The sequence below is a fragment of the Trichocoleus sp. FACHB-40 genome (assembly GCF_014695915.1).
In the GTDB taxonomy this organism is placed as follows: Bacteria; Cyanobacteriota; Cyanobacteriia; order Cyanobacteriales; family FACHB-T130; genus Funiculus; species Funiculus sociatus.
The window spans coordinates 115,343-170,669 of record NZ_JACJPF010000046.1 but is presented as its reverse complement, the minus strand read 5'-3'; the positions used below and the strand labels follow the sequence as shown (position 1 = coordinate 170,669).

The following is a 55,327-nucleotide window of genomic DNA, read 5'->3' as shown; positions in this document are numbered from 1 at the left end:
GTGGATCTCCACATCATCGACCTCTGGCATTACAGCCACGGTTGCGGTTGAGGTGTGAACTCGTCCGCCCGCCTCCGTCAGAGGTACGCGCTGCACCCGATGCACACCAGCTTCATACTTCAGCTGGCTGTAAACATCGTCGCCCTTGATTTCCAGAATTGCCTCTTTAAAGCCGCCCATCTCCGCTAGTGACTCACTGAGCAAGCTGACTTTCCAGTTTTGGGTTTCAGCATAGCGCGAGTACATCCGCACCAAGTCGCCAGCCCAAATACTCGCCTCATCTCCGCCAGTACCAGCGCGAATTTCCAGCATGATGTTTTTGTCATCATTGGGATCGCTGGGCAAAAGCAAAATTTTGAGGCGTGTTTCCAGTTGCTCTAGTTTTTGCTCTAATTCCTTTACTTCCAGGGCTGCCATTTCCTGGAACTCTGGATCGCTGGCAGATTCCTTGAGTACCTGTCTTGCGCCCGCCAAATCTTGCCCTGTCGTCTTCCACGTTTCGTAGGTGTTGACAGTTTCCTCCAAGGACGAACGAGCCTTCGCGACTCGTTGATACTCGTTTGGGTTGTTGGCAATATCTGGATCTGCCAGTCGGCGGGTCAACTCATTAAAGGTTTGCTCAACGGATTTTAGCTTCTCCAGCAGATATGTTTCAGCCATTGGTCTGCGATCGCTCCATAAAAACAGCTTTGTTGCTTAACATCAATAACTTCGACCCCATACGCGGGTCGTGCTACCGAGCATAGCAACCCCGCTATTTTTTATTGTTGGAGCCAGCATCACCAGCTTGAGATTGATCTCCTTCCAGCATCCCGTATTTCCGCAGGAAGCGTTCAACCCGTCCTTCCGTGTCAATAATTTTCTGCGTACCAGTGTAAAACGGGTGGTTCCCAGACCAAACATCAACGTGAAGTTCTGGCTTAGTGGAACCAACGGTCATCACTAATTCCCCGTTGCAGTACACTTTAGCTTCCGGATACCACTCCGGATGAATTCCTTGTTTTGCCATAATTACTCGTCTGCTCCTCGACAATTTTCATTGCCTATGTTTATTGTAGCTTTCAAATCTGGGCAGTTACCCCAAGCCTTTTTAGGCAAAGGACAAGACGCTTCGGGCAACCCAAAAGCCTCTCGCCTTTATTCTTATCGCTTCGAGTATTGCGGAGCTTTACGAGCTTTGTGCAAGCCGTATTTTTTCCGCTCTTTGGCGCGGGGATCGCGGGTTAAGTAGCCTTCGCTTTTCAAAGGCTGACGGTTGTCTGGATCGAGTTGACACAAAGCTCTTGCCACTCCCAACCGAATTGAGTCTGATTGACCAGTTAAGCCACCACCGTGAGCTTTCACCAGAATGTCATACTCATTTTCCAGTCCCAGAGTTTCCAGTGGGGCTTTGGCTGCTGAGAGGTAAGCTGAATTGTAGTTGAAGTAGTTGTCGCCAGGGCGGTCATTAACAATCATCTGACCGCTACCAGGTACCAGGCGAACTCTCGCCACGGAAGATTTGCGGCGACCCGTTCCCCAGTACATAACGCGACCACTTTGTTCTGTTGCTTGCATTAATTTTCTCCTGGGATTGTATTAATCTTGACTTCCTGGGGTTTTTGTGATTCGTGGGGATGTGATGGCCCCGGATAAACTTTGAGCTTGGTAAATAATTGTCTTCCCAGAGAATTTTTGGGGAGCATTCCGCGCACGGCAGTTTCGATGATCCGCTCTGGCATGCGATCTTGCAGCTTAGCGAAGGTTTCAGTCTTCATCCCGCCTGGACGCCCGGAATGTCTCCGGTATAGCTTCTGGGTGCGTTTTTTACCAGTAACAACGACTTTCTCGGCATTGACGACAACCACGAAGTCGCCTGTGTCCATGTGAGGAGTGAAAATTGGTTTGTTTTTTCCACGTAGGATCATGGCAATTTCACTCGCCAAACGCCCCAGCCGTTGATCTGCGGCATCGACGACGTACCAATTGCGCTCGATAGAGTCTAGAGAAGGGAGAGGAGTTTTGTTCATAATTTTGTCCGTTGGTAGGACAGGCACGACGCCTGTCGTCAGTTGTCTGTCTTATAGAGAAGATGATTACCGCAAGTCTTCGTTCGTTGCCCGTCTTGTAGAGACGGAGATTGTCCTTGTCTTGGCAGTGGAAAAACAACGGACGAAGGACCAAAGGCGAATTTGGGCTGGGTGTCAAACCAAATTTCGGGGGGAAAGGGGATATCTGGGTAGCCTACTCGCAACAGGCAAAGACCTTTTGCCGGGGCAGAATATTTTACTTCATGCCGCCGCTCATTTACCCACAAATCGGTAAAGTTTTCTGGCGATCGCTCACCCCTTCCCACTTGCACCAGTAAGCCCACCAGCAGCCGCACCATGCCATACAGAAATCCATTTGCCTGAATCTCAATATAAATAAATGAGCCTTCTCGGTGGCATTGAGCCTCCTGCACGTCCACCCAAGAATGCGATCGCGCCGAATGCGCTCTCATGAAAGCAGCCAGATGGTGGTTCCCTATCAAAGGGTTCAAAGCTGCCTGGATGAGAGATTCGTCTAGTGGTGCATAATAATAATGCCAACTGAAGGGCTGCACAAACAAGTTTGGCTTGCGATCTGTATAAATCGTGTAGCGATATCTGCGCCAACTGGCAGAAAATCGGGAGTGCCAATTATCATCGACCGCAGCGGAGGCTCGAATCAGAATATCCTTGGGCAGTTGGCTATTGAGAACACCCGCCCACTTATCCGGGGGGATCGAACCAACTGCCTCAAAGTGTGCCACTTGCGCTGCCGCATGAACACCGCTATCTGTGCGCCCTGCACCGTACAAGGTAACTTTTCGCCCCTGCACCCTGGACAAAACTGTTTCAATTTCTTCCTGCACAGTGCGCCCATTCACTTGCCGCTGCCAGCCATGAAAATGAGTACCCAAGTATTGGATTACCAGGGCGACTCGCTGTTTGTCCGTTGTTTCTTGTCCTTTGTGCATGGCTGATTGCCAATTGCTAATTGCCACCTCTTGTGATTAGCTATTAGCCATTAGCACCTTCTTCAGACCAACTCGATAATTGCCATTTCGGCATTATCACCCCGACGCCGCACGGTATGCAGGATACGGGTGTAGCCGCCGTTACGCTCTCCATAGCGGCTAGCAGCTTGCTCAAACAGGGCATGAACCAGCTGTTTGTCGTAGATATAGCCCATAGCTTGCCTGCGGGCTGACAGAGAGCCATCTTTTGCCAAGGTAATCATTTTGTCTACTTCCGAGCGAACCGCCTTAGCTCGCGTTTGGGTGGTAGTGATTCTACCCTGGCGAATTAGTTCGGTTGCCAGCGATCGCAATAGCGCTCGGCGCTGGTCAGCAGGCTTACCTAATTTTGGAACACGACGTCTGTGACGCATAACAATTTTGGATTTTGGTTTGAAAGTTTATAAGAAATTGAAAAAAGTTAGGAGGCGAGGAGTTCTTAACTCTTAACTCCTAACTCTTTCACTTCAAGTAGGTTTTGCCGCCTTTTCGTGCGGCAGCGTGATCCCAAGTCGCCGCTGCAAAGCTTCGATGACTTCTTCTGCCGACTTTTGACCAAAGTTTTTAATCTCCAGCAGATCCTCCTGGCTGTAATCCAGCAAGTCAGCTACAGAGTTAATCTGCGCCCTCTTGAGACAGTTGTAGGCTCGTACCGAGAGCTGCAATTCTTCTATTGGGATCTGGCTGGTAGGATCTTCATTATCAGGATAATCAACCGTCATCGGATCGAGGGTGATATCTTTCAGGGGGTTGAATAGATCCACCAGGATACTTGCGGCTTGAGACAGTGCTTCTTGGGGAGTCAGACTGCCATTAGTCCAAATTTCCAAGATCAGCCGATCTCTTTCCAGAGAACCGTCAATGCGGGCATCTTCAACGCTGTAGTTGACTTTATGCACTGGCATAAACACGGCATCAATTTGGAGGAAGTCCAGAGCAGCAGCTTCGTCGCGTCCTCGATCAACTGCTCGATATCCTTTCCCTCTTTCGATGCGAAACTCCATTTCCAGCCTAGCGTCGTCCGCCAGAGTAGCAATATACTGGTTAGGATCAACTGCATCAACTTCAGTTGGTAAATCAAATCGTCCGGCTGTCACCGTCGCTGGACCTGTGACAGCTAATCGAGCAATTTGGGGATGAGAAGAGTGACTTTTGAGTACAATGTCCTTCATATTCAGGAGAATTTCTAGGACATCTTCCCGCACCCCCTCAATTGTGGCAAACTCATGATTAACCCCGGCAATCCGGACAGCTGTCACAGCCGTACCTTCCAAGTTAGACAATAGAACCCGCCTCAGCGCATTGCCTACGGTGGTGCCTTGACCGCGCTCTAGAGGCTCCAAGACAAATTTGCTATATTGGCTACGATTGTTCTCAGTTTTGGACTCTACACACTCGATTTGAAACTGCGCCACGGAGTGACCTCCCTTCTTCATAAAACCCCTGGAAAGCACGTAAAAGTGCTTTTCCAGCATTGCCCCTGCTGCTCCAAGGCACAACAGCAGTTAGCTGTTAGCCAATATCCGCTAATTGCTAGTTGCTTTTAAAGCAATCCTAGACTCGACGCCGCTTGGGCGGACGACAGCCATTATGAGGAATTGGCGTCACATCTCGAATGAGCGTTATTTCCAGTCCTGCCCCTTGCAGCGCCCGAATCGCGGTTTCTCGACCAGCTCCGGGACCACTAACCATTACTTCAATCTGACGCATCCCCTGATCGGTCGCTCGGCGAGCGGCACTTTCAGCGGCGGTCTGAGCGGCAAAAGGTGTTCCCTTTTTGGCTCCCTTGAAGCCACTGGAGCCTGCTGAAGCCCAGGAAAGTACGTCCCCGTTGGTATCGGAAATTGTGACGATGGTGTTGTTAAAGGTGGACTGGATGAAGGCTACGCCATTGGGTACGTTGCGTTTTTGCTTTTTTGCACCAGTTTTCTTGGTTGGTTGTCGCGCCATGAGGGTCTAGTTGACAGTAGTTATAATGGTTTTGCTGAATTGGTAGGTCAATTAGCTAATGAGGGTAGCTGCATTTTAAAAAGCAGCTAACAGGCTCTTAATGGCTATTTCGGCCCTGGTGCTTTTCTCTTACCCGCGACCGTAAGCCTTCTACCGCGACGGGTTCTGGCATTGGTACGAGTTCTTTGCCCTCTAACTGGCAGACCCATACGATGACGCCGCCCCCGATAGGAGCCGATATCAATCAGCCGCTTGATGCTCATAGACTCAAAGCGTCTGAGATCCCCTTCAACTTGATAGTTGCTTTCTACTGCTTCGCGCAGGGAAGCAACGTCGGCGTCACTCAAGTCTTTAACTCTTGTGTCTGGATTAACCTTCGTTGCTACCAATATCTCTTTGGAGCGCGAGAGTCCAATTCCGTATATGTAAGTAAGACCAATTTCAACTCGTTTGTCACGAGGAAGGTCTACCCCAGCAATCCGTGCCACGCTTGTTGTCTCCCTAGTCTTGCTTTTGTGCTATAGATTTGTTCTGGTGTAGTTAGGTTAAGTTAACCTTGGCGTTGTTTGTGTTTTGGGTTGGAGCAGATCACCATAACCCGGCCGCGCCGACGAATGACGCGGCATTTTTCGCAAATCTTTCGGACTGATGCTCGAACTTTCATGCCTATTTTGGCTACATTGCAAGCTCTATATTATAACACTTTTTAGGTGCATTTGTAAGTTAATTTGCCAGGGCAAATTTTTAATAAGACAAGCTTATTTAAGAGTGAACGGTTTTTAGTTACCGCTACTTTTTGTTACGCAGTCGGTAGGTAATTCTGCCTTTAGTCAGGTCGTAGGGGGTTAGTTCCACTTTGACGCGATCGCCCGGCAGAATCTTGATGTAATTTCGGCGGATTTTGCCGGAGATATGAGCTAATACATTAAATCCATTATCCAAATCAACGCGAAACATAGCATTAGGCAACGATTCTGTCACCGTGCCTTCCATTTCAATTAAGTCTTGTTTAGCCAAGTTGTCTTTTCCTCAATTTTTCTGTTTTTAGACGCGCATCATAGGGCTGATTGTCGGTCAAGGCTTTCTTAACATATTTTATCAAAAAATCAAGCCATCGGGTTGAGGTCAGTACCTGCTGCTAGTCTGGCAACAGACTGACCCCAAAAAAGATTAATGATGCACCACCTGTTTGAGTGCGTTAGTGACTTCATCAAGCGAGCGATCGCCATCAACTGAAACCAACTTCGAGCGATCATTATAGAAATCAATCAACGGTGCCGTCAGGGAGCGATATACTTCCAAACGGTTGCGAATGACATCTTCCTTATCATCACTCCGCCCTTCCTTGCGCCCTCGTTCCAACATCCTTGCGACCAACACTTCATCTGGGACTTCCAGGTTAAGCGCGTACTTGATACCCTGGTTCAATTCCTGTAGCAGTGCATCCAGAAAAGTCGCCTGGGAGACGTTACGAGGAAAACCATCCAAAATCCAACCAGGTTTGGCATCAGATTCAAGAAGGCGATCGCGGATCATATCCAAAATCAGCTCATCAGGAACCAACTCACCACGATCCATGTACCCCTTGGCCTTTAGACCGAGTGGAGTTCCAACCGCCTTGGCATTTCGTAAAATGTCACCCGTGGAAATGTGCGGAATTTCCAGCTCCTGAGCCAGAATTTGTGCTTGAGTTCCTTTCCCTGCCCCTGGCGGCCCCAAAAAAATCAATCGCGTCACTACTGCTTCACCATTCCTTCATACCGCTGGGAGATGACATAAGTTTGAATTTGCTTAGCTGTATCAATTGCTACACCCACCAAAATCAGCAAAGAGGTAGCTCCCAGCCCCTGAAAGGTAGTAATCCCAGTAACACTTTCCACAGCTGTTGGGACGACTGCCACCAAGCCCAAAAAGATAGCGCCTAAGAATGTCAATCGATTCAACACCCGCTCAACATACTCGCTAGTGGCACGACCCGGACGAATACCAGGAATACTGGCACCCATCTTTTTCAGGTTCTGTGACATATCTACCGGGTTCACAATCAGAGAAGCGTAGAAATAGCTGAAAAACAGAATCAAGATGAGATAAACCGTCACATAAACCCACGGCATCTGACCACTTGGGTTGAGAGCATTAGCAACCTGGGTCAAAATTAGATGGAGTTGAGACAACAACTGGTTGTTGCCACTGTTTTGAGTAATCTGAGCTAGAAAACTAGGGAAAATCAAAACCGAAGACGCAAAGATGATCGGCATAACGCCGCCCTGATTGAGTCGCAACGGCAGGTAATTAGTTCTTTCCCGATAAAGTCTTCTGCCCACCTGACGGCGTGCCGAAATAATCGGTATTCGCCTGGTTCCCTCCTGAACAAACACAATCCCCAGGATCATCACCAGGAACACTACGAGCAGAATAATTACAGGACCCACATTGCGATTATCAAGCTGGGCGTAATTAATAGTTTGCCCAAGGGAACGAGGTAGAACCGCCACGATATTGATAAAAATCAACAGTGAAGCACCGTTGCCAATTCCCCGTTCAGTAATCAGTTCCGACACCCACATGACAAACATTGAACCGGCTGTCAGCGCCAGTGCTGTCTCGGCCATGAACAGAGGTCCGCGAACGTCCGTCGCATAACGCTCAAGCCACCCGGCAATGAAGGTACTTTGAAGCAAAGCTCCTCCCAGCGCTACATAACGAGTAACCTGAGAGATTTTTCGCCGCCCTGCTTCCCCCTCATCCTTCTGCAATTTCTCCAAAGCTGGGATAGCAGCTGTGAGCAATTGGATAATGATGGAGGCATTAATATAGGGCAAAATCCCTAAAGCAAAAATCCCCAAGGCAGAAATACCGCCCCCTGAGAAGATGTCCAAAAATCCAATTAAGGGGCTATTTTGAATATCTCTACCAAACGCGACTCGGTCAATCCCTGGTACGGGCAGAAAGATGCCAACGCGAACTAAAATTAGCAGACCGATGGTAACTAGCAGCCGGCCCCTAAGACCAGCTGCCTGAGCCATCTGCAAAAAAGTTTCCTGAGCAGTTGGAGTTTTATCTCGACTAACAACCATGAAGCGATACCTCTACGTCATCGAGCAGGCGCTGGCACACACAATGCTTAACCCTATCGGGCAGCGACAACTTCGCAGCTGCCGCCAGCTGCTTCAATTTTGCTGCGAGCCGAGCCTGTAAAAGCAGCTGCTTTTACATTCAGAGCCACGTTCAGATCCCCGTCTCCGAGAATTTTTAGAGGCCCGTCATTGGAGGTGACAATACCACGATCTATTAATGAGGTTAGGTTCACCTCTGTATCAGCAGGGAGTGATGCCAGCTTACTTACGTTGATCGTAGTGTACTGTTTACGATTTACGACCGTAAAGTGCTTTAACTTTGGTAGGCGGCGGTAAAGGGGCATTTGTCCACCTTCAAATCCGGGTCGCGTACCGCGACCGGATCTTGATTTTTGTCCGCGCATACCAAAGCCACCGCTAGCGCCTTGACCAGCTGCAATACCGCGACCTATGCGACGGCGGCGCTTCTTTGAGCCTTTTTTAGGAACTGCGTCTTCTAATCTCATGTCTTTTGTCCTTTGTCAGTTGTCAGTTATCAGTTGCCAGTTGTCAGTAGGCGTTTGAAGGTTTGAACGTTTAAACGAGAAACCTACCCAACGTTCCAACTTTCCAACTCTTGCCTGACCGCTGACCATTAAGCGTAGAGGTTTTCAATGGGGATACCACGTTCTTCAGCCACATCGGAAAATGTCCGCAAGGTGGAGAGAGCGTTGATGGCGGCTCTGGCGTTGTTCAAGGGATTGTTAGAACCCAGCTGTTTTGCTAGGATGTTGCGAACCCCAGCTAATTCCAGCACCGTGCGAACGGCACCCCCGGCAATTACCCCTGTTCCAGGTGCTGCTGGTCGCATCATCACTTTGGCACCACCACCATCGCCGTTGATAGGATGAGGAATGGAATTTGATTTAGTCAAGGGGATGTCAATCAAATGCTTTTTGCCGTCGGCGACACCTTTACGAACAGCTCCAATTACGTCGCTAGCTTTGCCGACACCAACCCCAACTTGCCCACGCTCATTGCCAATAACGACAATGGCTCGGAAGCTGAGTTTTTTACCGCCTTTGACAACCTTGCTGACGCGACGGATTTGGATCACCCGTTCTTGAAATGTAGTTTCTTTTTCCCGACGTGCAGAATTTTTACGACGTTCTTTTGCCATTACTTTATCTTGAACCATTACAGTGAAAGTAAAAACTAAAAAGGCAAAAGCAAGAAAACTAGGAAAAATATAAAATTTCTTTTACCTTTTGCCTTTTGTCCTTTAAAAATCCAACCCAGCTTCGCGGGCCGCATCTGCGAGAGCTTTGATGCGACCGTGGTAAAGGTTGCCGCCGCGGTCAAAGACAACTTTTGTGATACCAACTTCGAGCGATCGCTCGGCAATTAGCTTACCCACTTCTACGGAGGCTGCTACATTCGCTCCTCCTTCTAGGCGCGATTTCAGCTCTGGCTCTAGGGTAGAGGCAGCAGCTAGGGTACGCTGTTGGGCATCGTCAATCACCTGAGCATAAATGTGCTGATTGGAGCGAAAGACGGCTAAACGAGGACGATTGCCTGTACCGTTCACCTTGCGACGTACCCGCCGATGCCGACGGTGAATTGATTCTTTCCGAGTTAGCTTCATTTTTACTTCTTACCTGCCTTTCCAGCTTTACGTCTCACCACTTCACCGGCGTAGCGGATACCTTTACCCTTGTATACTTCTGGTGGGCGGACAGCGCGAATTTTGGCTGCAATGTTCCCCACGATTTCTTTATCAATACCGCTCACAATGACATTGGTGTTGTTTTCCACCGCCATCTGAACGCCTTCTGGGGGATCAATTTGCACCGGGTGACTGTAACCCACGTTCAAAATTAAATTGCGACCTTGAACTGAGGCGCGATAACCGACACCCTGGATTTCTAAACGTCGCTGGAACCCTTGAGAAACCCCATCAACCATGTTGGCAACCAAAGTCCGCGACAAGCCGTGGCGCTGGCGAGCTGCACGAGATTCATCCCGTCGCTTCACTACAATCGTTTCGCCTTCCTGCTCGATGATCACCTGCTCTGGCAGAACCCTGGAAAGTTCACCTTTAGGGCCTTTAACTGCCACATGTTGACCGTCAATGGCAACTTGAACTTTAGCGGGAATATTAATGGGGCGCTTGCCAATACGAGACATAACTAATTACTCCTTTTTTTTGTCAGTTGTCCCTGGGCGTTTGAACGTTTGAACGTTTGAAAGTTGTTAGAACAAAAGTCCCTTTCTAACGTTTTAATTTGACAACGTTCCAGTGACCAATGACTACCAGATGTAGCACAGCACTTCCCCGCCTACCCCCTGACGCCGCGCATCCCGGTCAGTCATAATGCCACTGGAGGTAGAAATGATCGCAATTCCAATACCGCCCAGCACACGGGGTAAGTCTTTACGGTTGGAATATACCCTAAGTCCTGGTTTGCTGACCCGCTTCAATGTGTTGATAATCGGTTGGCGATTCTTGCCTTTGTATTTTAAGGAAACCAGCAGGTGTCGCTCGATGCCCTCGCCAACTTCTTCAAAATCAGCAATGAAGCCTTCAGCTTTCAGGACTTGAGCAATGCTCTTCGTCATTTTCGTTGCTGGTATTTCTGTTGTTTGATGCCGCGCCATATTCGCATTCCGAATGCGAGTCAGCATATCTGCTATTGTGTCGTTTGCCGCCATTTTTCCCTCCTTATTATGACTGCCTCAGTTATCCCGGAAGGGCATTCCCATTTCTTTGAGTAAGGCGCGGCCCTCTTCGTCGGTATTTGCTGTGGTGATGATTGAAATGTCCATGCCACGAATTTGATCGATGCTGTCGTATTCTATTTCTGGAAATATCAGCTGCTCTCTAATGCCTAAGCTGTAATTTCCTCGACCATCAAAGCTCTTGGGACTGATACCGCGAAAGTCCCGAATGCGTGGCAATGACAGGTTGATTAATCGATCAAGAAAGGCATACATCCGATCTCCTCGTAGTGTTACCATTACGCCCACTGGCATACCTTGACGAAGTTTAAAACCTGCGATCGCTTTTTTCGCCCGTGTCACCACAGGCTTTTGACCCGCGATCTTGGCAATTTCGTTAAGGGAAGATTCCAGGGCTTTAGCGTTAGTAGATGCCTCTCCTAAACCTCGATTAATCGAGACCTTTACAATTTTGGGTACCTGATGGACATTCGTGTAATTAAACCGATCTGTCAGTTTAGGAACAATTGTCTCTTGGTACAGCGTTTTCAGTTTTTGTGCCATTGGTTTTTTCCTTCATGCCCTGGGCTTGGTCAGGGAAAATAGTAGTTAACAATTAGCCGACTGGCAATTAGCTTGCACACCTAATTGCTATTAGTCAATGATTTCTCCAGTCTTTTTGAGCATCCGCACTTTACGACCTTCTTCATTAAAGGTGTAACAAATGCGGCTGGCAATTTTTTGGCTGGTCGAATAAAGCATAACGTTAGAGCTGTGAATCGGGGCTTCTATCGTAACGATTTGACCGGATTCACCTTCTTGCTGAGGTTTGACGTGCTTGGTTTTGATGTTAACTCCTTTAACAATTACCCGGCTTTCTTCGGGAATCGCCTTTAATATTTCACCAACCTTGCCTTTATCTCGACCAGCGATTACTTGCACTGTATCGCCTTTTTTTACGTGCATTTTATAGCGCACTTTCGGCTGGGAGCCGTTTCTTTTAAACTGTTTTGTTGCCATTAGAGTACCTCTGGAGCCAGGGAAACAATTTTGGTGAAATTTTTGTCGCGCAGTTCCCGTGCGACTGGACCGAAAACGCGAGTTCCCCTGGGGTTGCCATCTGCGTTGATGATCACGGCGGCGTTATCGTCAAAGCGAATACTCATACCGCTGTCCCGGCGCATATTCTTCTTGGTGCGGACAATTACGGCTCGTACAACGTCGGACTTTTTGACTGCCATGTTGGGGATAGCGTCTTTGACAACGGCGATGATCACATCGCCAACGCCGCCATAGCGCCGACTGCTGGCACCTAAGACGCGGATGCACATCAATTTGCGAGCGCCGCTGTTATCTGCGACATTTAGGTAGCTTTGAGGTTGAATCATAGTTTTGAGTTTTGAGTTTTGCTCCAGCGGGACACTTCCGTTGATCCGGAGTTTTGAATAATAGTTTTGAGTTTTAAGTTTTGAGTTTTGAAGCCGGAAGAATTTATAAAATTCTAGACTTGGAATTTTTAACTCAAAACTCAGCTCTCAAAACTCATAACTTTCTTATTAAGCCTCGCGATTGAGAATTTCAGCGACTGTCCAGCGTTTAGTGCGACTCAAGGGGCGCGTTTCTGTAATTCGGACGCGATCGCCCACTTTGCACTCATTCTCCTCATCGTGAGCCTTGTACCGCTTCGTGTTTACCACAATTTTTCCGTATTTCGGATGTGGCGAACGGTTTTCCACGGCGACCACTACGGTCTTTTGCATTTTGTCGCTGACGACCACGCCAACTCGTTCTTTAACTGCCATTGGGGTCTACTCTACTCCTGGGATTGTGCATCTGGCTGCGGTTCTGGGGCTGGCTGGTTATCCGTTGCCGCCCGTTGCCGCTCACCTTCCACGGTCAGCAGCTGACCTAACCGATGCTTCATATGCTTGAACTGATGTGGCTTTTCCAGGCGTCGGGTTGCCTGTTGCATCCGCAAATCAAACAGCTGCTGTTTGACAGCTAAAATCTCATCAGCCAGTTCCTGGTCATTTAAATTTCTGGCTTCTTCTATCTTGGGCAGAGGCATAATTTACACCTGTTCCCCTTCACGTGTAATGAACTTTGTCTTAATCGGCAATTTGTTGGAGGCCAGACGCATTGCCTCGCGGGCAGTTGCTTCCGGTACCCCGGCAATCTCAAACAAGATCCGCCCTGGCTTGACTACAGCTACCCAAAACTCCGGTGAACCTTTACCAGAACCCATCCGGGTTTCGGCTGGACGCATGGTTACTGGTTTGTCTGGGAAGATACGAATCCAGATTTTGCCACCCCGGCGGATATAGCGGTTCATGGCTCGACGGCTGGCTTCAATTTGGCGGGATGTAATCCAGGCTGGTTCTGTGGACTGGAGGCCAAAGTCACCAAAGTTTAGGTCACTGCCTCTGGTTGCCAACCCGTTCATCCGCCCGCGCTGCTGTTTGCGAAATTTAGTTCTTCTGGGACTTAACATGATTTGTCCTTTGCTAACTGCTAATTGCTAATTTCTTCTTACTAATAGCGGATAGCTATTAGCAATTAGCTATTACTCATTTGAGCGGTCTTCAAATTGCTGGCGGCGGCGCTGTTGGCGACGCCGGGGTTGAGCATTATTAGGAGCAGGCGCTTCTTCCTGACCTGGAATAACCTCACCTTTGAAGATCCAAACTTTAACGCCAAGAATCCCGTAAATGGTTTTGGCGGTGCGGTAAGCGTAGTCGATGTCTGCCCGGAGGGTATGTAGTGGTACTCTACCTTCCCGCGTCCACTCGGTTCGAGCAATTTCTGCCCCGTTTAACCGTCCGCTTACTTGCACTTTAATCCCCTGGACTTCAGCGCGTTGAGCGCGTTGAATTGCCTGACGCACAACGCGCCGGAAGGAAACTCGTCGCTCCAGCTGCTGGGCGATGTACTCGGCAATCAGCCCAGCATCGGCATCCACCCGCGCCACTTCAATAACGTTGATCCGGATTTGCCGATTACTGCCGCCTAGAGCTTCAAGAAGCTTAGACCGTAATTCTTCAATGCCTTGACCACCTCGACCTACCACAACACCCGGTCTAGCTGTGTGGATTTCCAAATCGATTTGGTCGGCTTTGCGCTCGATCCTCACTTGAGAGATGCCAGCGTTAGCGAGTTTTTTCTCTACTACCTGCCGAATGGTGTGGTCTTCTTGCAGGAGTTCTGGGTAGCGCTTAGCATCCGCAAACCAACGGGAGCGATGTTCTTGGGTGATACCCAGTCGAAAACCAATTGGATGAATTTTCTGTCCCACGAATGCTTCCTCTAAATCAGTGCTGAGTGATGAGTGCTGAGGAATGAGTAACAGTTTTACTCATTCCTCATAACTCAGTTCTGTTATTTTTCTTCTGTGTCTGGTGCAACGGCTACTGTGATGTGACACGTTGGCTTGCGAATCTGATAGGCGCGTCCTTGAGCGCGGGGCCGGAAGCGCTTCAAGGTTGGCCCTTGGTCAGCATATGCCTTAGAGATTACTAATTTCGCTGGGTCTAACCCGGCGTTATGCTCGGCATTGGCTGCTGCTGAGCGCAGTACATCGCGGACTGGATCGCAAGCCCGATAGGGCATAAATTCCAGTACAATCAGCGCTTCACGATATGACCGCCCCCGAATTTGGTCGAGAACTCGCCGCACTTTGTGGGGGGACATCCGGATGTAGCGGGCGATCGCTTTGACTTCTTCTGTAGTATCAACTGCCATAGATTTCTCCGTTTTAATAATTCTGAATCTTGTCTAATTCAAAATTCAAAATTATCTCTTTGCCTTGGAATCTTTCGAGTGTCCCCGGAAAGTACGAGTAGGAGCAAATTCGCCTAACTTATGTCCTACCATTTGCTCGCTGACGTAGACCGGAACGTGCTGACGACCATTGTGAACCGCGATGGTGTGACCCAGCATTTGCGGCAAAATTGTTGAGGCGCGAGACCAAGTTTTGATCACCTGCTTTTCGCCTCTGGCGTTCAAAGTTTCAACTTTTTTCAGCAGATGATCCGCAACAAAAGGACCTTTTTTAAGAGAACGACCCATACTTCACATAACCCCAAATTATTTTTGATTTTTGATTTCTGATTTTGGATTTTGGATTTATTGCCAATCTAAATTCCAAAATCTAAAATCTAAAATTCTAAGATTCCCGACCGCCACGACCCCGCTTAGAAGCTTTACGACGACGACGAACAATCAATTTACTGCTTTGCTTCTTAGGCTTACGAGTCTTATAGCCCAATGTTGGTTTACCCCAAGGGGTCACAGGTCCGCTTCTACCAATCGGTGCGCGTCCCTCACCACCACCGTGTGGGTGGTCAACTGGGTTCATGACGCTTCCTCTCACCTTCGGACGGCGGCCCTTCCAGCGATTGCGACCTGCTTTACCTGCACTCAGGTTTCTATGCTCAACGTTGCCAACCTGTCCAATCGTGGCATAGCACTCGCGGCGCACCATCCGGACTTCTCCGGAGGGCAACTTGATGGATACATAGCCACCTTCTTTTGCTACTACCTGAGCAGTGGCACCAGCAGCACGAACAATTTGACCACCTTTACCTGCTGTCAGTTCTACATTGTGAACGCTAGTTCCCAATGGAATATTGCTTAACGGCAAAGCGTTGCCAATCTCGATGGGGGAGTTGGAACCTGCGGTGATAAATGTGCCAACCTCTAACCCTACTGGGTGGAGAATATAGCGCTTTTCTCCATCCTGGTAATAAAGCAGGGCAATGCGAGCATTACGATTAGGATCGTACTCAATCGCTGCTACTTTTGCGGGAATATCTCGCTTATCGCGGCGAAAATCTATCACCCGATAGAGGCGTTTGTGGCCGCCACCCCGACGGCGACTGGTAATTACCCCGCGATTGTTGCGACCTTTGTCGCGGTGGTTAAAGTGGGTTAGTGATTTTTCCGGCTCACTCTTGGTAATTTCGGCAAAATCCGAAATTGTAGTTTCGCGAGTGCTGGGGGTGTAGGGCCGATAGGAACGGGTACCCATAATTTAAACTCTTAGTTGAACTGCTAAATGTTGAGTGTTATTTTGGATTTTGATTATTTAAAATCCAAAATTTAAACTTCTGGGAACAGGGTAATTGAGTCACCGCTTACTAAGGTTACGATCGCTCGTTTGTATTGAGGCTTAAACCCGGCAAATTTGCCGACGCGACGCTTGCGGCGTGGTAGGCGAAGGGTGTTAACGCTCAAAACCTTTACTTTAAACAGGTCTTCAATTGCTGCTTTAATTTCGGGTTTGGTCGCTTTGGGAATTACTTCAAAGACGTACTTGTTCTGCTCCATGTGCAGAGTCGCCTTTTCTGTGACTATGGGGCGATAAACCAGATCCGCCAGGTCGCGGCGATTAAATTCACTCACTGTAAACCTCCTGAATTTTGGCGAGGGCAGATGGCGTTGTTACGATTTTGTCAGCGTTAAGCAGGTCAAAAATATTCAATTGGTTAGCAAAAATTAGCTTCAAATTGACGATATTTCGGGCTGACAAATAAACGTTTTCTTGGCGCTCTGGCAAAATGAGGAGGATTTTTGATTGTGGATCGACTCCCCAACGAGCGATCGCTTCAACCAATTCCTTTGTTTTTGGTTTGGGCAGCTTGTCGCCAAATTCCTCAACTACAACCATGTCCTCGGCGCGGTCAGCGATCGCTGTTCTCAACGCCAAACGCCGCTCCTTGCGGTTCATCTTCAGGTCATAGTCTCTTGGCTTGGGTCCGAAGATCACACCACCACCACGCCATAAGGGTGAACGAATCGAACCCGCACGAGCGCGACCTGTTCCCTTTTGTCTCCAGGGTTTACGTCCGCCTCCCCTAACTTCAGCGCGGGTTTTGGCGCTAGCGGTGCCTTGACGAGCATTTGCCTGCTGCCGGACTAATGCCCGATGCACAATATGTGCAGCGTTCTCTTCTTTGGCAACCTTTAATTCTAGTGTCGCCTGCCCGACTTCTTCCCCATCCCAATTGTGTACTACACAGTTAACCATATGCTTAGTCCGAGAGTCCTTTGTCAGTTGTCCGAGAGTCTTTTGTCAGTTGTCCTTGAAGAATGACTAATGACTAATGACTAATGACTACTTTCGACCTACCTTTTTGGCAGGCAAAATATTGACGAGCGCACCTGGTTTACCGGGAACCGCTCCCTTGATCAGCAGCAAGTTACGTTCCGCGTCTACCCGCACTACTGTCAGTTTGCGAATTGTGACGCGATCGCCACCTAAACGACCTGCCATCCGCTTCCCTGGATACACACGCCCTGGTGTGGTTCCAGGACCCGTCGAACCGGGCTGCCGGTGGTTTTTGGAACCGTGAGACATGGGCCCCCGCTTGAAATTGTGACGCTTCTGATATCCGGCAAAGCCCTTACCGATACTTGTACCGATTACATCCACAATTTGACCAGCAGTAAATAAATCTGGCTTTAACTGCTGACCCAGCTCAAACTCACCTACGTTATCTAGGCGATACTCCCGCAGTTTCCTTAAAGGAGCAGCGCTCGATTTTGCTAAGTGTCCCAATAGGGGTTTGTTCAACGCCTTTGGTTTCACTTCTTGATAACCAAGCTGGACGGCAGCGTAGCCATCTGTGTCCTTGGTTTTAATTTGCGTTACAGTACATGGCCCAGCCTGGATGACTGTTACAGGAATTGCTTTTCCTGTTTCGTCAAATACTTGGGTCATGCCGAGTTTGGTTCCGAGGATACCAATAGGCACGGCTTTTTGGTTTCTCCCTTTTACACACTACAAAGAGGCGGTGTTGCGATCACTCGCCCCACCGACAAGCTCTTACAAACGTTTTCATTCGTTGCGATCAGACCAGCCAGAGATAGCACTGCCTCGCATTGAATCGAAGCAAGCTTTTAAGAAAGCTTTTGTAAGCTTTCCCCTCAGATGGTGTGAACCTATTCGACCGTCGGATATGCGACAGAAGGGCATTGCCTATATTCGCGGGGACTTAAGCAGCTTTATCTACTCAGTATCCCGAGAAGGCGAATGTGGTTTTCCGGTGCTTTGAAGATTTCCGTCAAGAAGCCTTCTTTTATACCATCGCTTGGAACGAAATCGCTGGGAACAATGAACTTTCTATTCTTATGACTGCACAGCCTTTTAGCTGAAAGCCTAATGTCCCTTTACCCGATCTCAACCTCAGCGGCAATAACCGCCTGAATTTTGACCACAATTGTTTACTATAAACCCTTTCTTAAGAATTGTCTACTAACCGCTAATTTTTTTTTGTCTTGTCCCAGTTGATAGGCTCCTCACCACCCAACTATAATAAATCCGCAGCACTCATTAACAAAACTTAAAGCACGGTAGAAGATAAATATATGGCACTTATCACCATCGGCAATCAATTTGTCAAAGGACTGGAAAAGGAGGGGGCTTTGGGGATGTACGTACCCTTAGAAGGAGGCTTTGAGGGACGTTACCAGCGGCGGTTGCGTGCAGCTGGCTATACCACGTTACGCATTAGTGCAAAAGGACTTGGCGACTTAGCTGCGTATTTAACAGGCGTTCACGGTGTGCGTCCGGCACATTTGGGCAAAAAAGACATTCGTACTTATTTCATACCGCCTGTGGTGAATTACCAATTGGAACATCTACCCCCCAAGTCGAAGGGTTTAGTGTTGTGGATTATCGAAGGAAATATCCTCTCGCGTGAGGAAGTGGAATATTTAACCGCTTTGCCAAGCATGGAACCGCGAGTAAAAATTGCGGTGGAGATGGGGGGCGATCGCGCATTCCGTTGGACACCTCTGAAGAATGCGATCGCTGCTGCTTAAGCAACCGATTTTTCTAGCGATCGCCCACAGTCCCGCGATAACTGCTCATTTCCTACAATCGTCAGGCATTTTTACTTAGCCCCGCAGCAACAACTCGGTTGCGGGGCTAACTTATCTCTATCAAAAATAACCTGAATCGCCCCAATTATAGCTACTACAACCCATTAAACCATTTAGTTTTGATACCTTTAAAGAACCAAACTAATAAGGCAAACTTTTATGGTGGAAAACCGCGACTATACCTTAATCATTGACAAAAGCGGCAGTATGTCACTAATAGACCAGCCAGGAAGTAAAAGTCGCTGGGTGGTCATGCAGGAATCTACCCTAGCCATAGCGAGTAAATGTGAAGAATTCGATCCGGATGGCATTACCATTTATCTATTTGCTAGTAGATTCAAACGCTACGACAATGTAACCGCCAGTAAAGTAATGCAAATTTTTCGGGAAAATGAACCATCTGGTCGTACCGATCTGGCGGGAGTTCTCCAAGATGCAACCAATAGCTACTTTCAGCGCAAAGCAACCGGACAAACTAAGCCAAATGGTGAAACTATTTTAGTAGTTACGGATGGGGAACCGGATGACCGAAAAGCGGTGATGAAAGTAATTATTGAAGCTTCTCGTCGTATGGATAGAGATGAAGAACTGGCAATTTCGTTTATTCAAGTTGGCGCAGACGCACAAGCCAGTAAATTTCTCAAAGTGCTGGATGATGAACTGCAAAGTGCTGGTGCCAAGTTTGATATTTGTGACACAGTAACCATTGATGACATGGAGGACATGACCCTGACTGAAGTGTTAATAAATGCCATTATTGACTAACACATAGTTTAATTTTGGGTTTGAAATTTGGATTTTAGATGAGTGAGCGTGTATCTAAGATTTAAAGTTTCAAATCTAAAATTTATTGGAGGTATCAAAATCATGGAATCGATAGATGACATACTTGCGTCAGTTAAGGCTGAGTATGAAGTAAAAGACAACCCAAAATTGCTTCACAACCCGCAACAGCTGAAAGAAAAGCTAGTGAACCCGCACGCGATCGCGCCGTCTGTAGAGGTAGTCGAGAATTTGCCCCTGCAACCTGGGAAAAATAACTTGTCTTCCTCCCATGAAGATAGGGTACTAGCTCAAGTTAAGGCTGAATTTGAAGAACAAGAAAAAGCCGAATATCTCAAAAAACAGCAACAACTAGCAGAGAAAAAGATTAAGCAGGAACAAATTAAGCAGCAGCAAAGAGAGGCACTAGCAAACCAAGCGAAGGAGTGGCTGAAAAATTTAAACGCACTTTCAGAAGAAGGTCTTTGGTTTGAAGAATTTGCCTATGCTTACCCATCCAAACTAGATGCGGCGATTGATTACCTTCAAGCCTTGCGGAAAACGCAACCGTAAAGAGTCTAGAAGTAAGTAAAACTTTTTATTTTTTTAATCTCAATCTACTTAATAGTCTCAGCCAGTGGGCTAGGCTAGATCAGTAGACCCTGACGATCGCAGGAGATTATCTCTTTGTGGAAGGAGTATCTGTGGCACAAGACCGAGACTATACATTAATCATCGACAAAAGCGGCAGTATGTCTACCCCAGAACCACCGAGTGGGAGAAGTCGCTGGGAGACGGCGCAGGAATCTACCCTGGCGTTAGCGAGAAAATGCGAACAGTTTGATCCGGATGGAATTACTCTTTACCTGTTTTCAGGTAGGTTTAAGCGTTTCGATGATGTAACCGCTAGCAAGGTTGCACAGATATTCCAAGAAAACGATCCATCCGGCACCACCAATCTTGCTGATGTGTTAAAGCACGCTGCTGACAACTATTTTCAGCGGAAGGCTGCTGGTGCGACGAAGGCGAATGGCGAGACAATTTTGGTAATCACAGATGGGGAACCGGATGACCGGAAAGCGGTGATGCGGGTGATTATTGAAGCTACTCGCCACATGGAAAGAGATGAAGAATTAGCCATTTCTTTCATTCAGATTGGAGCCGATCAAACGGCTACTCGGTTTCTCAAGGCTTTGGATGATGAACTGCAAAGTGCGGGAGCAAAGTTTGATATTTGTGACACCGTAACTTTGGATGATATGGAGGGCATGACTTTAACTGAAGTCCTGCTTAATGCCATAAATGACTAATTCGATTTTGAATTTTGGATTGGTAATTTAGTTTGATTTTGTAGTTAAGGTGGGCAATGCCCACCCTACTAATTTTTTGTGGGAAAGGAGGGTATGTATGAGTGCAGAAAATCGGGATTACACGTTAATTATTGACAAAAGCGGCAGTATGTCTACGCCAGACCAAGCAGGAGGCAGAAGTCGCTGGGAAATGGCGCAGGAGTCTACTTTGGCGTTGGCGAGAAAATGCGAACAGTTTGATCCAGATGGGATTACTGTTTACTTGTTTTCTAGCCGATTTAAACGTTACGACAATGTGACTTCTAGTAAAGTCGCACAAATTTTTCAAGAAAATGACCCAGCTGGCACTACTGACTTGGCAAGTGTGCTGAAGGATGCGACTAACCGCTATTTTGAGAGCAAGGCTGCTGGTGAGGCTAAGGCTGGTGGAGAAACGATTTTGGTAGTGACAGATGGGGAACCCGATGACCGGAAAGGGGTAATGCGGGCGATTATTGAGGCATCGCGCCAAATGGAGAGGGATGAAGAACTAGCAATTTCTATGATTCAAGTGGGTTCGGATGCAACGGCTACGCGGTTTCTCAAAGCCTTGGATGATGAATTGCAAGGTGCGGGGGCGAAGTTTGATATCTGCGATGCGATAACTATTGATGACATGGCGGACATGACTCTGGCGGAAGTGCTGCTAAACGCGATCGCTGACTAACTGAGTAGGAACTAATTTTATGACACTTGGTGTCTTGACTCACCGCGACTACACCTTAATGCTTGACAAAAGCGGCAGTATGTCATCTCTCGATCAACCCGGCGGCAAAAGTCGCTGGGAAATGGCGCAGGAGTCTACTTTAGGGTTGGCAAGTAAATGCGAACAGTTTGACCCCGATGGCATCACAGTTTATCTATTTTCCGACCGATTTCAACGGTACGACAACGTAACTTCAACTAAAGTCGCCGAAATCTTCCAAGAAAATAGTCCTAGTGGTGGAACTAACTTGGTTGCTGCCTTGCAGCACGCAATCAACAACTACTTTCAGCGTAAAGCTGCGGGTCAGGCAAAACCAGAAGGCGAAACCATTTTAGTGGTGTCCGACGGAGAACCGGATAATCGGATGGCGGTAGTGGAAGTGATAATTAACGCCACTCACAAAATACAGGGGGATGAGGAACTAGCGATTTCCTTCATTCAGGTGGGTTCAGACAGGGGCGCAACACGATTTTACAAAGGTTTGGATGAACAATTACAAGGAATCGGGGCGAAGTTTGACATCTGCCATACCTTAACCCTGGATGAGATGGACAACATGACGCTAACTGAAGTGCTGCTAAAGGCAATTACCGACTAAAGGCAAGTGCCATTTTTTTACGTTGTACGTGGCAGGGGGGGGTAGTAAAACCGCCCCTATTTTTTAATATTGACACCTCCCCATTTATTCAGGAAGGCTTTAGCATATAAGGGTGACTGATTATTTCTATCCCTTACGCTCCCTAAGAGAGGGTCACTGGTTTAAGCTCATTTGCGGAGCTAGTTTCCAAGACCTCCCTGCCGTTCGGAATCTGACATTGGCTTATACTTTAGCTGGGGCTGACTGTATCGACGTTGCCGCTGACCCGGCGGTAATTGCTGCGGCACAAGAAGGTCTGAAGGCCGCTGCTGACCTAGCTAGTGCGGCGCGTGTGCGAGGCTACTGTGCAGAGAACTTACCGTGGTTGATGGTCAGTTTGAATGATGGGGAAGATCCTCACTTTCGGAAGGCGGAATTTAACTCAACCGAGTGTCCGACAGAATGCCCGCGACCTTGTGAAAGTATTTGTCCAGCTGATGCGATCGCTTTGTCTGGAGTTATAGACCAACGTTGCTATGGCTGCGGACGGTGTATTCCCGTATGCCCAAGTAAAATAATTTATACTCGTTCTTATGTAACAGCACCGGAAGCGATCGCTTCGTCAGTCTTGCCAAGCGGGGTTGATGCCTTAGAAATTCATACACAAATCGGTAGAGTAGATGATTTTAAACGGTTATGGAGAGCGATCGCGCCTTGGTTGAATAAGCTCAAGCTCATAGCAATTAGTTGCCCAGATGGGGATGGTATAATTGATTACCTCTGGACTCTTTACGGCCTGATAGCTCCCCTGCCCATTCCTCTCATCTGGCAAACCGATGGGCGACCGATGAGTGGCGATATCGGTGATGGCACAACTAGAGCTGCTGTGAAGTTAGGGCAAAAAGTTCTATCTGCGGGATTACCAGGATATGTGCAGTTAGCAGGAGGCACGAACAGCTACACTGTTGCCAAACTCAGGGCAATGGGACTGCTCAACAACCGTCAGGAGCCAAAAGAAATTGTGGATTTAGCTGAAAGCTTGGTAGAGGCAAGTTTATCAGACATAGCCGTGGAAAGCCAAATATCACAGAAAAACCAGGCACCACAAACTCGAAAATCTCTCCATCATTCCTCAGTCCTGAATCCTGAGTCCTCCTATATTGCAGGTATTGCATACGGTAGCTACGCCCGCGTTTTGTTGTCACCCGTTCTAGACGAATTGGAAAAAATGAATATGAAAGACGTATCGGGGAAGGCATCGGCATCAAGTCAGACATTTATGCCGAGACGACTGGAAGAAAATCCAGATTTACTTTGGCACGCAGTTAGTCTCGCTGAATCACTGGTTTCTCAAGTTAAGAGTCATTAGTCATTAGTTTGTTGCTAAAGACTAAGGGCTAACAACTGTTATTTCTATCGCCAGTTGTGGATAAAAAAGTCACTTTAGGAAGAATGCAGATTACAGACGATCTCCAGAAATTATTGGACGTATTACCAAGTGAGATTCGGCAACCTTTAGAACTGCATCCTGACAAGGATAGGTTAGTTGAGGTTGTCATGGATTTGGGGCGATTACCGGAAGCTCGGTTTGCTACCCAGGCAGAGTACCTTTCCCAAACGCCAGTTTCCAGGGAACAGCTGAATTATTGTATAGAACGGGTGGGACATTTTGGCGGTGATAACCGGGCAGGACTAGAACGTACCCTGCATCGAATTAGCGCCATCCGCAACCGTACTGGCGAAATAATCGGTCTTACCTTGAGGGTGGGTCGAGCCGTCTTTGGCACCATTGGCATGATTCGCGACTTAGTAGAAACAGGTCAGTCAATTCTGATGCTCGGTCGTCCAGGTGTCGGCAAAACCACCGCACTGCGGGAAATTGCCAGAGTTTTAGCCGATGAGTTACAAAAACGAGTTGTAATCATCGACACCTCTAACGAAATCGCTGGGGATGGTGACGTTCCCCATCCAGCCATTGGTCGCGCCCGTCGGATGCAAGTCGCCCGTCCAGAACTCCAGCACCAAGTGATGATTGAGGCAGTGGAAAACCATATGCCAGAAGTGATCGTCATTGATGAAATTGGTACGGAACTCGAAGCAATGGCTGCTCGTACTATCGCTGAGCGGGGCGTTCAGTTGGTGGGTACGGCACACGGGAACCGGATTGAAAATCTGATCAAAAACCCCACCCTATCCGATTTAGTTGGGGGCATTCAGGCGGTAACGCTGGGAGATGAAGAAGCTAGGCGGCGGGGCAGCCAGAAGACTGTTTTGGAGCGCAAAGCGCCGCCGACCTTTGAAATTGCCGTGGAAATGCTGGAAAGGCAGCGCTGGGTAGTACACGACCAGGTAGCGGATATGGTTGATAACTTGTTGCGGGGGCGACAGCCAAATCCACAAGTTAGGACAATCACTGACGCTGGGGAAGTGACAATTACCCGCGAGTTACCCCAAGCACCAACACCAATGCGATCGCCTAGTACCGGAGGCGGATATGCTGCTTCCTTGGATAGTCCGGGACGACCGACTGGCTGGCGCACTTCTGGGCAGATGATGCCATTACCCAGTCAACCTAGATCGCTGCGGGGTCAGGATTTGCGGGTAACGAGTACGGCACTAAACTCGCCGCGTACTCTACCTTTTGGAAGCTCATCTGGGATACGGGACGTTACCAACGCAGGGGATCTTTCAGAACTAGCGCCAAGATCGCTGAGCAATGACTTTGAGCAGATGCTGGATCAATCTTGGCATCAGTCAGAATTGCTCTCAGATGGTTCCTTTGCCGGGCCGAATGGGGAAGATTTGCCGTTGCAGGTTTATCCTTATGGCATCAGCAGCCAACAACTAGACCAAGTGATTCGGGTACTGAATTTGCCTGTGGTGTTGACGAAGGATATGGATAGTGCGGATGCAGTTTTGGCATTGCGATCGCATGTAAAAAACCATTCCAAATTACGGCATATTGCCAAAGCTCGTCATGTTCCCATCCATGCAATTAAGGCAAACACTGTATCTCAGATTACCCGCGCCTTGCGGCGTCTGCTAGATATGGATGACCCCAGCAACCCCGACGTTGCCGAACTCAGTTTATTTACTACCACGGGTAACGAGGACGAGATTGAGGCTCTGGAAGAAGCCAGACTTGCAGTTGAGCAAATTGTCATCCCAAAGGGACAGCCAGTGGAACTTTTACCGCGTTCTGCCAAAGTGCGGAAAATGCAACACGAACTGGTGGAACACTACCGCCTCAAATCTGACAGTTTTGGGGAAGAACCTAACCGGAGGCTGCGGATTTACCCAGCATAGGGAAGGCTTTCATGCGGTTCTCTAAGAAAAAGGCAAAAGAGAAAGACTTTTGCCTTTTTCTTTTGTTGGTTAGTTCTGCGCGACTAAAAATCCCACAAATGCCTTGAGAGTGTTGGGTAACGTTTCCTTCAAGCCCAACGCCCCAAGAGCGCTCAAAACAAGCAGCACAACCGTTGCTCTTCAACCTATTCAGCTTTCACGAGGGACATTTTTTGAAAAATTTTGAAAAAGTTGTTGACAATTCCCTGGTAGGAACTGCTAATATATATGAGGTGAAATCAATGGGGTGTCGCCAAGTGGTAAGGCATCTGGTTTTGGTCCAGACATTCCGAGGTTCGAATCCTTGCACCCCAGTTAAAGCTAAAAAATAAGATAGAGACGCGATTAGTCGCGTCTCTATCTGTTTTGCGGGGGCAATGTGTGCCAAAATCTTACGGTTGATTTTGGCTAGGGGAATAATGTCTGCGATCGCTCCAACTATTCTGGCTTTAGACTTCGACGGTGTGCTTTGCGACGGGTTGCTTGAGTATTTTCAGACAGCTTGGCGCACCTACTGTCAAATCTGGACACCTGAGAATGCAACGCCTCCAGAGAATTTGGCGGAAAATTTTTACCTGCGGCGACCTGTGATAGAGGTCGGCTGGGAAATGCCAGTGGCGATCCGGGCGCTAATCTTGGGCATACCAGAAGAGAAGATGTTGCAGGACTGGTCAACCGTTGCCAGAACAATCCTGGCAGAAGATAATTTAGATGCTGCTGACATCGCCATGAAGCTTGATAATATCCGGGATGAGTGGATTGCTTCAAATTTAGAATCTTGGCTGGCTTTGCATCGCTTCTATCCTGGTGTGGTGGAGAAATTAAACTCGCTTCAAGGCACTCCCGTCCAAATTTACATTGTGACCACCAAAGAAGGGCGCTTTGTTCGCCAACTGTTGCAACAACAAGGCATCGATCTACCAGAGCAGTTTATTCTTGGTAAAGAAAATCGCCGTCCCAAGTACGAAATTCTACGGGAACTAATTAGCGATCGCACGATTAGCCTTTGGTTTGTGGAAGACCGCTTAAAAACTTTGCAAGTCGTACAACAGCAACCAGACCTTAATGATATCGGGCTGTATTTAGCAGACTGGGGTTATAATACGCCGCAACAGCGAGAGGCTGTGCGCCACCACGAACGAATTAAACTATTATCCCTTTCACAGTTTGCACAAGATTTCTCCGCTTGGTCTTAACAGAGAACCGAGAGACGCGATATATCGCGTCTCCATATCGTATTGGGGACATAAAGAAAAGTATTTTTAATATTTTAGAAAATAAAAACACTGTAGTGGTAGATATATGTATCTAATATCACCCGAATGGGTGAGCTAAGTGGGCGAAGTGCGATCGCTGCTCGAAATACTTAAATATGGATACATTCGATACAAACACACAGAGTATGGCTACCATCAACGGAACTAACGGTAATGACCCCGCCTTAAACGGAACTAATGGCGATGACATCATAAACGGACTAGCAGGTAATGACTTTCTCTTTGGCGGGTTGGGTGATGACATCCTCAATGGTGGAACAGGTAGCGATCGCATGGAGGGTGGCGCGGGTAGCGATACCTACATTGTTGACAACGTAGGCGACGTAATTGATGAAAAAGGCCCTAATGATAGTGATAGCTTCGACACAGTAGAATCGAGCATTACTTGGGTACTAGGTAACAACTTAGAGAAGCTGGTTCTTACTGGTAATAGTGCAATTAATGGTACAGGTAACGATCTAAGCAACCAAATATACGGAAATTCTGCCAGCAACTCTCTATTTGGTGGCTTTGGCGATGACCTTCTCGATGGGGGTGCGGGTGCCGATCGCATGGAAGGTGGCGCGGGTAGCGATACCTATATTGTTGACAACATAGGCGACCAGATTATCGAGCAGTTTAGCAATCCTTCTAATCAATATGATTCAGACATAGTTGAATCGAGCATTACTTGGACACTGGGTGCGGGCCTGGAAAGGCTATATCTTACAGGGAATGCGGCGATAAATGGCACAGGTAATGGTCTCGCCAACGGACTTGGCGGCAACAATGCCAACAACACGCTAATTGGTGGCGCTGGGGATGACAGACTTGGGGGAGGCGGCGGCAGCGATATCCTTGATGGTGGTGCTGACAACGACACCTATTACATCACCGATAACAACGACACAATTATCGAAGCTGCCGACGGTGGCATAGACACGGTTGAAAGTTCCGTCAGTTATACGCTGGGTGCCAATATAGAAACACTTTATCTGATAGAGAATGCGGCGATAAATGGCACGGGTAACGCTCTCAATAATGGCATGTACGGCAATCAAGCCAGCAACACTTTGAATGGTGGTGATGGGGATGACTGGTTTGAGGGACTAGGCGGTAACGATATCCTCATCGGTGGAAATGGTAATGATACTTATATGATCAACAAGGACGATGGCGATGCCAACGACACCGTGATAGAAGCCGTAAATGGTGGTACGGACTTGGTTTTTTCTAGTGCCTCTTGGACGCTAGGTGCCAACGTGGAAAACCTTCGTCTCTATGCCTTGAGTAGTGCCGATTTCATGTATGGCATAGGTAACGAACTGGACAACAGAATAGAGGGAAGTTACAGCCATGACACTCTTAAAGGAAAAGCGGGTAATGACATCCTGACAAGTGGTGATGGAAACGACACCTTGGTTGGCGGTGGTGGCAGCGACGTACTTACAGGTGGTACTGGGGCCGATAAATTTTACTTCTATGGCAAGTCAAGCGCTGTAGATCGGATTACGGATTTTTCAGTAGTAGACGACACGATTGGCATTGCTACTCGTTCTGGCTCAATGTTTGCCAACGCGGGGTTAACAGTTGGTGCGGCAATTACAGCTTCGCAGTTCCGCATCGGTGCTAGTGCAGGTGATGGAGGCGATCGCTTTATCTATAACAGCACAACTGGCGGTTTGTTCTTTGACAAAGACGGTATCGGTGGAACTGCACAAGTGCAATTTGCCACCCTCACTACTGGACTGGCTATGACCAACGCAGATATCGTTGTTTTCGCCTAAGCAAAATCACTCAACCTAAGCAACTAGAGGTTACAAGAATATGGCGCTAATCAACGGTACGAATGGTAATGACCCCAACTTACTCGGAACTAACGGCTATGACACTATAAACGGACTAGCTGGCAATGATAGTTTATTCGGTTTAGATGGCAACGACATTCTCGATGGGGGTGCGGGTGCCGATCGCATGGAGGGTGGCGCAGGTAGCGATCTGTATATCGTCGATAACGTCAACGATGTCATTGTCGAGGTAGTAAATGGTGGCTTTGACTACTTTGACAAGGTTGAATCAAGCGTCACTTGGACACTGGGTGCCAATTTAGAGCAACTCACTCTCACAGGTAATGGTGCGATTAATGGCACAGGAAACGCTCTAAACAACTCCATCTACGGCAATGATAGCAACAACATTTTATCAGGTGGTGATGGTAATGACTTTCTATATGGTGCAGGCGGCAGCGATACCCTCTACGGAGGCTATGGTGCTGATACATACTTTGTTGATAATCCGGGCGATCGCATTGTTGAGATTAACGATCCTAATCACTATACTTACGACATAGTTTACTCTTCCGCCTCTTGGACGTTAGGTGACAACCTAGAGGAGCTGATACTTTCAGGTTTTGACAGGATTGATGGCACGGCTAATGCTCTTAACAACACCATCACTGGAAGCGATCTCGTCAACGTTCTATCTGGAGGCGCTGGCGATGACATCCTTAGAGGGGGCGAAGGCGACGATCTCCTCAAGGGTGAAGTTGGTAACGACACTTACTACATCCCCCGCGAGAACGGTAGCCATCAATTCGATACCATCATTGAGGACGCAAATGCTGGTACAGACATCGTTTACTCTTCCGGCACTTATACGCTGGGGGCAAACCTAGAAAACCTGACTATGTTAGGCGATTTAGTTACTGCTCTCGATGGTAGGGGTAACGAACTCAACAACATTATTACCGGGGCGAACTATAACACTAATACCCTGAGAGGCAAAGCTGGGCATGACACCTTAATGGGCGGTCGTGTAAACGACACCTTGGTGGGTGGAGCTGGAAGGGACGTACTTACAGGCGGTAGTGGTGCCGATAAGTTTTACTTTCATGGCAAGTCACGCGCTGTGGACCGGATTACGGATTTTTCAGTAGTAGACGACACGATTGGCATTGCTACTCGTTCTGGCTCAATGTTTGCCAACGCGGGGTTAACAGTTGGCGCGGCAATTACAGCTTCGCAGTTCCGCATCGGTGCTAGCGCTGGTGATGCAGGCGATCGCTTTATCTATAACAGCACAACTGGCGGTTTGTTCTTTGACAAAGATGGTATCGGTGGAACTGCACAAGTGCAATTCGCAACTGTGTCTACTGGACTGGCGATGACCAACGCTGATATCGTCGTCGCATAAACACTATAAATTTCCCTAACAAGGTACAAGAATATGGCAATAATCAACGGAACTAATGGCAACGACCCCTCCTTAAACGGAACTAATGGCAATGATGAGATTAACGGATTAGCAGGTAATGACATCCTACGCGGTCTAGATGGCGGCGACACTCTCGATGGGGGTACGGGTAGCGATCGCATGGAGGGTGGCGCGGGTAACGATCTGTATATCGTTGATAACGTCAATGATGTCGTTGTCGAAGCAGTAAATGCTGGCTTTGACGGCGTTCAATCAAGCGTTACTTGGACGCTGGGCGCCAACGTGGAAAATTTAACTCTCACAGGTAATGCCAACATCAATGGCACCGGTAATGCTAGCAACAACATTATCATCGGGAATGCAGGCAACAACATTCTCAATGGTGGCGATGGCGATGACACCCTGTTTGGTGGAGGCGGCAACGATATCCTCAACGGTGGCGCAGGTAACGATACTTATCGAATCGATCCCGCTTCCACTGACACCATCAACGAAGGCTTGAATGCTGGCATCGATACAGTTATAGTTACTCCAGGTTCGCCGGGAAGTTACACGCTGGGTACCAATTTGGAAAAACTAATCCTCCTAACTGGCACCACTGGGGCGGGTAACAACCTCAACAACACTATCACTGGGAACGATGGCAACAATTACCTGTATGGCAGGGGTGGGAACGACATCCTGAATGGCATGATGGGTAACGACATTTTAGTCGGTGGTGGTGGTAGCGACATCCTGATGGGTCGTACTGGCAATGACACCCTCAAAGGCGGTCGCGGTGCAGATCGCTTTGACTTCATCGATCCATCGGTGGAAGGTGTGGATAGAATTGTTGATTTCTCGGTAGCACAAGACACTATTGGCATTTCTGCTGCTAGTGCTTACTTCCAAGGTGCAGGACTAACGGCAAATGCAGCAATTACCGCCGATCAGTTCCGCATTGGTGCAAGTGCTGGGGACGCAAGCGATCGCTTTATCTATAACAGCACAACTGGCGGTTTGTTCTTTGATAGAGATGGTATCGGTGCAACTGCACAAGTGCAATTCGCAACTGTGTCTACTGGACTGGCTATGACCAACGCTGATGTTTTCGTCTTTGCATAACAATAAATTCAATCTGAGCATCTTGATGCTTCATCAATTAAGCTAATAGCTGATAGGCAAAAAGCTGGTAGCTTAACTATGCTGGACTTAACGAAACTCGCGCGGCAAATGCAGGGCATTAGTCAGCACCTAACTTCAGAGGCGGCTGCTAGTCGCCAACGCTTGGAACGCGCCCAGCAATTTTTTATCCTAGCTAAAACGCAACAGGCAGAACTGGTGCAGCGTCAAGAAAAGTGGCGCGATCGCATAACTTTTAACGCGGCTACACCAGTCGAACCCCTTTCTACCTGCATCGATTTACCAATTCCCCCAGCGTGTCACACCGTCATCGCTACAGACGGTTCCCAAATTGCCCCAAATCACCACGAAATCGCCTACTGTTATTTGATTAACGTCGGTCGGGTGATGCTACATTATGGGCAAAGTTTACACCCACTTTTAGATAGTCTGCCAGAAGTTTTTTACCAACCTGAAGATTTGTACGTTTCTCGTCAGTGGGGAATTCGCACTGAGGAATGGATGGGTTATCGACGCACCGCTTCCGAAACGTCGGTCTTAGCAGAACTAGCTTGCAATTGGGTAAATCAGAGAGAGGTAGACAAGGGAAAAAAAATGTTGTCCGCCTTGTCCCCAGTCCCCAATCCCCAATCCCCAGTCCCTACTTTAGCGATGGTGGATGGTTCGCTGATTTACTGGTTTCTGGAACAATTACCGGGGGAAGCACGCGATCGCATTCTGCCTCCAATTTTAGAAGCTTGGGATGCTCTGCGCGAGGCTGGAATTCCCATAATGGGCTACTTGAGTGCTTCTCGCAGCAGTGACTCGCTTAACTTCCTGCGTTTACCAGCTTGTCCTCACCCAGTCCCCGACTGCATGACTCATTGTCCTGGTCAAACCGATCGCGCACCTTGCCAAGTTTTTGACCCTTTGCGCGATACTTTCCTTTGGGCTTCCCAACTTCAGCCAGGACAACGCAGTACCTTGTGGCGTAGTTCTGCGCGAATTCTCGACTTGTATGGGGAACACCAAATTTACTTCTGCTATGTCCACGTGGGAACAGAAATCGCCCGCGTAGAGGTTCCCGCTTGGGTAGCCGAAAATCCAGAGAAGCTTGACTCTGCTTTAAGTTTAATGCTAGCTCAGGTACAGAAAGGTTATGGCTATCCAGTGGCGCTAGCAGAGGCGCACAATCAGGCTGTTGTCCGCGGAGGCGATCGCGCTCGTTTTTTTGCCCTCCTGGAACAACAAATGATTAAAGCTGGTTTGAGAAATGTCGGAACTTCCTACAAGGAAGCTAGAAAGCGCGGAAGTATTGCCTAAGCCTGGTTAAGCTAAAAAATGTAAGATATCAAATCGTAGGGGCGAAGCGTTCGTTTTAAAAAATATCGAAGCTAAGCGAAAAATTATTGCCGCGAATCCTTCGCCCTAAGTAGCTTAGCTACTAAGAAAAATTAAATTGTTCTAGTCTTTAGAATCATCCTCTAATGTTTCAATTAATAAATTCATTTGCTGCTGTCGCTCTTGTAAAAAAGTTTCGCATTGCCGCAAATATTCAACAGCGCTATTAAATTCATTAAAAACCTCGGCTAAATCAAGTTTACCAGCTTCAATTTGCCTAATTAAAGCTTCAACTTTGGCAACTGTAGCTTCGTAGTTCCAGTCTGGCGGTAGTTGGGCATTGGATCGCTTATTTCTTGAGCCGTCGCTGGTGCTGGTGGATTTGCTCATAAGAAATACAAGTATAAATTTACAAACTACTCTTTTGTATCTATAATTTCACTAATTTTGACTTTTATTTGTCCTTTATTCAACTGAATTTGTAGTTCCTGTCCCAGTTCTAACCCATCAGTAGAACGAGCGATCGCGCCATCTTGTTGCCTTACGACGGCGTAGCCTCTGGCAAGGACGCTTTGCGGATCGAGAGTGGTTAGTTTTTGCCGCAACATCTGGGTGTGCTGGCTTGCGTGTTGGAGATGCTGTGTTGTCACCTGCACCAGTTGTTGACGCTTCCAGGCGATTCCTTGCTTTTCTTGCCGAATTTGCCGATCTATTGGCAAACGCTGCAACGAGTTTTTGAGTCGTTGCAGTTGGGAAAGGCTGGTTTGCAACTGTTCATTCACAGCCTCATTCAACGCTTCAATGCGTTCTCGGTGTTCGGCGTAAAGAGTCGCGAGTTCTGGAACCGCTTGTTCAGCGGCGGCTGTGGGAGTATGAGCATAGGCATCAGCAACCAAGTCAGCCAAAGATTCATCTCTCTGATGACCAATTCCAGTGAGTACAGGGATAGAACAATTAGCGATCGCTTTCACTACTCGTTCATCATTAAAGCAAGTCAACTCCTCCACCGCACCACCACCACGAGACAAAATTAGCACCTCGGCGCGACCATCTCGTTCCACCCGCTCAATCGCTGCCAAAATAGATAGTGGTGCTTGTTCGCCCTGTACTAATGCTGGTGAAAATAAGACGTGTAAACCTGGATAACGTTGCTTGAGTGTGCGTTGAATGTCACCCCAGGCGGCCGCTTGCGGTGAGGTGACAACAGCGATAGTTTGAGGATGGGTAGGAAGCGATCGCTTGCGTTCTGGATCAAACAACCCTTCTGCCTCCAGCCGATTTCGCAGCTGCCGATAACGCAACGCCTGCAACCCTTCTCCCGCAGGTAATGCTTGCCAAACAATTAGTTGATATTGTCCTCGCTGTGGATAAACTCGAATACTACCTAAAATAATCAACTGCTCCCCCTGAACTGGCAGTTGCATTAATTTGTTTAGCTGGCTTTTCCATACCACACAACTAATTGTCGCCTTAGCGTCCGGGTCTTGGAGCGTGAAGAATAGCCCGCTGGGATACTTGGATGCACTTGAGACTTCCCCAGTCACCCAGACTTGCCGCAACTGCTCATCTGGCTCTAAGAGCTGCTGTATGTAGGATGTTAACCCAGCCACCGACACAGCTGTATCTGGAACCAGCTGGTTAGGAATATAGTGGTTCATCGCTTGAAGAAAGAAAAATATAGAAATTGTAGCCCTCGTGGATGCAGAAGATGCCTTAAATCACTTGCTGTCATGCTAATTATGTCTCTAGGGTAGCGAGATTGAGATGAATCAGGAACTTTTGGCTAAATTTGTTAGAACTTCAGCATTTGCACCCAAACTTGGTGACTTGAGATGTACTACCCGATGCTTGAGTTCTATTCTCTCCAAGCATCAGGCGTTTTTTGTTCAATTTATCCCTCAGCTTTCGGTTGACAGTAGAACATTTGAACTACAATATAGGTTCATATCTCTAGCTTGGTCAGGATACACCAGTATCCAGGGTATAGCAGGAGGAAAGGGCGATGGCGCTCTAATTTGCCACCAAAAGTGGTAGAATAAAAATAGCTGGAAGTTAAATTTTGTAGCTGTTTTGGGCATTTTTCAGCTTTGGTGATGAACCTAAATGGGGCAATGCCATCGGTGGAAAAACCTACTCACTCAAGAACCCAAAAAAAGGGTAAAACCTGAGTGAAAAGCTCAAACAAGCATTCATTATGTATCGTAAAAAGGCGGTGGATATCATCGTATCTGCCTGTGGAGGCTGTAGAGGCGCAAAAGCTTGTTTGCTTTGAAGTCAACAGCCATTGAAACAGGAAGCTCCAGTCCGTGAGGCGGAGCAGCCCGCACAAAAGCTACTATTGCTAAGTGCAAAAGTAAAATCACCACTCCTGATTCTGTTCTTGAGGCATTAATGGCTATCCAAATCACGAACAATCCCGACAAGGAAAAAGCCCTGAGCCTGGTGCTAAACCAAATTGAGCGTAGCTTTGGCAAGGGAGCAATCATGCGCTTGGGCGATGCAACTCGCATGAGGGTAGAGACGATCCCCAGCGGTGCGCTGACCCTGGACTTAGCCTTGGGCGGCGGCTTGCCGAAGGGGCGGGTGATTGAAATCTATGGCCCGGAAAGTTCTGGTAAAACAACTGTCGCTCTGCACGCGATCGCGGAAGTCCAAAGATCGGGTGGTGTCGCTGCCTTTGTCGATGCCGAACACGCTCTTGACCCCGCTTATGCCGCCGTACTGGGCGTTGATATTGAAAATCTCCTAGTTTCCCAACCTGATAATGGCGAATCTGCCCTAGAAATCGTCGATCAGTTGGTTCGTTCTGCTGCCGTTGACATTGTGGTTGTTGACTCTGTTGCTGCCTTAGTGCCTCGCGCTGAAATTGAAGGCGAAATGGGCGACTCTCACATGGGCTTACAAGCACGCTTGATGAGCCAAGCCCTGCGTAAAATCACTGGGAACATTGGTAAATCCGGCTGCACGGTAGTTTTCCTCAACCAGCTGCGGCAAAAGATTGGCGTTACCTACGGCAACCCAGAAACCACCACTGGAGGCAATGCTCTGAAGTTCTACGCTTCAGTGCGTCTGGATATTCGGCGGATTCAAACCCTGAAAAAAGGCAATGAAGAATTCGGTATCCGTGCCAAAGTCAAAATTGCCAAAAATAAAGTTGCCCCTCCTTTCCGCATCGCGGAATTTGACATTATCTTTGGCAAGGGCATTTCGACACTAGGCTGTTTGGTTGACCTCGCCGAACAAACTGGAGTGATTACCCGTAAGGGAGCTTGGTACAGCTACAACGGTGAGAACATCGCCCAAGGTCGGGATAACAGCATTAAGTACCTGGAAGAGAACTCTGAACTTATTAAAGACATTGAGCAGAAAGTGCGTCAAAAACTTGAAATGGGAGCTGTGGTTGCAGCAAATACCGTCTCACGAGTTGACGCTGAGGACGTGGATGTAGACGATGAAATGCTAGAGGAAGATTAAGAACTTTTCGGAAGTAAATCATCCTCTGAATACAGTGAGATTAAGAATGATTTTAGGTTGGGTAGAGCGCAAGCGTTACCCAACTTTTTCTTGATTATCTTGAGCAAGGTGCCTCAACGCAATCTAATGATATAAAAAACCCGTTTTCTCAAAGAAAACGGGTTTTTTAACATAAAATCTAAAATTCATAGCGACTATTTCTGAGTACCAGCATCTGAAATTCGCCTACTGAAAAAGCGGTCTAGAATTTCTGACTGTTGTGTGGGGCTTAACTGAGGCTCGATAGCAGAAGCTATTAGCTCATCATTGATATCTGATGATTTCAGGAAGATGGAAGTATCTCCGGGATGATTAGTTTGCTTATCTCTAGATTTTATAGAAGATGTAGGTGCCTCTGCATCTTCTGGGGTGTCAGATGCTTCTGCCTTGGAGATAGCGTTGAGTTCCGCTATTAAGTATGGAGGGACATTGCCCAGCATAACGGTGTTGCTGCCGAAAAAGAAGGAAAAAGCAAGACTTCCGAGACGGACGCGATCGCCATCTTTGAGAAGAATTCGCTGATAAACTGGTTCCCCATTGACAAAAGTACCATTTGTACTGTTTAGGTCAACCAAATAAAAACCATCGTCTTCAATATATTGAATAACTGCGTGTTGACGAGACAACCGCCGATCAGCAATTGGCATAGCAACCTGGCGCGACCTTCCCAACGTCCAGACCCCCTGCGGCTGAAACAACATCTGGGTTTTAGCGTCCACTAAGTTTGTAACCAGATACACTTGCCGATCTTGCACGACACCTTGGATATACCGAGGTGCAAGCCCGTTTACAAATTTGTTGCCCGTATTTTCCAGCTTGAGGATCTCATCTAGTAAACCATGATGATGCTCGTAGAGCTTAAGGAATACCTGATACAGACCCAAGCGTTGTTCTAGTTCCATGTATGCGATGAACTCAATTTTAGGTAAGGCTTCTGCTGGTACGACCATAACCAGTCAGCAGGAAGTTTAGAATTGCTAGTTCTGAAGTCACGCTGGTTTAGTTAATTAAAGTAGATTACACCCCACAGAAATGATAAAATGCTTGACTACCCCCTCTTCTAGCTTAGATCGCCTTACTCTTTAGAGGAATCCGCAGGATTACGGGAACTGTTTTTCTTTATTACTTACGTTCAGCTTTTTGCTCTAAGCGAAACAGCCAAACCATCAGGGCAACAACGCCAATTTGTAGCCCCAAGTTAGGAATGGCTGAGGCGATTTCCCTTCCTGCTGCTAATTGGGCGAAGAAAACAACCGCGCCAATGAAGCCAGATGCACCGCACGCCACGTAAACAAATTGCCTCAAACCCCGGTAGGGAGAGGCTGCTTCAGCTTTCAGGCGCTTATATAGTTCAGGATCAACTCGCTGATTGTTTCTGCTATTACTATTACGATTTTTTAAATTTGGTGCCATCAGTCTCGATACCCCCATATCTAAGTCTATCTTTACACGATGGCACCGAACATTGGGATAAAAGCTTATTGTCAGAAATGATTCTCCATCAGTTATAATAAAAAGCTGGCAGTGCCGGTGTAGCTCAGCGGTAGAGTAGCTGATTCGTAATCAGTTGGTCGTGAGTTCAAATCTCACCATCGGCTTTAAAAAACCTCTGAACCCTAGAAAAATACAGGGTTTCAGATAGTATAAGTAATTTATATCCGAACTAAATAAAAAAATTGACTTTTGACTATCATCAGGCGAGCGCTAACTCACAGCGATCGCTTGGCTTGGAAAAGTGGATAGGCTAATTCTGATTGTCCACAGACTAGATGTGCCACAAAGAATTGCACTACTTTTATTCTTGTTCAAATAAAGAAGGAGTTATCAAAATCTCCCCTCCGGACAACCCTTTTAAAGAAAAAAGAATTTGCCAATGCCGTTTAATATCAATCTGCTGCCTCATCATCGTGCAAAAGCGGTGCGTGAATACGGAAAACAATACTATGTTGATGCTAAGGGCGATCGCTTCCCCAGTGTCACAACCATACTTAACGCTACCAAACCACAAGAAGATCGAGAAGCACTCTTCAATTGGCGCAACCGAGTCGGAGTAGAAGAAGCTAATCGCATTTCTGGTGCTGCTAGTCGTCGTGGTACTTCCACCCACAAGCACATTCAGCGCTATCTGCTTGGTGAGGATGTCTCCTGTCCAGACGCAGCTAAACCCTACTGGGAGAGCTTCCAGTCTGTCTTGCAAGACATCAACGAAGTGCGCTTAGTGGAAGGTTCTGTTTTCCACTACGACTTGACTTATGCCGGGAGAGTGGATTGTGTCGCTAGTTACAAAGGTGTTCCGTGCGTCTTGGATTGGAAAACTGCTGATAAACCCAAAGGTTCGGCAGAACGCTTACATGATGCACCAATTCAGTTGGCAGCTTACTGCGGCGCGGTCAACCAGTTTTATCAAGAGTACGGCATTGAATTAAATCATGCTGGCGTGGTTGTAGCAGTTCCGGGAATGCAAGCTGAAGTGTTCTGGTTCGATCCAGATAAAATGATGGTTTACTGGCAACAATGGCAGAAAAGAATTGCAGAATTTTGGCAGCGTCGAGGAGCAAGCAAAAATGATGCAAACTAGCTCTAAAATCTTGGCAGGACTGATTGGGGTTTGTGTGGGTGATGCTTTGGGTGTTCCAGTCGAATTCACCAGTCGAGTAGAGCGGGTGAAGTCACCAGTAGAAACCATGCTAGGTTACGGAACTTATAATCAACCTCCTGGTACTTGGTCAGATGATAGCTCTCTGACTTTCTGTTTAGCAGAATCTCTATGTAGCGGGTTTTCAATAGACGCGATCGCATCCTCTTTTTGCGGCTGGTTAAACGAAGCTTACTGGACTCCCCACGGCGAAGTTTTCGATATCGGCAATACCACCTATGATGCTCTTGAGCGTCTGCAACAGGGTTTCCCGCCTGTAAAAGCTGGCGGTACAGATGAATACAGTAATGGCAATGGTTCCTTGATGCGAATTTTGCCCTTAGCTTACTATCACAAAACTCTAGATTTTCCTAAATTAATTGAGTGCGTACATCAAGTATCTTGCATCACTCATGCTCATTTACGCTCTCAAATTGCCTGCGGTATTTATATCAGTATCGCCGTTTCTTTATTGCAAGGAATGGCTTCAGCAGATGCCTATCTCCAGGGAATTCACAATGCCCAAGAAATTTACATTCACCCTTTATACGCTTCCGAAAAATATCATTTTTATAGAGTTAACAGTGGTGAAATTGCTTCTTTACCGATAGATGATATTCGGTCTACAGGCTATGTCATTGATACACTAGAGGCTGCTCTATGGTGTTTTTTAAATAGCTCCTCATATTCTGAGGCTGTTTTAAAAGCTGTGAACTTGGGCGAAGATACTGATACTACAGCCGCTGTTACTGGCGGGTTAGCTGGAATTTATTACGGAGTAGAAAATATTCCTAAAGAATGGATGAATCCAATTGCCAGAATTGAAGATATTATCGATTTGGGAAGACGTTTGGAAGCAGCTATTTACACTTAAGAAAAACCTCTCCCTAATTACTTCCACCTGAAGAACAACCCCTCATAAGAAGAGCGGGAAGTCAAAATTTTTTTTTTACATAAAAGGGGCTTTTTGCTCCCCGTGCCTTATCTTTTTTCACCCACTTCCCTGCAAGATAAGGGGGCTGGGGATTAGGCTTTATATCTCATTCACGTTATCTGAAATCCACTGTAAATAAGGTTGAGAACCAGCCAAAATTGGGAGAGCAATAATTTCTGGTAGTTCGTAAGAGTGCAATTCTCGAATCTTAGCTTCTAGGGTGGAAAAGTGCGCCAAATCTGTTTTAATTACCAGCTGCCACTCTTGTTCTGAGTTAACTTTTCCTTGCCAGGTGTAGATGGAATGCACTGGCATCAAGCTAACACAAGCAGCCAGACGAGATTGTACTAAATTTTGGGCTATCTTTTCTGCTTCTTCCTGCGAAGATGCCGTTACTAATACTACACCGTAGCCAGTTGTAGCAAAATCCTTATCCATAATCTGCAATTTATGATTAGTTCGTGTAGGGACGCAACACCGTCGTGTCCCTACGTCGTCAAGTTTTTATCCAACCATTTGTTCCACTGCTTCTTCAAACGCTGTCATAGCGAAAACGTTTGCTGAATAGACGGAGTTTAGTGTTTCTGATGGCAGTATAGTGCCGCTAAGTTTGGCACCTTCCAGGTTTGCTCCTACCAGTTTTGCTTCACTGAGATTTGCATCGCTAAAATCTGCTTTACTGAGAATCGTCCAGCTTAAATCTGCTCCCTCTAAACAAGCGTTTACCAAGTTAGCGCTCCTTAAGTCTGCTCCTTTGAGGTTAACTCCGCGCAGCATCGCTTCACTCAAATCAGCTGCTACCAAGTTGGAGCCTTCCAGGTTAGCGCCAGTCAGTTTGGCATCCCTGAGGTTGACTCCCTCTAAATCAACTCCACCCAAGTCTAATCCCTTCAAAAAAGCTCTACTTAAGTTAACGCTATTTAAAGATGCGCCATACAACTTCGCGCCAGTGAGTCTCGCTTCGGTTAAGTTTGCCCAGTTCAGGTTAACACCGCTTAAGTTTGATTCCCGCAAATTTATCCGTTGCAGATTCGCACCGCTCAAGTTTGCTCCCCATAGATTAGCTTCCCGCAGATTGGCGGCGCACAGATTTGCCCCACTGAGTTTAGCTCCAGGCAGTTTAGACTTCACCAGAAACGCCCCGCTAAGGTTAGCTTTGGTTAAATCTGCCTCTACGAGTTTGCCTTCACTGAGTTTGACAAAGTTCAGCTCCGCCCAATTTAGGGAAGCCTTTGTCAGGTCTGACTTGGTTAAAAAAGCGCGACTAAGCTTGGCTCCTATTAGGTTAGCGCCTGTGAGATTTACCCCGATTAAAGTAACTCCCCGCAGGTCTGCTCCGCTGAGGTCTACACCTGCAAAGTCTCTGTGTCCTGCTTCGTAAAGCCTGAGTAGGTGGCTCACTTCCATAGCGCGATCGCTCTCCCTGCTAATAAGGTTATATAAACTGTTTAAGAGACTAGAAATACCAGCTTTCATTGGCTCAATAGCCGCCTTTGTTTGTTGCTACCTTAATAGCTACAACTGCTTTTTCATCAAGCTTTACTCGTTGCTCAGTTAAGTCTTAATAATTATTTTACTCTCAGCCACTCCCTGCTTTATAAGGGTTAGTTGCATCACTTTACAAATATTTTCTTTAAGAAAGTTTAAAATCTTAATAGTTTAAGTTAATTTACTAATATAAATTGATGGCTCTAATTATTTTCAGTAAAAATACGGTAGTCAGTTAGGCTATAAGCGGTTCTAAATTTATTAATTAACTGCTTAATATGGGTTTTGGGGGATTGGAATAAAAAATCCCACCGAATCTATATGCAGCTATTTTTAATTGCCACTCTGCAAGATTAATGCTCCAGCGATGCGTAAGCGGCGACAGGAGTTAGCTGACAACAAGCCAATGTAAGCGTCTTGCCGTAGGCAAGACGCTTACATTGGGCAGGTACAAACACTGGTTACCAGGCTGGCAGAAGCGTTAGAGAACAGCAATCATGTTGGAGAACGTGCCAGCTTTTCATAACTGCCCCTTACAAAGAGTAAACTTGACCATCAATCAGCAAGCGGGTAATTCCCTTAGCTTGCAGTTGAGAACAAGTTTTCTGAAGCATCTTGCCATCTGGAACCTTAATCACTCGTTGAGTGCGGTTAGAAAACCGTCTAGCTACCCGGTGATTGTCGAAAACTGGTAGCGTTCTCTGCTGAAACTCCTGGGGAGGAATTTGTCCCAGATCGCTGAACTCTTTGAGAGGACGAGAGATTAACTCTGCCGCACGGTCAACGACTAAATAGCAAATTTTGGGAAGCACCGCGTTGGACAGCGGTAAAACTTGAACTCCTTCGCGGTTTTCACCGCGTAACATTCCTCTTTGATGCCCAATCTTTGGCGTTGGCGGATCATCGTCCCAATCCTCGTCTTCGAGGTCTTCTAAATCTGCGTCCTCGTCGTCCTCGTCGTCCTCGTCGTCTTCGTCGTCCTCGTCGTTGTCTAAAGCTCTCAGGTCTTCTAAGAGCATCTCTTCTATGACGCTGGCTTCGGCTTCGGCAGCGTAATTATCATCATCCAGCCGTTCGGCACCACCTGTCTGTGCTGAATCAACTGCCACCTCGAACAGTGGCTCGGACGATGTCCCAAGAAGCTCTGAGGAAGGAAGGTTTTCTTCCTCCTCCGTACTGTCTATTGTCTCTAGCGAAGATTCCACTGACGAGCGCCTGCGACGTCGCCGTTCGGAGTTAAAGATTTCCGCAGAGGGTTCTTCAATTTTTTCGGTTTGTGCAAAGGTTTCTGGCAACGTCTCTTGTGGTTCGTCTTCCTCAGAGGCTGTTGGTTCCGAAACGCTGCTATGGCTACGAGTAGCCCGCTTTTGCTGGATCAGACCTTCATATTCCTTCTCGGACAGACGATTTTTCAGGAGGCGGCTAATTGTCGAGTTACTGACATCATAACGAGTAGCCAGGGTTGAGGTTGTCTCTCCTGGCTGTCGATATAGGTTAAGGATTTCGCGTTTATCTGATTCTGAGAGTTTTCTCACACTCATGCCACTTTTTAAGCACGTTTGCGTCCGCTGCGGCGAGAACGACTGGAGGTGTCAAATTCTAGGGCAGCACCGATGGCAAAAAGCACACCGCTGAAAACCCAGAACACTTCCAATAGTCCACCACTTTGGTATTCATCGCCAATGTAAGTATCGGCGTATTTAAGCCACATATCGGCAACATAGTAGGAAAAAGCTGCTCCTGCTATCATCCTCCAAGATTGGGAAAAGCGTCCCCCCCAAAAGGCTAACAATACGGTTGCAGCAATAATCAAGAGGAAGATATCGATAACTACGTAGAAGATGTTTAAAAATCCCGCCAATGGTTCTAGTAGTTTTTCCACGGATATAACCCAGGCTGGGGGCGGTGCTGGCTCAGCAGTAGCAGCTAGAACCCCTGTAGCAGAGGCTTTACCTTGTGCTGATTTCGCGGTTTTGACTGCTGGTGCTTTGGTAGCAGGGTAGGCCGTGGGCGTGCCGTAGGCATTCGCTTTCTTAGCTAAATTCGCATTAGCCACTTGCGTTGAAGAAGTAGGTAGTGAGTCAACTGAAACTGCTGTTGACTGCTTGGGGGGGGCAAAGGAAAGCCAGAGTGCCAAGGCAATACCGACGAATGCGATCGCGCCCACAACTGCCCACTGCCAAATTTCTAGATTCAATCGTCTGGAGATCACCGCTAAAATCATGCCCCAGCCAAGAAACAGATAGGCAGGCACAAAAAACAAATCCCCCGGCGACACAATTGGTTCTTGATGTAAAACCAATTCCCAATAGCAAAACAACAAGTTTCCCAGGAAATAGCACAACATTCCCATACCGAATCCCAGCCAGACGTTACGCCCGCTGACAATCTGAGGTGAGCGCCAGTTTCTAAAACACAGCACTGCTGCGCCTAGATAAGCCACTTCTTCAAAAATGTAAGTTCCAATCGTGTACCACAGGGGACGATCTTCTCCTGGCGCTGAAATGCTAAACAGCAGAAAATACAGCAGTGCTAGTACCGCCCAGGCAATTCCAGCGATCACAATGGTTTGAACACCCAGTATGGATTGCCAAGTAGATGAATTTTCCGATGACTTTTCCAAAGAGCTGCTCATAAGTCCTCAAAAAAAAAAGGATGCACGCTTTTGTTTCGATGGCAAATACCATTTAAATGAATAATCGCCTAAAAAATCTCATCTCAGGAAGCGCAAGTGTCTCCTCTGGCAATGCTTTTCTCCGGTACATTACCTTAAACATTTTTCTTTAGCGCCATAGCTTACCAAGGGGAGATTGATTCAACCACTCAATAAACTGATTCAGCTCCCCTGGTTGCATATCTTGTAATGTATCCTTTACTCCCTGAGAAAAGTTCGTATTGCCAAAATACTCTTTACCCAGGCGATGAAGTTCTTGCAACAGAGTTATCAGATGATGTTCTTCCCAAGCGGGAATCTGAAGGCTAGTCAGCGGGTCCATCGTTAGCAAGTTTTTCACCGCTTGCGGCGAATCCGCTCCCGGAAAGTGCCACTGCCGGAAGACATCAGTAAGGTCTTTCTGAAATAATCCAGCTTGCCTATTTCCTAAGAGGTCTTCAATGTCTATGTAAACCGCCTGGAGTAGCAACAGGCAGGCTTGCGTTATAGGGGTAATTTTGAGATCGCTACCAGCATCAGTTGCTAGTTGCTCTAAGCGAATTTTGCCCCAAATACTATACCGATCTGGCTCTTCCAGCAAAACGCAGGCTTTGCCACGGTTATCGGTGAGGTCGCGCCAAAAGGCTCTGGCTTCTTCTGCTTGATTGGCAGCAAAGACACTTAGCAAGCGAAATGTCTGCCCCTGATAATTGAGAATTGGGATCTGTTGCTCCCGCTTGGGGTGCTGAATGCTTGAGATTTCAACATCCTGCCGTTTCAGAATAAACATGACACTGGCAAATGACTCCTGACATAGCCGGGGGTGCTGTGTCCCTTATAGGCGATCGCCGCGCAACGATCAAGGGCTACAGAGCGCTGGTAATGGTTTAGAATCCGGCAACGCTGCCTTGTGAGTCTGCTCGAAGAGCGATCGCCTTGACTAATACACTATCGTATCCAAGCATCTCTCGTATAATGGTTTCTAGTCTACATTGCTCTTATAGCTCAAAAGAGCCTCCTTACTTTATAAACCTTTGAAATTCCGGCTTGCTTTACGGCACTCAGCACAGATACAATTTTATATACTAAGATAGGAATTCTGTGGGTGCGTAACTCAGGTGGATAGAGTAGCTGCCTTCTAAGCAGCCTGCCGCAGGTTCGAGTCCTGCCGTACCCGTTGTAAATAATATCCCTCAAGCCCCGACTATACCTAAAAAACCAATATAGACATCAACAAGTCACAAGTGGGGCTTCTAGATGTCTATTATTTTCAAAAACTAAAATCTTTATAGCGTTTCTCCGTTGGGTGAAGTATGAAATATAATATGTGGCGGTTCCGGCGTTCCGTCCACCTTAGTAAGGAGATGGCATTACCTTATCCTTACAGATGTAAAGCATCCAACCCTTGAATTGCTATACAGTCTATATTTCCTATTCTTAAAAGCCCGTGACGAGGATTGAACTCGTGACCTCACCCTTACCAAGGGTGTGCTCTACCACTGAGCCACACGGGCGAAAAAGGCAAAAGGCAAAATAAAACTTTTACTTTTTCCATTTTACCTAAATTGTGGTGGGCCGAGCTGGATTTGAACCAGCGTAGGCGTAGCCAGTGGATTTACAGTCCACCCCCATTAACCACTCGGGCATCGACCCATTTCGATCCACGATTAATAATCGTAGCACAGCTTTTTAGAAATTGAAAAGGGTTTTGGGCAAATTTGTTCTCCGATGTTGGGAATCGCACTTTTCCCAATCAGCTTCCACCGAAGCGCGGGATATTTCTCACAGTTATCGCCCGACTCGGAAAATCACTTTCATCATAAATCTCTCCCACTAACTCCTCCAGAATATCTTCCAGCGTTATCAGCCCCACCGTGCCACCATACTCATCCACCACAATCACAATGTGCAGGCGCTGTTGCAACATTTCCTTGAGCAGATTCGCAACTCGCTTCGTGTCTGGCACATACACAGGCGGGTCCATTGCCTCTGTCACGAGTCGATTGTCAATCCCTTCTTTTCGCAATTGATTAAGCTGCTGGAGCGCCCGCTTCAGGTGAACAATTCCCACAATTTGATCCTTAGACTCCTCCTGCACGGGGATGCGGGAATATCCCGTCTCCAAACAAAGATTTACAAATTCCTGCAAAGTTGCCTCATGGGAGATAGTCCGCATCTCAATCCGGGGCTTGACGAGATCGTGGGCGCTGAGACTATCCAGCATCAGGGCTTTATTCAGCAGCTGGTGTTTATCCAAATCCAGTTTGCCCTTACCGCCCAAAATTTCAATCATCAGTTGGAGGTCTTTTAATGACTCTCCCTCCTGAACAGCACCTCTTTGAAACAGGCGAATCACACTCTGGGCAATAGTTTCAAACAGATAAATGATGGGTGCTAAAGCAATTGAAAGCAAGTATATCGGGCGAATAGAAAACTTAAAAACTGCCATCACATTGTTAACAGCCAGAGATTTCGGTGTAACTTCGCCAAAAATTAACACCAGAAAAGTGACAACAGCGGTGGCAATTCCTATACCCGCATTACCCAGCCAAAGGGCAAATAAATTACTGGTCAAAATCGCTGAAAAATTATTGACCAGGTTGTTGCCGACAAGGAGGGTAGTAATAAATCGAGCGCGGTTCTCTAGTACCAGCGAGAACATCCGGCTTAGGTCGCTCTGCTCTTTCATCAGCGCCCTGAGCTTAAGATTGTCCAGCGCCGTCAGAGCGGTTTCGGAACCGGAGAAAAAAGCCGAAAACAAAAGCATCAATCCCAAAACTGCGATATCGAGCCAAACACTTCCTAAAAGCGGACCGATATCAGAAGCAACCAGAATGTATGACCCAACAGGTAAAAAAATCACGGGAAGATAAAAAAGGCAAAAGACAAAAGCGCACCAAAGAAAGGGTGTAGAGACGATGAGCGCTCTCGCGATCGCGCCTTCCCGAAATCTTGGAGCAATATAGGCAAAAGGAAAAAGAAAAATTTTTAACTTTTACCTTTTAGCTTTTGCCTTTTAACTTTACATTAGCTCACCAGTTTCTTGTAGTGAGTGCAAGCGGCGGTAAATTCCTTCACTGCGTAGTAGTTCCGCATGGCTACCGACTTCTACAATTTGTCCTTGGTCGAGAACGACGATTTTATCTGCCTCTCGGACAGTGCTTAATCGATGAGCGATGATGATTGTGGTGCGGGTGCCAAGGATGCTACGCATGGCAAGCTGAATTGAGCGCTCAGATTCGTAGTCGAGGCTGGAAGTCGCCTCGTCAAAGATCAAAACGTCAGGTTCTACCAGGAGCGCCCTGGCAATGCCTAAGCGCTGCCTCTGTCCCCCAGAAAGCCGCATTCCCCGCTCCCCGACAACGGTGTAGTAACCTTGCGGCAAATGCTCAATTACTTCGTCTACTCTGGCAATGCGACAGGCTTCCTGTACTTGCTCAAAAGTGGCTTTGGGGTTCCCGTAAGTGAGATTATCTAGCAAGGTGCCGTTGAAGATGTCTACTTCTTGGTGGACAATGGCTAACCGCCGCCGATAGCTGCTGACATCCAGGGTACGAATGTCTTGCCCATCCATTAAAATGCTTCCCTGTGTGGGTTCAAAGTACCGGAACAGCAGTTTAACTAAGGTAGATTTTCCCGATCCTGAACGACCTACTAGAGCTACAGTTTGATACGGTTCAATCAGTAGATTGATGTTTTGTAAAACTGGGCGGCTGGTGTCGTAGCCAAAAGTAAGATGGGAAAATTCGATTTTTCCGGTGAATTGATAGGATGTGGCAATCGCAGATGAATCTATAGCCAAATCGCCAGCATCCGCCCCAGATGGATGCTGCATAAATTCGTGAAACCGCAGCATTGAGGCATAGCGACGCGCAAAAATCTCGGCTATGTTGGCGATTGGTTCCAACTCTGCATAAGCCATGCTGGAAATGGTTAAAGTCGTGACGAAGTGACCAAGTGAAATCTGTCCTTTTAGTGCAGCGTCGAGAGTCAAACCTAGCACCATCAAAACACAAAACTGAATGATAGTCTTTTGCCAAGTGGCGAGTTTGATGTAACCGAGGTGAATGCGGTAATCAACTACTTTAAACTCGCGGTTTAAGCGTTGTCGTTGCCGTTTGATTTCTATGCCTTCTGTGGCAAATGCTTTGACTGTTTTGATGTTGGTGACGATTTCCGAGGTGCGGCTTTGGGTATTTTCCATGTATTTATCTAGCTGTCGTTCTTGTTGCATCAGGTGCTTTAAACCTCTGAGGCTGAAGCTGAGGATAAACAGGAACGAAACTAGAAATATTAAAGCAATGCGCCACTCGATTAGCCAGATAATTCCAAATATACCCAGGACTCGGAATAGCTTGGGAATAAACTGTCCGGCAATTTCTGGGTAAGTCCAGGTGTGGTTTTCTAGTCCTTTAGCAACTCGTCCGGCAATACGTCCGGGGTTGTTTTCTTCATAAAATTCTAAGGGCAGAGTGAGGATTTTTTCTAGAGTTTTTTGGGCTTGATCTCGACGCGATCGCAAGGCTATATCCCAATGGAACCACCAACTCGTCCAAGTCTGAACTGGCGCTCTAACTACGGTGACAAGGAAGATTAAACCCATCAGTACGGATAGGGAAAAGAACTGATTTGCTGGTAAATTGGTAATATCCGCTGCGAATGCGATCGCATTCTGCAATGCTTTATCTAGCGGTTGATTGGACAGCACATTAAGAATCTGTCCGATGGCGTAAGGAACCGCTAGATCGACGATTTCAAAAATACTAGCTGCGGCGATACTAAAACACGCGATCGCCCAATATTTTCGGTAATAACCAAGGATATCCCGAATGCTTGCCATAATTCTTTAGTTGTGAAAAATTTCCGCAAGAAATTACAGAGTTAAGCTCACAAAAGCGACTCTGAAAAACTAATTAAAAGTTTTTTGGGTTAAATACAGAAGTTACGCGATGTGCAAATCCAAAGGTTACTTTCCCTATTAAAAAGGGAGATATGCCGCTTATTATATTCAGCCTATACTCCGCAGAACCCCTTTTTAATAGGAGCTAAGAAAGATTCTATCTTCCTAATCTTCTTTATCTTCCTTCAAAAGGAGATAAGAAAGAATAAATTGCACGTCGTGAAAATTCTATCCCTAAAACAGGGATGATTACAGGAACGTTGAAATAAGCCGAAGGCTTGAATTTATGGCTTTATCAGCATTGGTAGTATCCTCACCTTGAAGATTACACGGCGTAGGCTGATTGAAGCGCCCACCAAATGAGGAAACCAATACCGCCCAAAACCAGCACAGATGAGATAGCGATCGCTGTTGGGCTATCAGCTCCCTTAAACTTCATAATTCCACGATTCAAGTCTGACATAGCGCGGCGATCCTCCTTTTATCGAAGATTAGCAAATATTTGTAAAGTTTATCCTATCCATCACTAGGTTAGCGGGTGATAGGGCGCTCGTCTATCACCCAAATGGGTCATAAATGGGTTGGGGTAAGATGGAGGCGACTTTTGATTGGGATTGAGGTGGATAATCCGAAGTTCCAAGTTATTGATCCCATTAACTTTGGCGCTGGCGACAGCACTTCTGTTCACTGCTTGGGGCTATAAAAATGCTGCTTACTACAGCGATCGAGGTAACGTGCTATACAACCAGAACCAACTGGAGGAGGCGATCGCTTCTTACCGTCAAGCTACTCAACTTGATCCTAATAATTCTCCTGCTTACAACAATCTACTAAGAAGCGATCGCTGCCTATCATCAAGCTTTAAGTTTAGCAGATACGCTAGAAGCACCAGCTGCTTCGGTTCACCATAATTTGGGTTTAGCACTCCATCACCAAGGAAAATTGACAGAAGCTATTGAAGAGTTTAAGCAAGCTGTGCAATTAGACCCTAATTATGTAGAAGCTGAAGATAATCTCAAAAAAGTGCAGCAACAGCTCAAAAAGCAGAGATAAACTTATATTTTGCACCTGTAGAGTCTACAAAACATCACTCTAGCCCGCGCACCATCCGGGCTTTGTTTATGTAGCCACGACTTCAGTCGTTGGGCATATTAATAACTTTGTCGTTGAGGGAGATTATCCGTGAAAATTGCGCTGGTTATTTTAGCAGTTGTTGTGGGGTTGGTAGTGGTAGTAGAAGTGGGATTGCGCCTGCTGTTTGGTTTTGGTAATCCCCTCATTTACGTTGCCGATGAGCAGATTGGTTATTTATTAGCACCGAATCAGCGGACTCGCAGGTTTGGGAACCGGATAGAAATAAATCAATATTCGATGCGAAGCCCGGAAATAACCGAAACTCTCCCAGAGTCTACGATGCGGGTGCTGTTGTTGGGAGATTCCATCGCTAATGGTGGCTGGTGGACGGATCAAACCAATACGCTTTCGGCAATGCTGACTAAGCTGTTGGAATCATCTATCAATAGTAATACTTTTAAACAGGTGGAAGTTCTCAACGCTTCAGCGAATTCCTGGTGTCCGCGTAATGAATTAGCTTACATCAAGCGATTTGGTACGTTTGACGCTCAGATAATTGTATTACTGATTAATACCGACGATTTATTCGGTACGGCTCCAACTTCGATACCAGTAGGGCGCGATCGCTTCTACCCCAGCCAGAAACCGCCGCTTGGGATAGTAGAAGCCTTCAGCCGCTACTTATTGCCATACAAGCCCCCCTCAGAGATGGCACAGGTGAACGCAGAATCAGGCGATCGCGTCGGATTTAATCTAGAAGCAATCCGACAAATTAAGACAATAGCAGATCAAAAAGGTGCCAACTTAATGCTTGCGATGACACCTCTAAAGCGAGAAATCGGCGAACCTGGCCCCCGCGATTATGAATTGGAAGCAAGAAAGCGCCTGATTGACTTGACAAAGGCGCAAAATATTGCTTACCTAGATTTTCTACCAATTTTCAACTTAAAACAGCAGCCTCAAACCTTGTACCGAGATCATATACACCTCAGCATCGAAGGAAATCAGCTGGTTAATCAAGAAATTGGGCGATCGTTGCCAATTAAAAATTAAAAATAGGGATTACTCAATTTTTAATTTTTAATTTGGCATTTTTAATTGTCTCAATAGGAAATCGCCACACTTGGAGAACTCAAACAACGACTCTCCCAGTCCGGTTCCTGCCAAACCTGACCATCGAGAGCCAACTGATCAATTAAACTTGCCAAACGCAGAGCCTTAAGCGCCTGTTCGCCACCTACGGAAGGTTGTTTACCACCCCGCACACAACTAACAAAATGCTCTAACTCCGCGTGCAGTGGCTCAATATTACTGGTATAAACCTTCTCAATTAACCCATCCTGCCGATAAAGCACCTGCCCATATTCCGTCATATAATTGGCGGTTGTTTGCCGATGAATCAGAATTTCATTATTGAGAAAATCTGCCTCAGTAAGGGAATTTTTGCAATGGGCAGCAATCCGGCGAATTTTGCGGTGTGTCACCTTACTGGCTGTTAACGTAGCCACAATACCATTAGCAAAGCCAAGGGTCGCAGTTACATAATCTAAATAACCAGAATCAGAAGCACGACTACCACTAGCTGTCAACTTAACCACTGGCGCAGCTGCCAGTTCCAGTAAAAGATCGATGTCATGAATCATCAAATCCAAAACCACAGAGACATCGTTAGCCCTTTGAGAATAGGGACTCATGCGATGAGCCTCTAGAGCCAGCAATTCTTCTGTTTTCAGAACCTTGCTGAGTTCTTGAAAAGCCGGGTTAAAACGCTCAATGTGTCCCACTTGTAGAATACAGTGAGAATCGGCTGCCGCATTTACCAGAGATTCAGCCTCGGCAATATTGGCAGCAATTGGCTTTTCAATCAAGACATGAATCCCTGCTTGCAGACAGGTCATTCCCACATCGTGATGCAGCCTTGTGGGAACAGCAATGCAAACGGCATCTACATATGGGATTAAGTCATGATAGTCTTCAAAAAAGCGGACGCGATATTTACTTGCAGTGTCCAAACCCCGCTCAACATTAATATCTGCCACACCAATCAGTTCAACGTCTTTAAGGAGACTTAGAACGCGGGTGTGATGCTGCCCCATATTGCCTACTCCAATTACGCCAATGCGGATTGGTTGCGGCTGGTTGCGCTGTAAATGAGCCTCTGGGTATCTTCCTGATATGCTATCTTGCACTCCTGTATGCTCCTCCACCACCTGTATATAGGTCAATTAGCAATAGTTACTTGCCTGAGACGATCCAGATGGTACCATAGTGCCTTCATTTGTGAAGAATTTCAAAGCTCTGTCTAAATTCATAAACTATAAGTCAGATTTTAACTTCTCTTCCATTGTGTTGAGGTTTGTAAATTTGATGCAGGCGGATGTGTCACTTTCTTTCCCGTCCATTTGGGGAGGAGTCGGTTGCTAGGAGAGGACGGAGAGCCTGTCAAGATTCGGTAGGGTAGGCTCTCCGGCCTGTCATTAGTTGTCGGTTGTCAGTTGAAACTGACAAGATTAACAACAGCAAGAAAATATGTTGACGGGGAATTGATAAGTGAAAGCGGTTGTTTTGTTGTCTGGGGGGTTGGACTCATCGACGGTGTTGTACCAGGCAAAGGCTGAGGGCTGCAAGTTGTACTCTCTGGCGTTTGATTACCAGCAGCGACATCAGCGCGAGTTAGAGTCAAGCCGGGCGATCGCTCGTTTAGCTGGTGTGGTAGAACATCAGGTAGTGACCTTTGATTTGCGTCTATGGGGCGGCTCTGCGCTCACAGACAGCGCCATTGAGGTGCCAGAAGGGCGATCGCTTGATGAAATGAATCAAAGTATCCCCGTCACCTATGTACCTGCTCGGAACACCATCTTTTTGAGCTTTGCTGTGGCTTATGCAGAAACCATTCAAGCCCAGCGAGTTTATATTGGTGTAAACGCTTTAGATTATTCCGGTTATCCAGATTGCCGTCCCGACTATATCCAGGCGATGCAAGAAGTATTTCGGCTGGGAACAAAACAGGGACGAGAGGGAGAGCCAGTTACTATCATCACGCCCCTGATAGACCTCAAGAAAACGGAAATCATCCAGCTTGGAAATCAGCTGGGCGTACCTTGGGAGCAAACTTGGTCTTGCTATGTTGGTGGCGAGGTTGCTTGTGGTGTTTGCGATTCTTGCCGATTGCGTCTGGCTGCTTTTGCAGAATTAGGGCTAGAAGATCCGCTTCCCTATGCGGTAAGGAGTTCCCAGCAATAACCGGAAGTCTTCTAAAAGATTTCTTGCTCCTCTACTCCCCTAATTTCTTTCTCCTCTACCTGTTTGCGACCCTGATCCCCATCATCCTCTGGTTTCCCTGGCTCCTGCCGATGAATGCGAATTTGGTGCAGGCGTGGCCCCTCGGCAGAAACTACTGTTAGCTCAAGGTTGTCATAATGCAGGGTTTCGCCTTGGAGAGGAATTTTTTGATATTGGTAGAGCAGGAAGCCGCCTAAAGTTTGATATTCATCAATTAAGGGAAAGTTCAGATCCAGAAGTTCGTTGACTTCTTCTAAGTTCATCTGTGCTTGCACCAGAAAAGTTTGCTCATCAAGAATTTGCACAGTTAACTCTTCTGTGTTCTCGGAGTTTGGCTCGGAGCCGATGATTTGAGCAATCAAATCTTCAATTGTCACTAATCCCGCGGTACCACCAAATTCATCTACAACGATGACCATTGCTAGGTGACTTCGCTGCATCACCGGTAATAGTTCACTCAAAGGCTGACCTTCTTGCACAAATCGGGCGGCGCGAATCCAAGGCTGAATCGGTGTATCCAGCTTCAGCTGACCTTTTGCTAAGGGTTCTGCTAACTCTTTGAAGTAAATAATGCCCCGAATATCGTCGAGGGATTCGCCAGTGACGGGATAGCGGGAGTGACCGGAGGTGGCAATTTCATCCAGCAATGTCTGGAAGGTGGCATCATAGGGAATGGCTTCAATGCTGGTACGGGGAACCATCACTTCTCCTGCCAAGACTTCCCCAAATTCAAACACGTTGTTGAGGAGTTCTCGCGCCTCGGCTTCTAAACCAGTAGACTCGCGCTCGGTGGTGATAATCATTTGCAATTCTTCTGGCGTGACGCGAGTATACCAGCCTTGACCAGTGTACTGAATGCCGACCAGCCGCAAGAGCAAGCGAGTTGATTGGTTGAGAATCCAGATGAACGGGTTGAAGAAACGCGCGATCGCTCTTATTGGGAGTCCCAAAAATCTTGCCAGCTGTTCCGAGTAAAGGAGTGCTACGGATTTCGGAGACAACTCGCCTAAAACAATTTGCAGATAGGCGATGAGGAAGAATGCGACTGGCAAAGAACAAGAATGGGCGATCGCCCGGTTTACTTCCTGTGACAGCGGCAAATGCGCGATCGCTCCCGACACTAAAACTGCCATCGTACTCTCGCCAATCCAGCCCAATGCCAAACTAGAAAGTGTGATACCCAGCTGAGTAGTAGATAGCAGCTTTTCTATAGTGCGTTGCAGGTTTTGGACGGTTCGCGCTTGGACATCCCCAGCTTCGACTAACTGGTTAATACGCGATCGCCGCACCGAAACCATCGAAAACTCAGCTGTGACAAAAAAACCATTGATTGCAATCAGCAGTAGCACCGATAACAATCTCAGCAGAATGTCTTGCCCGGTGAGTTGAGGAAAAACATTTACCTGCAAAATCACCAAAACGGGAGTAACCATCCGTAACGAGGGTATTAGGTATTGGGCAAGTGAGGCAGAATTAAAAATCCCAAATTAAAATTTAAAAAGAAATTTTTAATTTTTAATTTCTTACTGCACCACGGGAATCCCAGACATTTTCAGCTGGAGTTTTTGGTCGGGATAATCTGTCAGAGTCAGAGAAAGCTGCTTGGCATCTTCTAGTAAAGCCGAGGGAATACTCACTGTCCCAGAAAAGTTTTCCCCATTTGCAGGCAACTCACCCGGCAACCCTTCAGTCACAGCGCTCAAGGCACGACCCTGATCGTCCGTCACATTCAAGAAACTATAGAGAAACCTCACAGCAGAACCGGACTCATTCTTTAAGCTTACATTCAGCAACAAAGAACCGGACTCTTGACGCGCCCCGCGCACCTCCAGCTTAACGCCCTTGTCCTGACTTGTAATCGGGAACTCTTGCTGGTTAGTTTGGGCCTCAGGAGTCTTAGTCTCGGTAGTAGGTTCGCGATCGCTCTTTACTTCCTCTTCCTTCTTTTCAGTCTTAGCGTTTTTGCCTTTCCCACTGACTTGTGAGTAGACATTATTCAGGATATCCGCCTCGCGCAACATTGCCACTCCTTCCTTGCCCAGAGTTGCCCGCTTGCTACCAGCCAGTTTATTGGTAGGACGCACATCCGGCTGCGTCACTCCTTTTAGGGCTTCATGCCCCACAGTAAACCCCCAGATCGCACTCACAAAGCCAGCGCCTAACATCATGGCAAGTAAAACTAACGTGAGGGCGACAGTTGCATTCAGTTTCATTGGTTGTTCAAGCTATAAAAATTGCCACAACAGCGACTTACTGCTATACATAGCTTCTAACTGACAGCAGTGGAACCTATGATAGCGAATCTGTCAATGCCACGCCGATAATTTATCTCATTTTTAGCAAACAGCGCTTATAATTTTATATCAGGAATATTACTCTTTATTGGCGAACGAGTAGACGCAAACACTGTATCTGTAATACAATGGCAGTCGAAGCCGGGTAAATCCCAGCAGATTACCTAGTCTATTAGGCTTGCCCTAAAACAACATCGAGTATGTATCTTTGACTGATTCCTGAGGCAACAGAGTAATACTCGACACTTACACGTTTACTTTACGGCAGTTGGCCGAGCGG

General features: G+C 47.1%; 66 protein-coding genes and 6 tRNA genes (2 of these 72 cut by a window edge). 24 read left to right on the top strand and 48 right to left on the bottom strand.

Annotation, left to right across the window (positions count from 1 at the left end):
* From prfA to rplC, 31 genes are all read right to left on the bottom strand, one after another.
* Positions 1–660, bottom strand: the 5' portion of a protein-coding gene (gene prfA / locus H6F63_RS09670; RefSeq protein ID WP_190424393.1) for a peptide chain release factor 1. The gene continues 438 nt to the left of window position 1, outside the view; 660 of the gene's 1,098 nt are visible here — the first part of the coding sequence; the start codon lies at positions 658–660; its stop codon lies beyond the left edge, outside the window.
* A gap of 94 nt (positions 661–754) precedes the next feature.
* The gene (gene rpmE, locus H6F63_RS09665; protein ID WP_190424391.1) at positions 755–1,009 is read right to left on the bottom strand and encodes a 50S ribosomal protein L31; all 255 of its coding nucleotides are present in this window, start codon (positions 1,007–1,009) and stop codon (positions 755–757) included.
* A gap of 134 nt (positions 1,010–1,143) precedes the next feature.
* The gene (gene rpsI, locus H6F63_RS09660) at positions 1,144–1,557 is read right to left on the bottom strand and encodes a 30S ribosomal protein S9 (RefSeq protein ID WP_190424389.1); all 414 of its coding nucleotides are present in this window, start codon (positions 1,555–1,557) and stop codon (positions 1,144–1,146) included.
* Positions 1,557–2,009 carry a 50S ribosomal protein L13 gene (gene rplM / locus H6F63_RS09655; protein ID WP_190424388.1) on the bottom strand — a complete coding sequence of 151 codons (453 nt, stop codon included), beginning with the start codon at positions 2,007–2,009 and terminating at the stop codon, positions 1,557–1,559. The genes rpsI and rplM overlap by 1 nt, the downstream gene beginning before the upstream one ends.
* Positions 2,010–2,047: 38 nt before the next feature.
* The gene (gene truA, locus H6F63_RS09650) at positions 2,048–2,980 is read right to left on the bottom strand and encodes a tRNA pseudouridine(38-40) synthase TruA (protein ID WP_190636819.1); all 933 of its coding nucleotides are present in this window, start codon (positions 2,978–2,980) and stop codon (positions 2,048–2,050) included.
* Between the two features lie 62 nt (positions 2,981–3,042).
* Positions 3,043–3,393, bottom strand: a complete 351-nt coding sequence (gene rplQ / locus H6F63_RS09645) for a 50S ribosomal protein L17 (RefSeq protein WP_190424386.1) — start codon at positions 3,391–3,393, stop codon at positions 3,043–3,045.
* 93 nt (positions 3,394–3,486) lie between these two features.
* Entirely contained in the window at positions 3,487–4,455 is a 969-nt protein-coding gene (locus H6F63_RS09640; protein WP_190424514.1) for a DNA-directed RNA polymerase subunit alpha, read from the bottom strand.
* A 118-nt stretch (positions 4,456–4,573) separates the two neighbouring features.
* Positions 4,574–4,969: a 30S ribosomal protein S11 gene (gene rpsK, locus H6F63_RS09635; RefSeq protein WP_190424385.1), complete on the bottom strand. Its 396-nt coding sequence runs from the start codon at positions 4,967–4,969 to the stop codon at positions 4,574–4,576.
* Positions 4,970–5,073: 104 nt separating this feature from the next.
* Positions 5,074–5,457: a 30S ribosomal protein S13 gene (gene rpsM, locus H6F63_RS09630; protein WP_190424384.1), complete on the bottom strand. Its 384-nt coding sequence runs from the start codon at positions 5,455–5,457 to the stop codon at positions 5,074–5,076.
* A 62-nt stretch (positions 5,458–5,519) separates the two neighbouring features.
* Entirely contained in the window at positions 5,520–5,633 is a 114-nt protein-coding gene (gene rpmJ / locus H6F63_RS09625; protein ID WP_071782548.1) for a 50S ribosomal protein L36, read from the bottom strand.
* A gap of 125 nt (positions 5,634–5,758) precedes the next feature.
* Complete coding sequence (gene infA / locus H6F63_RS09620) at positions 5,759–5,986, bottom strand: translation initiation factor IF-1 (protein ID WP_015203280.1); 228 nt, start codon at positions 5,984–5,986, stop codon at positions 5,759–5,761.
* 153 nt (positions 5,987–6,139) lie between these two features.
* On the bottom strand, positions 6,140–6,706 hold the full coding sequence (locus tag H6F63_RS09615; protein ID WP_190636816.1) for an adenylate kinase: 567 nt from the start codon (positions 6,704–6,706) through the stop codon (positions 6,140–6,142).
* Positions 6,706–8,046, bottom strand: a complete 1,341-nt coding sequence (gene secY, locus H6F63_RS09610; RefSeq protein WP_190424382.1) for a preprotein translocase subunit SecY — start codon at positions 8,044–8,046, stop codon at positions 6,706–6,708. The genes H6F63_RS09615 and secY overlap by 1 nt, the downstream gene beginning before the upstream one ends.
* 53 nt (positions 8,047–8,099) lie before the next feature.
* The gene (gene rplO, locus H6F63_RS09605; protein WP_190424381.1) at positions 8,100–8,552 is read right to left on the bottom strand and encodes a 50S ribosomal protein L15; all 453 of its coding nucleotides are present in this window, start codon (positions 8,550–8,552) and stop codon (positions 8,100–8,102) included.
* Between the two features lie 128 nt (positions 8,553–8,680).
* Positions 8,681–9,205, bottom strand: coding sequence for a 30S ribosomal protein S5 (rpsE, locus tag H6F63_RS09600; RefSeq protein ID WP_190424512.1), 525 nt, complete (start codon positions 9,203–9,205; stop codon positions 8,681–8,683).
* Positions 9,206–9,307: 102 nt separating this feature from the next.
* Complete coding sequence (gene rplR, locus H6F63_RS09595) at positions 9,308–9,670, bottom strand: 50S ribosomal protein L18 (protein WP_190424380.1); 363 nt, start codon at positions 9,668–9,670, stop codon at positions 9,308–9,310.
* A gap of 2 nt (positions 9,671–9,672) precedes the next feature.
* Positions 9,673–10,212, bottom strand: coding sequence for a 50S ribosomal protein L6 (rplF, locus tag H6F63_RS09590; RefSeq protein ID WP_190424379.1), 540 nt, complete (start codon positions 10,210–10,212; stop codon positions 9,673–9,675).
* Positions 10,213–10,335: 123 nt separating this feature from the next.
* Positions 10,336–10,737, bottom strand: a complete 402-nt coding sequence (rpsH, locus tag H6F63_RS09585) for a 30S ribosomal protein S8 (RefSeq protein WP_190424378.1) — start codon at positions 10,735–10,737, stop codon at positions 10,336–10,338.
* 24 nt (positions 10,738–10,761) lie between these two features.
* Positions 10,762–11,307, bottom strand: coding sequence for a 50S ribosomal protein L5 (gene rplE / locus H6F63_RS09580; protein ID WP_190424377.1), 546 nt, complete (start codon positions 11,305–11,307; stop codon positions 10,762–10,764).
* 90 nt (positions 11,308–11,397) lie between these two features.
* Positions 11,398–11,763 (bottom strand): 50S ribosomal protein L24, encoded by a 366-nt coding sequence (rplX, locus tag H6F63_RS09575; protein WP_242017833.1) that lies wholly within the window; start codon positions 11,761–11,763, stop codon positions 11,398–11,400.
* Positions 11,763–12,131 carry a 50S ribosomal protein L14 gene (gene rplN / locus H6F63_RS09570; RefSeq protein WP_190424376.1) on the bottom strand — a complete coding sequence of 123 codons (369 nt, stop codon included), beginning with the start codon at positions 12,129–12,131 and terminating at the stop codon, positions 11,763–11,765. Before rplN ends, rplX begins: the two co-directional genes overlap by 1 nt.
* A 168-nt stretch (positions 12,132–12,299) precedes the next feature.
* Positions 12,300–12,545, bottom strand: a complete 246-nt coding sequence (rpsQ, locus tag H6F63_RS09565; protein WP_190424375.1) for a 30S ribosomal protein S17 — start codon at positions 12,543–12,545, stop codon at positions 12,300–12,302.
* 11 nt (positions 12,546–12,556) lie between these two features.
* Positions 12,557–12,811, bottom strand: coding sequence for a 50S ribosomal protein L29 (gene rpmC, locus H6F63_RS09560; protein ID WP_190424374.1), 255 nt, complete (start codon positions 12,809–12,811; stop codon positions 12,557–12,559).
* Positions 12,812–12,814: 3 nt separating this feature from the next.
* A complete protein-coding gene (rplP, locus tag H6F63_RS09555; protein WP_190424373.1) occupies positions 12,815–13,234 on the bottom strand; it encodes a 50S ribosomal protein L16 in 420 nt (139 codons plus the stop codon).
* Between the two features lie 72 nt (positions 13,235–13,306).
* Entirely contained in the window at positions 13,307–14,035 is a 729-nt protein-coding gene (gene rpsC / locus H6F63_RS09550; protein ID WP_190444219.1) for a 30S ribosomal protein S3, read from the bottom strand.
* 83 nt (positions 14,036–14,118) lie between these two features.
* Positions 14,119–14,481, bottom strand: coding sequence for a 50S ribosomal protein L22 (rplV, locus tag H6F63_RS09545; RefSeq protein ID WP_190424371.1), 363 nt, complete (start codon positions 14,479–14,481; stop codon positions 14,119–14,121).
* A gap of 51 nt (positions 14,482–14,532) precedes the next feature.
* Positions 14,533–14,808, bottom strand: a complete 276-nt coding sequence (gene rpsS, locus H6F63_RS09540) for a 30S ribosomal protein S19 (RefSeq protein WP_190444217.1) — start codon at positions 14,806–14,808, stop codon at positions 14,533–14,535.
* 97 nt (positions 14,809–14,905) lie between these two features.
* Positions 14,906–15,769: a 50S ribosomal protein L2 gene (gene rplB / locus H6F63_RS09535; protein WP_190424367.1), complete on the bottom strand. Its 864-nt coding sequence runs from the start codon at positions 15,767–15,769 to the stop codon at positions 14,906–14,908.
* Positions 15,770–15,840: 71 nt separating this feature from the next.
* On the bottom strand, positions 15,841–16,143 hold the full coding sequence (locus H6F63_RS09530) for a 50S ribosomal protein L23 (protein ID WP_190444216.1): 303 nt from the start codon (positions 16,141–16,143) through the stop codon (positions 15,841–15,843).
* A complete protein-coding gene (gene rplD / locus H6F63_RS09525; RefSeq protein WP_190424362.1) occupies positions 16,136–16,768 on the bottom strand; it encodes a 50S ribosomal protein L4 in 633 nt (210 codons plus the stop codon). Before rplD ends, H6F63_RS09530 begins: the two co-directional genes overlap by 8 nt.
* 87 nt (positions 16,769–16,855) lie before the next feature.
* Positions 16,856–17,494, bottom strand: coding sequence for a 50S ribosomal protein L3 (rplC, locus tag H6F63_RS09520; protein ID WP_190444214.1), 639 nt, complete (start codon positions 17,492–17,494; stop codon positions 16,856–16,858).
* 614 nt (positions 17,495–18,108) lie between these two features.
* Here rplC and H6F63_RS09515 point away from each other — a divergent pair.
* The 14 genes from H6F63_RS09515 to H6F63_RS09450 all read left to right on the top strand — a co-directional run bounded on the left by H6F63_RS09515 (position 18,109) and on the right by H6F63_RS09450 (position 32,256).
* Positions 18,109–18,564: an NAD(P)H-quinone oxidoreductase subunit N gene (locus H6F63_RS09515; protein WP_190636814.1), complete on the top strand. Its 456-nt coding sequence runs from the start codon at positions 18,109–18,111 to the stop codon at positions 18,562–18,564.
* Positions 18,565–18,783: 219 nt separating this feature from the next.
* On the top strand, positions 18,784–19,389 hold the full coding sequence (locus H6F63_RS09510) for a VWA domain-containing protein (protein ID WP_190636812.1): 606 nt from the start codon (positions 18,784–18,786) through the stop codon (positions 19,387–19,389).
* Between the two features lie 102 nt (positions 19,390–19,491).
* The gene (locus H6F63_RS09505) at positions 19,492–19,959 is read left to right on the top strand and encodes a hypothetical protein (RefSeq protein ID WP_190636810.1); all 468 of its coding nucleotides are present in this window, start codon (positions 19,492–19,494) and stop codon (positions 19,957–19,959) included.
* 131 nt (positions 19,960–20,090) lie between these two features.
* Positions 20,091–20,696, top strand: coding sequence for a VWA domain-containing protein (locus tag H6F63_RS09500; protein ID WP_190636911.1), 606 nt, complete (start codon positions 20,091–20,093; stop codon positions 20,694–20,696).
* A 97-nt stretch (positions 20,697–20,793) separates the two neighbouring features.
* A complete protein-coding gene (locus tag H6F63_RS09495) occupies positions 20,794–21,402 on the top strand; it encodes a VWA domain-containing protein (RefSeq protein WP_190636808.1) in 609 nt (202 codons plus the stop codon).
* A 19-nt stretch (positions 21,403–21,421) separates the two neighbouring features.
* Complete coding sequence (locus H6F63_RS09490) at positions 21,422–22,039, top strand: VWA domain-containing protein (RefSeq protein ID WP_190636807.1); 618 nt, start codon at positions 21,422–21,424, stop codon at positions 22,037–22,039.
* A gap of 112 nt (positions 22,040–22,151) precedes the next feature.
* A complete protein-coding gene (locus H6F63_RS09485; protein WP_190636805.1) occupies positions 22,152–23,387 on the top strand; it encodes an LdpA C-terminal domain-containing domain in 1,236 nt (411 codons plus the stop codon).
* 83 nt (positions 23,388–23,470) lie between these two features.
* Positions 23,471–25,324 carry a R3H domain-containing nucleic acid-binding protein gene (locus tag H6F63_RS09480; RefSeq protein WP_190636909.1) on the top strand — a complete coding sequence of 618 codons (1,854 nt, stop codon included), beginning with the start codon at positions 23,471–23,473 and terminating at the stop codon, positions 25,322–25,324.
* Positions 25,325–25,606: 282 nt separating this feature from the next.
* Positions 25,607–25,678 (top strand) — tRNA-Gln (locus H6F63_RS09475).
* Positions 25,679–25,782: 104 nt separating this feature from the next.
* The gene (locus tag H6F63_RS09470) at positions 25,783–26,559 is read left to right on the top strand and encodes an HAD family hydrolase (protein ID WP_190636907.1); all 777 of its coding nucleotides are present in this window, start codon (positions 25,783–25,785) and stop codon (positions 26,557–26,559) included.
* 206 nt (positions 26,560–26,765) lie between these two features.
* Positions 26,766–28,406, top strand: a complete 1,641-nt coding sequence (locus H6F63_RS09465) for a calcium-binding protein (protein ID WP_190636803.1) — start codon at positions 26,766–26,768, stop codon at positions 28,404–28,406.
* A gap of 40 nt (positions 28,407–28,446) precedes the next feature.
* A complete protein-coding gene (locus tag H6F63_RS09460; RefSeq protein WP_190636801.1) occupies positions 28,447–29,811 on the top strand; it encodes a calcium-binding protein in 1,365 nt (454 codons plus the stop codon).
* A gap of 33 nt (positions 29,812–29,844) precedes the next feature.
* A complete protein-coding gene (locus H6F63_RS09455) occupies positions 29,845–30,936 on the top strand; it encodes a calcium-binding protein (RefSeq protein WP_190636798.1) in 1,092 nt (363 codons plus the stop codon).
* 78 nt (positions 30,937–31,014) lie between these two features.
* Complete coding sequence (locus H6F63_RS09450; RefSeq protein ID WP_190636796.1) at positions 31,015–32,256, top strand: DNA double-strand break repair nuclease NurA; 1,242 nt, start codon at positions 31,015–31,017, stop codon at positions 32,254–32,256.
* A gap of 141 nt (positions 32,257–32,397) precedes the next feature.
* Here H6F63_RS09450 and xseB read toward each other — a convergent pair whose 3' ends face one another.
* Together xseB and xseA are read right to left on the bottom strand one after the other, a co-directional pair.
* Positions 32,398–32,664 (bottom strand): exodeoxyribonuclease VII small subunit, encoded by a 267-nt coding sequence (gene xseB / locus H6F63_RS09445; protein ID WP_190636794.1) that lies wholly within the window; start codon positions 32,662–32,664, stop codon positions 32,398–32,400.
* Positions 32,665–32,690: 26 nt separating this feature from the next.
* A complete protein-coding gene (gene xseA, locus H6F63_RS09440; protein ID WP_190636792.1) occupies positions 32,691–33,932 on the bottom strand; it encodes an exodeoxyribonuclease VII large subunit in 1,242 nt (413 codons plus the stop codon).
* Positions 33,933–34,665: 733 nt separating this feature from the next.
* Between xseA and recA the strand changes: the two genes are divergently transcribed.
* Positions 34,666–35,748 (top strand): recombinase RecA, encoded by a 1,083-nt coding sequence (gene recA / locus H6F63_RS09435; RefSeq protein ID WP_190444201.1) that lies wholly within the window; start codon positions 34,666–34,668, stop codon positions 35,746–35,748.
* A gap of 194 nt (positions 35,749–35,942) precedes the next feature.
* On the opposite strand, the gene H6F63_RS09430 is transcribed toward recA, so the two are convergent.
* On the bottom strand, positions 35,943–36,737 hold the full coding sequence (locus H6F63_RS09430) for an FHA domain-containing protein (protein ID WP_199297901.1): 795 nt from the start codon (positions 36,735–36,737) through the stop codon (positions 35,943–35,945).
* 172 nt (positions 36,738–36,909) lie between these two features.
* Complete coding sequence (locus tag H6F63_RS09425; protein WP_190444200.1) at positions 36,910–37,200, bottom strand: DUF3493 domain-containing protein; 291 nt, start codon at positions 37,198–37,200, stop codon at positions 36,910–36,912.
* A 113-nt stretch (positions 37,201–37,313) separates the two neighbouring features.
* Here H6F63_RS09425 and H6F63_RS09420 point away from each other — a divergent pair.
* The 3 genes from H6F63_RS09420 (at position 37,314) to H6F63_RS09410 (ending at position 39,296) form a co-directional block, all read left to right on the top strand.
* Positions 37,314–37,385 (top strand) — tRNA-Thr (locus H6F63_RS09420).
* 275 nt (positions 37,386–37,660) lie between these two features.
* Entirely contained in the window at positions 37,661–38,365 is a 705-nt protein-coding gene (locus H6F63_RS09415; RefSeq protein ID WP_190636790.1) for a PD-(D/E)XK nuclease family protein, read from the top strand.
* Positions 38,355–39,296, top strand: coding sequence for an ADP-ribosylglycohydrolase family protein (locus tag H6F63_RS09410; protein WP_190636903.1), 942 nt, complete (start codon positions 38,355–38,357; stop codon positions 39,294–39,296). Before H6F63_RS09415 ends, H6F63_RS09410 begins: the two co-directional genes overlap by 11 nt.
* A gap of 159 nt (positions 39,297–39,455) precedes the next feature.
* Here H6F63_RS09410 and cutA read toward each other — a convergent pair whose 3' ends face one another.
* From cutA to H6F63_RS09385, 5 genes are all read right to left on the bottom strand, one after another.
* The gene (gene cutA, locus H6F63_RS09405) at positions 39,456–39,794 is read right to left on the bottom strand and encodes a divalent-cation tolerance protein CutA (protein WP_190636788.1); all 339 of its coding nucleotides are present in this window, start codon (positions 39,792–39,794) and stop codon (positions 39,456–39,458) included.
* Between the two features lie 66 nt (positions 39,795–39,860).
* Complete coding sequence (locus H6F63_RS09400; protein WP_190636901.1) at positions 39,861–40,763, bottom strand: pentapeptide repeat-containing protein; 903 nt, start codon at positions 40,761–40,763, stop codon at positions 39,861–39,863.
* Between the two features lie 614 nt (positions 40,764–41,377).
* Entirely contained in the window at positions 41,378–42,385 is a 1,008-nt protein-coding gene (locus H6F63_RS09395; RefSeq protein ID WP_190636786.1) for a hypothetical protein, read from the bottom strand.
* Positions 42,386–42,393: 8 nt separating this feature from the next.
* Positions 42,394–43,479: a hypothetical protein gene (locus H6F63_RS09390; protein WP_190636784.1), complete on the bottom strand. Its 1,086-nt coding sequence runs from the start codon at positions 43,477–43,479 to the stop codon at positions 42,394–42,396.
* Positions 43,480–43,627: 148 nt separating this feature from the next.
* A complete protein-coding gene (locus H6F63_RS09385; RefSeq protein ID WP_190424318.1) occupies positions 43,628–44,287 on the bottom strand; it encodes an Npun_F0813 family protein in 660 nt (219 codons plus the stop codon).
* Positions 44,288–44,600: 313 nt separating this feature from the next.
* Here H6F63_RS09385 and H6F63_RS09380 point away from each other — a divergent pair.
* Positions 44,601–44,674 (top strand) — tRNA-Arg (locus H6F63_RS09380).
* Between the two features lie 265 nt (positions 44,675–44,939).
* Here H6F63_RS09380 and H6F63_RS09375 read toward each other — a convergent pair.
* From H6F63_RS09375 to H6F63_RS09355, 5 genes are all read right to left on the bottom strand, one after another.
* Positions 44,940–45,011 (bottom strand) — tRNA-Thr (locus tag H6F63_RS09375).
* Positions 45,012–45,065: 54 nt separating this feature from the next.
* Positions 45,066–45,150, bottom strand: a tRNA-Tyr gene (locus H6F63_RS09370).
* 100 nt (positions 45,151–45,250) lie between these two features.
* Positions 45,251–46,360, bottom strand: a complete 1,110-nt coding sequence (locus tag H6F63_RS09365) for a hemolysin family protein (RefSeq protein WP_347276783.1) — start codon at positions 46,358–46,360, stop codon at positions 45,251–45,253.
* A 159-nt stretch (positions 46,361–46,519) separates the two neighbouring features.
* Positions 46,520–48,337, bottom strand: a complete 1,818-nt coding sequence (locus H6F63_RS09360; RefSeq protein WP_190636782.1) for an ABC transporter ATP-binding protein — start codon at positions 48,335–48,337, stop codon at positions 46,520–46,522.
* A gap of 385 nt (positions 48,338–48,722) precedes the next feature.
* Positions 48,723–48,860 (bottom strand): hypothetical protein, encoded by a 138-nt coding sequence (locus H6F63_RS09355; RefSeq protein ID WP_190444193.1) that lies wholly within the window; start codon positions 48,858–48,860, stop codon positions 48,723–48,725.
* A 181-nt stretch (positions 48,861–49,041) separates the two neighbouring features.
* Between H6F63_RS09355 and H6F63_RS09350 the strand changes: the two genes are divergently transcribed.
* The 3 genes from H6F63_RS09350 to H6F63_RS09340 all read left to right on the top strand — a co-directional run bounded on the left by H6F63_RS09350 (position 49,042) and on the right by H6F63_RS09340 (position 50,524).
* A complete protein-coding gene (locus tag H6F63_RS09350) occupies positions 49,042–49,308 on the top strand; it encodes a tetratricopeptide repeat protein (protein WP_190636780.1) in 267 nt (88 codons plus the stop codon).
* 1 nt (position 49,309) lies between these two features.
* The gene (locus H6F63_RS09345) at positions 49,310–49,450 is read left to right on the top strand and encodes a tetratricopeptide repeat protein (RefSeq protein ID WP_190636778.1); all 141 of its coding nucleotides are present in this window, start codon (positions 49,310–49,312) and stop codon (positions 49,448–49,450) included.
* Positions 49,451–49,579: 129 nt separating this feature from the next.
* Positions 49,580–50,524, top strand: a complete 945-nt coding sequence (locus H6F63_RS09340; protein WP_190636776.1) for a GDSL-type esterase/lipase family protein — start codon at positions 49,580–49,582, stop codon at positions 50,522–50,524.
* Positions 50,525–50,574: 50 nt separating this feature from the next.
* On the opposite strand, the gene H6F63_RS09335 is transcribed toward H6F63_RS09340, so the two are convergent.
* Entirely contained in the window at positions 50,575–51,648 is a 1,074-nt protein-coding gene (locus tag H6F63_RS09335) for a Gfo/Idh/MocA family oxidoreductase (protein WP_190444339.1), read from the bottom strand.
* A gap of 373 nt (positions 51,649–52,021) precedes the next feature.
* Here H6F63_RS09335 and queC point away from each other — a divergent pair, with 373 nt between their 5' ends.
* The gene (gene queC / locus H6F63_RS09330; RefSeq protein ID WP_190636774.1) at positions 52,022–52,714 is read left to right on the top strand and encodes a 7-cyano-7-deazaguanine synthase QueC; all 693 of its coding nucleotides are present in this window, start codon (positions 52,022–52,024) and stop codon (positions 52,712–52,714) included.
* Positions 52,715–52,725: 11 nt separating this feature from the next.
* On the opposite strand, the gene H6F63_RS09325 is transcribed toward queC, so the two are convergent.
* Together H6F63_RS09325 and H6F63_RS09320 are read right to left on the bottom strand one after the other, a co-directional pair.
* Positions 52,726–54,186 carry a hemolysin family protein gene (locus H6F63_RS09325; protein ID WP_190636772.1) on the bottom strand — a complete coding sequence of 487 codons (1,461 nt, stop codon included), beginning with the start codon at positions 54,184–54,186 and terminating at the stop codon, positions 52,726–52,728.
* Positions 54,187–54,276: 90 nt separating this feature from the next.
* Positions 54,277–54,966 (bottom strand): hypothetical protein, encoded by a 690-nt coding sequence (locus tag H6F63_RS09320; protein WP_190444187.1) that lies wholly within the window; start codon positions 54,964–54,966, stop codon positions 54,277–54,279.
* 343 nt (positions 54,967–55,309) lie between these two features.
* Here H6F63_RS09320 and H6F63_RS09315 point away from each other — a divergent pair.
* Positions 55,310–55,327, top strand: a tRNA-Ile gene (locus H6F63_RS09315) (it continues 55 nt past the right edge of the window).

Excerpts from the sequence above, each read along its gene's own strand:
- rpmE (WP_190424391.1), bottom strand. The coding sequence starts at position 1,009 with ATGGCAAAACAAGGAATTCATCCGGAGTGGTATCCGGAAGCTAAAGTG.
- rpsI (WP_190424389.1), bottom strand. The coding sequence starts at position 1,557 with ATGCAAGCAACAGAACAAAGTGGTCGCGTTATGTACTGGGGAACGGGT.
- rplM (WP_190424388.1), bottom strand. The coding sequence starts at position 2,009 with ATGAACAAAACTCCTCTCCCTTCTCTAGACTCTATCGAGCGCAATTGG.
- truA (WP_190636819.1), bottom strand. The coding sequence starts at position 2,980 with ATGCACAAAGGACAAGAAACAACGGACAAACAGCGAGTCGCCCTGGTA.
- rplQ (WP_190424386.1), bottom strand. The coding sequence starts at position 3,393 with ATGCGTCACAGACGTCGTGTTCCAAAATTAGGTAAGCCTGCTGACCAG.
- H6F63_RS09640 (WP_190424514.1), bottom strand. The coding sequence starts at position 4,455 with ATGAAGAAGGGAGGTCACTCCGTGGCGCAGTTTCAAATCGAGTGTGTA.
- rpsK (WP_190424385.1), bottom strand. The coding sequence starts at position 4,969 with ATGGCGCGACAACCAACCAAGAAAACTGGTGCAAAAAAGCAAAAACGC.
- rpmJ (WP_071782548.1), bottom strand. The coding sequence starts at position 5,633 with ATGAAAGTTCGAGCATCAGTCCGAAAGATTTGCGAAAAATGCCGCGTC.
- secY (WP_190424382.1), bottom strand. The coding sequence starts at position 8,046 with ATGGTTGTTAGTCGAGATAAAACTCCAACTGCTCAGGAAACTTTTTTG.
- rplO (WP_190424381.1), bottom strand. The coding sequence starts at position 8,552 with ATGAGATTAGAAGACGCAGTTCCTAAAAAAGGCTCAAAGAAGCGCCGC.
- rpsE (WP_190424512.1), bottom strand. The coding sequence starts at position 9,205 with ATGGCAAAAGAACGTCGTAAAAATTCTGCACGTCGGGAAAAAGAAACT.
- rplR (WP_190424380.1), bottom strand. The coding sequence starts at position 9,670 with ATGAAGCTAACTCGGAAAGAATCAATTCACCGTCGGCATCGGCGGGTA.
- rplF (WP_190424379.1), bottom strand. The coding sequence starts at position 10,212 with ATGTCTCGTATTGGCAAGCGCCCCATTAATATTCCCGCTAAAGTTCAA.
- rpsH (WP_190424378.1), bottom strand. The coding sequence starts at position 10,737 with ATGGCGGCAAACGACACAATAGCAGATATGCTGACTCGCATTCGGAAT.
- rplE (WP_190424377.1), bottom strand. The coding sequence starts at position 11,307 with ATGGCACAAAAACTGAAAACGCTGTACCAAGAGACAATTGTTCCTAAA.
- rplX (WP_242017833.1), bottom strand. The coding sequence starts at position 11,763 with ATGGCAACAAAACAGTTTAAAAGAAACGGCTCCCAGCCGAAAGTGCGC.
- rplN (WP_190424376.1), bottom strand. The coding sequence starts at position 12,131 with ATGATTCAACCTCAAAGCTACCTAAATGTCGCAGATAACAGCGGCGCT.
- rpsQ (WP_190424375.1), bottom strand. The coding sequence starts at position 12,545 with ATGGCAGTTAAAGAACGAGTTGGCGTGGTCGTCAGCGACAAAATGCAA.
- rpmC (WP_190424374.1), bottom strand. The coding sequence starts at position 12,811 with ATGCCTCTGCCCAAGATAGAAGAAGCCAGAAATTTAAATGACCAGGAA.
- rplP (WP_190424373.1), bottom strand. The coding sequence starts at position 13,234 with ATGTTAAGTCCCAGAAGAACTAAATTTCGCAAACAGCAGCGCGGGCGG.
- rplV (WP_190424371.1), bottom strand. The coding sequence starts at position 14,481 with ATGGCAGTTGATACTACAGAAGAAGTCAAAGCGATCGCCCGCTACATC.
- rpsS (WP_190444217.1), bottom strand. The coding sequence starts at position 14,808 with ATGGGTCGTTCTCTTAAAAAAGGTCCTTTTGTTGCGGATCATCTGCTG.
- rplB (WP_190424367.1), bottom strand. The coding sequence starts at position 15,769 with ATGGGTACCCGTTCCTATCGGCCCTACACCCCCAGCACTCGCGAAACT.
- rplD (WP_190424362.1), bottom strand. The coding sequence starts at position 16,768 with ATGGTTAACTGTGTAGTACACAATTGGGATGGGGAAGAAGTCGGGCAG.
- H6F63_RS09515 (WP_190636814.1), top strand. The coding sequence starts at position 18,109 with ATGGCACTTATCACCATCGGCAATCAATTTGTCAAAGGACTGGAAAAG.
- H6F63_RS09510 (WP_190636812.1), top strand. The coding sequence starts at position 18,784 with ATGGTGGAAAACCGCGACTATACCTTAATCATTGACAAAAGCGGCAGT.
- H6F63_RS09505 (WP_190636810.1), top strand. The coding sequence starts at position 19,492 with ATGGAATCGATAGATGACATACTTGCGTCAGTTAAGGCTGAGTATGAA.
- H6F63_RS09495 (WP_190636808.1), top strand. The coding sequence starts at position 20,794 with ATGAGTGCAGAAAATCGGGATTACACGTTAATTATTGACAAAAGCGGC.
- H6F63_RS09490 (WP_190636807.1), top strand. The coding sequence starts at position 21,422 with ATGACACTTGGTGTCTTGACTCACCGCGACTACACCTTAATGCTTGAC.
- H6F63_RS09480 (WP_190636909.1), top strand. The coding sequence starts at position 23,471 with ATGCAGATTACAGACGATCTCCAGAAATTATTGGACGTATTACCAAGT.
- H6F63_RS09470 (WP_190636907.1), top strand. The coding sequence starts at position 25,783 with ATGTCTGCGATCGCTCCAACTATTCTGGCTTTAGACTTCGACGGTGTG.
- H6F63_RS09465 (WP_190636803.1), top strand. The coding sequence starts at position 26,766 with ATGGCTACCATCAACGGAACTAACGGTAATGACCCCGCCTTAAACGGA.
- H6F63_RS09460 (WP_190636801.1), top strand. The coding sequence starts at position 28,447 with ATGGCGCTAATCAACGGTACGAATGGTAATGACCCCAACTTACTCGGA.
- H6F63_RS09455 (WP_190636798.1), top strand. The coding sequence starts at position 29,845 with ATGGCAATAATCAACGGAACTAATGGCAACGACCCCTCCTTAAACGGA.
- H6F63_RS09450 (WP_190636796.1), top strand. The coding sequence starts at position 31,015 with ATGCTGGACTTAACGAAACTCGCGCGGCAAATGCAGGGCATTAGTCAG.
- xseB (WP_190636794.1), bottom strand. The coding sequence starts at position 32,664 with ATGAGCAAATCCACCAGCACCAGCGACGGCTCAAGAAATAAGCGATCC.
- xseA (WP_190636792.1), bottom strand. The coding sequence starts at position 33,932 with ATGAACCACTATATTCCTAACCAGCTGGTTCCAGATACAGCTGTGTCG.
- recA (WP_190444201.1), top strand. The coding sequence starts at position 34,666 with ATGGCTATCCAAATCACGAACAATCCCGACAAGGAAAAAGCCCTGAGC.
- H6F63_RS09430 (WP_199297901.1), bottom strand. The coding sequence starts at position 36,737 with ATGGTCGTACCAGCAGAAGCCTTACCTAAAATTGAGTTCATCGCATAC.
- H6F63_RS09425 (WP_190444200.1), bottom strand. The coding sequence starts at position 37,200 with ATGGCACCAAATTTAAAAAATCGTAATAGTAATAGCAGAAACAATCAG.
- H6F63_RS09415 (WP_190636790.1), top strand. The coding sequence starts at position 37,661 with ATGCCGTTTAATATCAATCTGCTGCCTCATCATCGTGCAAAAGCGGTG.
- H6F63_RS09410 (WP_190636903.1), top strand. The coding sequence starts at position 38,355 with ATGCAAACTAGCTCTAAAATCTTGGCAGGACTGATTGGGGTTTGTGTG.
- cutA (WP_190636788.1), bottom strand. The coding sequence starts at position 39,794 with ATGGATAAGGATTTTGCTACAACTGGCTACGGTGTAGTATTAGTAACG.
- H6F63_RS09400 (WP_190636901.1), bottom strand. The coding sequence starts at position 40,763 with ATGGAAGTGAGCCACCTACTCAGGCTTTACGAAGCAGGACACAGAGAC.
- H6F63_RS09395 (WP_190636786.1), bottom strand. The coding sequence starts at position 42,385 with ATGAGTGTGAGAAAACTCTCAGAATCAGATAAACGCGAAATCCTTAAC.
- H6F63_RS09390 (WP_190636784.1), bottom strand. The coding sequence starts at position 43,479 with ATGAGCAGCTCTTTGGAAAAGTCATCGGAAAATTCATCTACTTGGCAA.
- H6F63_RS09385 (WP_190424318.1), bottom strand. The coding sequence starts at position 44,287 with ATGTTTATTCTGAAACGGCAGGATGTTGAAATCTCAAGCATTCAGCAC.
- H6F63_RS09360 (WP_190636782.1), bottom strand. The coding sequence starts at position 48,337 with ATGGCAAGCATTCGGGATATCCTTGGTTATTACCGAAAATATTGGGCG.
- H6F63_RS09355 (WP_190444193.1), bottom strand. The coding sequence starts at position 48,860 with ATGTCAGACTTGAATCGTGGAATTATGAAGTTTAAGGGAGCTGATAGC.
- H6F63_RS09325 (WP_190636772.1), bottom strand. The coding sequence starts at position 54,186 with ATGGTTACTCCCGTTTTGGTGATTTTGCAGGTAAATGTTTTTCCTCAA.
- H6F63_RS09320 (WP_190444187.1), bottom strand. The coding sequence starts at position 54,966 with ATGAAACTGAATGCAACTGTCGCCCTCACGTTAGTTTTACTTGCCATG.